The following is a 57671-nucleotide window of genomic DNA, read 5'->3' as shown; positions in this document are numbered from 1 at the left end:
GAATTTTCTTTCGGGTACGGAGCGTGCGCCTTGCTTCCTGGAACTCTTCTGGACGGCCGTTACCGAGTTTTGCGACCGCTCGGTCACGGCGGCGAAGGTGAGATCTTCGTTGCCCGGGACGAGCACCTCCGCAAGGACGTGGCAGTCAAATCGCAGTTTCACCGGACCTTCGAGTCGACAGCCGACTATTCCTATTTCGGCAAACATCTAGAAAGGGAGCTCGAACGACTTCGATTCATGTCGAACGTGCGGGGGATCCCGGAGGTGTTGGGGGACGGTCGCTATGGGTGGAGCGAACGCCGGTACATCGTGATGGAACTCATCGAGGGCATCACGGTCGCGTCGTGGATCAACGAGCACCATCCCGTTCCGGCCGCTGCAGCCATGTCGGTTGTCGCACAGCTCTGCGAGATTCTGAATGGCGTGCACGCCGAGAGATATGTCCATCGGGACGTCACACCGAACAACGTCATGATGCAACCCGACGGCCGGGTCCGGCTGCTGGATGTGGGCATCTCTGTCCCGATCGGAGAGGAGAACGCCGATCCTCGCGGCACTCCCGGATACGCCGCCCCGGAGCAGTACGACCCAACCTCGGTGCTCACCCCGCAGGCCGACGTCTTCTCCCTCGGCGCCATGTTGTTCGCGATGACCGTGTCAGAGTTGCCGTACAGCGGCCGGGAGAGTCCGCCCGACGGCACGACCCCAGCCTTCCCAAACGACTTCCGTGCCGAGATGCCGGAAGGGCTCCGGAGTCTCGCGCTCGCCATGGTCTCCATCGATCCGTACGAGCGGCCGAGCGGCGTGGCCGAGGTGTTGGGCTATCTACGGCCAATGCTGCCCAAGTCTGGCTCCCTCGCGTCCCCGAAGGCCACGCGACCCGACCCAACGGCCCCATACCGGCTCGGCTTGTCCGGACCGTGATCCTCCCTTGGGGACTCGCTGTCACGGCAGGCACCTCAACTGCTCGACAGCCGTGTCGAGGTCACTCTCACCCAGTTCTCCCAGCAGGACCTGAGCCCGCTCGATCGCCTCCTCAGCCTCCCGAGGCCGACCGGCACCACAGAGCGCTTCCGCGAGCCAGACCAGCGTCCTGGCCTCCCGACTTCCATAGTTCAGCGACTGGTAGAGGTCGCGGGCACGCTCGAAGTCCATGACGGCGGCCTCGTACTCCGCCAGTGCCACCCGGATCCGGCCCAGGCTGAACAACACATGTGCCCGACCATTTACGTCATCCGTAGTGTCCAGCAGGGTCAGTGACCGCAGGCAGTGCTCCACGCCCTCGTCGTACTGGCCCAAGTCGTAGCAGGCACTTCCAATACCGTTAAGGGCGGCTCCGCTACCCAAGGGATCGCCAAGTCGTTCGAAGGCAGACAAGGCAGCCGTGAAGTGCTCCAGCGCCTCACTCGGTGCGCCGTTCTCTCGCAGCAGAACGCCTAGAACGTAACGCCCCATGGCAACACCCGGAACGTCTCCGTCGTCCTCGCTCACCCGTACCGCCCTGCGCAGTTCTTGCGTCGCCTGGGCCAAATTCCCGAGGCCGCGATAAGTACCGGCAAGCATCCGGTGAACCATAGCCACATCCGCCGGACCGGCCTCCCGCCTCGCAGCCTCGAGAGCGCTAGTCAGGTACTTGAGCGCATCCAAATTGCGCCCAGAGCGCCACTGGAAGGTCACCAGGGCCATCGACAGCAACCATGTGTAACGGTCGAGTCCACGATTCTCGGCAAGCCTGACCGCAGCAGTCAGCGTCGAGTACTCGTTCTCGAACCAGGACATCGCATCCGCCGCGCAAGTCGGAGCCACGACTTCGACGTCCCGTGGTTCGCCAATCGGCAGTCGGCGGCCAGGATCCAGCTTCCGGTCACAAACCCAGGCGTTGTGCAGCAGGAAGTGCAGCACTCGCTCCACCACCCGGGCTCGCTCGGCTTCGTCCTGCCGATCCGCCAGTTCGCCGGCATAGACACGGACCAGGTCGTGCAGAAAGTAGCGCTCAAAGGTCGGCTCAGTCACAAGGCTCATCCGCATCAGGTCATCCATGGCGTTACTGACGCCGACGGCGTCGTCCGATTCGAGCGCCCGCAGCGCCGCCCAACTGACCGTCGGCCCCGGGTGAACCGCCATCTGCCAAAGGAGCCTGGCCGCCGGCTCCGACAGCAGCCTGTGGGACGCTTCCAGCGACAGGCGAACGCTCAGGTTCTCCGAGCCCATGTCAAGGGAACGCAGTCTGGTGCTCTCCTGTCGCAATTCGCGGACCACGCCTGCGAGCGCCGCAGGTGGGCGTTGCGCAATTCGGGCGGCCATGATCCCGAGCGCCAGCGGCACCCCGCCGCAGTGCTCGACCAGGTCGTCGACGAACGGGATGGCCATGCGCATCCGGTCTTCACCCAGCCGTGTCCTCAACAGTTCGGTCGCTTCCTGCCGATCCAGCGGAGGGAGGTCTACCAGTTCCGCTCCCTCCCGGATCGCCAGCCCATGTAAGTGACGACGACTGGTGACGATCGCCGCGCTCGCCCCGAGTCCGGGAAGCAGCAGGCGGACATGCTCCTCATCACGCGCGTTGTCCAGGATGAGCAGGACTGCGCGGTCCGCAAGGGCGGTCCTGTAAGCGGAGACCATGCCGTCCATCGTCGGGGTCGAGGGCCGCACTCCAAGATCGTTCAGGAGCCTGGCAAGGACGGGGCCGTGCCGCTCCGGCTCTCTTGGCGAGAATCCACCGAGGTCGACGTAGAGGATCCCGTCCGGGAAGCTCTGCTCGACCCGGGCGGCCGCCCGCACAGCGAGGAAGGTCTTCCCGACACCGGGCATGCCGGTAAACACGACAACCTTGCTCCGCCCAGCCGTATGTCCCAGGAGAGTCTCCGTTAGTCGGCCGATCTGAGGCTGACGGCCGATCAGTTCGACCGACTGTGACGGAAGCTGCCGGGGCTTCGCACGGGTCGACGCCGATGGGTTGCCAGCCGCTGCCGTCCCTGCTTCTTCTGCCTCGCCAGCGAGCAGCAAGTGAACGGTGGACCGACCAAACTGGCGCTCCCAGCGGGCGAGCAGCGGCTCAATCTGGTCATGCCTGCCGAGCGTGCGCAGGGCACGCACCTTGAGTTCGAGTAGCGTCTCGCTCTCCGGCCAGCGGGTCAGCGCGGAGCTGGCCCGGTCGAGCGCGGCAGGCGCCTGACCGCACTCCAATTCGGCGAGGACACATGCCACCATCGCCTCCTTCAGCTCGGTGATGAGTTCGCCGCGTTTTCGTCCAAAGCCTTCTTCCGGCATGTCTTCCAAGGGTGTTCCCCGCCACTCACCGAGAGCTGATCTGAGCGCCTTGAGACGCACAGACGTGCTCCCTGCGGTATCTGCAGCGCGGCAGAATTCATGGAAGCGAACGTAGTCGACACTCAACGGATCAGCCTGAATCTGGCAGTACCCTCGCTCGTTCTGCTGGGTGATATCTGGCAACGATTGCCGCAATTGATGAAAACACTGGCGAATTCGATTAGCGTTCGCCTCCTCACCCGGCCACAGGTGGCGCATAACGCTAACGTGCGAGGCACGATGACCGGGCGCCATGAGTAGAACAGCGAGGAGTTCGAGAGCCTTCGCCGACTTCATCCTGACCGGCAGCCCCGCCCGCAGCGCAACCACCGGTCCCAGTACTCGAAATTCCATGATCGCCAACCCTTGTTTCCCCACGACTCACGCCACCATCGGCCAAATCGGCCGACACGAGAAAGCATGCCACGGAGCATCGGACACCCATTAACGTTCAGCTAACGCATACTGCTTGGCGATTGCTCGGCCGATCTGCCACGCTGCAATCATCCTCCCCAGCCATTCCGACGGATCGTCGGAATGCTTCGGGGTTTGTGCAGCAGGGCACAATGACGCCCGAATCCCAAAGGCACCTTAAGGGCGCAAAACGACCCATTAGGTAACGGAACCCAAGGAGAAAGCCATGAAGTCCATGCACCGGCCGCACGTCCAGCGCGGCACCAGCCGCCCCTCATCAAGGCGAAGGGTCAAAGCAACGGTGCCACCTCGCCGCCGTCGGAGGCCCCGCCCGACGCCACAGCCCGCTCCCGAGCCGACCTCGGCTGCAAGGGGCGGTCGACTTTGGAAGCCGGTTCGTCCGACAGCTCAACGGGCCTACGAGGTCGAACTGTTCACCGAAATCGACTAGGTAAATAGCAGGTCAGGGGCCTGATTCGCGACGGATGGTCAGGCTCCTGACTGGGCATGGAACGCCCTGCAGGCTCCAATTCTGCGGCGAGTCGGATGCGTCGGCACCCCACGGTTCGAAGACACATAAGCAATTCGCTACCGCCGACGACATCCGAAATGCCACCCGAAGCAGGCTTGCAGGCTTATTCGTACTCGCACAACAGCCTGTCGATGCGCTGGTTGGCGATCGTCTGGCGTCCATACAGGCACTTGGCGTAGCTGGTCATAAGGACCTCGACGCTGTTGCCTGCGCGTTCGGCGACCTCGGTGGGATCGACGCCGGCGTTGAGCCAGGTGGACAGAGCCGAGTGCCGCAGGTCATAAGGACGGCCTGCGAGCAGCGAGCGCACCAGGTCGGGCGAAAGAGCAAGTTCACGGGCCTCGTGCCAGGCACGATCGTAGGCGCTGGACCCGACAACGCCGCCGCGCTCGTTGAAGAACAGCCGCCCGTCGTCCGCCGTGCCGAATGTGTCGATGCTCTCCCGCCAGAGCGACACCAGTTCGGGCGGCATCGGTACGGGCCGGGTGTCGTCAGCCGGACGGCCCTTGAGACCGCGCTCGTCGTGGGCTCTTCCAGTGCCGGTCCACCGCCTGCCTGCCTGCCTGCCTGCGGCAGTGTGCGACGCACGGTCACCTGACCCCAGCCCTCCGCGGGCAGCACGCAGTTGGGCAAAGACACCCCGACCGCTTCGGCGGGGCGCAGCCCGGCGTAGTACATCCCGGCGAACAGTCCGACCAGCCGCCGTCCACGAGCCCGCCGGTAACTGCCGACGTAGGAGACCGCGCGCAGCAGGGAACGCGCCTGACCTGGGTTGGCGACCACCCGTGGGTCGACCTGGTGGACGGTCTCAGCCACGCTCCATTTGATGGGAGCAAGTGGGTCGGCGGGCAACTTGCGCTGCTCGACGGCGTACCGAACCGCATTGACCAGGACCTTGTGCTTGTGCCGCTGCGTCTCGGCCGCCGCCACCGCGCCATCCTGCTTGAGCCGCAGGGCTGTCAACACCGACCGCATCACGGCCGGATCCATCAGATCGGCCAGCGGACGTGAGGCTCCCGCCACCCAGCGCAGGGCCAGCCGGACATCCGCCGGCATCTGGCACGGCTCCGGGCATGGGACGACGAACGCCCAGCCCCGCATCGCCCGCCGCAGCAGTTCATCGCTCGGACGGCCCCGCACGTCCCGGAGCATCGCCCGGGTGATCGCGCACAGCGCATCGTTGGTCTCATCCCGGGTCTTCGCCGCGATCAGCGGCCACCTCATCTCCATGTACTCCAGAGCAAAGGCGTACCAGCTGACCCCAGCCGCGCGACCCTGTGGCGAGCCACGGCTGATCCCCGCAGGGGACTCATCCGCAGCGCCTCGCCGAACGGAACGGAGGAGCGCCGCGCCGAGGTCATCGGCCAGCGCCCTGATATCCGTCGCACCCGCTGTGCGGCGAACGGCCACGGCCCTGCTTCCACGTCTCTTGCCGGGGACGCCGCGCGCCTGAGATTTCGAGTTCCTCATGACGTCCACCACCCTTCTGTTCAGGTGAACGTCCTGGATGCCCACATAAAGCCTCGGCAGCAACGACGCCGCTGCGCTCCCCTCTGCGCACCCCAGACAAGGCTGGAGCCATCCGCAGCGAGCGACTCAACGGCTTCGCTGTGCCAGCCCCACTCGGGGAGGATCGGAGGTAGGATGAGTAGCATGAGTGACCCTACCAGAAAGTACTCAATCACCATGCCTCGCGACATCGCCGAGGCTGCCAGGGCCCGCAGCGGCCCTTCGGGCCTGTCTGCCTACGTCGCCGCCGCCGTCGCGCGCCAGATCGAGCGGGACAATCTCAACGAGCTCATCCAGGTCGCCGAGGCCGAGCACGGGCCCATCACCGACGAAGAGATCCAGGCCCTGCGCGACCAGCTCCACCAGGCCCGCCAGCAGCAAACGCAAGGCGGGGCGAACGCCGCGTGACCCGCCCCTCCCCCGCTACCCCCGGCGGCACCCTCGTCCTCGACAGCGAAGGGCTGGCGAAGGCCGTCCTTCGCGACCGCACCGTCACCGGTTGGCTCGCCCTCGCTCGCGCCGACGACCTGCGGGTGATCACTTCCGCGGCCACCCTCGTGGAAGTGGTCCACCCCCGGATCAACCGCCCGGCCCTGGAGTGGACCCTCTCCCGCCTCGTCATCGAACCGGTCACCGAACCCATCGCCCTCCACGCCGCCGTCCTCCTCGCCGACGCCGGCCTGCACGGCCACAAATACGCCATCGACGCCATGCTCGGCGCCACCGCCCTCGCAGCCCCCGGTCCGGCGACGGTTCTCACCTCGGACCCCGAGGACCTAACCGCCCTGTGCGGTTCTCGCATCACTGTCATCAAGGTCTAGCATCGGCCCTGCGGTACCGATCCCCTTCGGCGCTCCCCACCGCAGGGCCGCCAACCGCGGAGTCATTCCAATCTGGGCCATGGCCGCAGCCACCGGGATAAGGTCCGAGCGTGGCCTTTATAGTGACTCTGAGCTCGAACGAACTCGACGCCAACCAGGGCAAGTTCAGAATTGAGCAGCGCCTGACCAAGTCCCGCCCAAAGAGCTTGAACATCGACGCAGCTCTCGACGGACCGCCCATCGTGCTCTTGATCGGTGAGGCCCCCGCCCAGTCCGGCCGCGACCGGTCACGTTGGCTCGCATGGATAGGTATCGTGGCTCGTCATGGCACCGTGGGAGCCGTCGACAAAAGCATTACCGTCGATCCACTCCGCGAGTGCCTGGAGACCGTTCCGCTCGACGGTCTCGACGGCATACTCAACGGCATACCAGCGCCCCTGCGACAAGAGTTCGACCGCGCTTCACTGCTGGGCACAGTCGGCGCATGCAGCAACGCCGTATGGCAATCGTTGGAAAGCGCGCTACGCGCGAGGTGGCCCGGGCTTGGCCCTCTCCTTGACTGGCTGATAGCCCAAGCCGACCCGCCTGTCTTCGGAAACAGCCCTGCCGACCAGTCATGGCAAGAGCAGCGCGACGCGACAGGCAGCCTGCTGCGCATCGCGGACTTCCCTCTCTCCGCGCTTGCCGCTTGGCAGCGCCCGCCGTCAGGAGACGCTCCGTACACGGCCGGGCTGATTCCACAGCCCGTGGAGCACAGCCTCATCGACTACGACGTCCGCGTCGCTGGCGAGGCGTTCGGGATGTTCAGCGAATGGCAGCAGGGAAACACGGTCCGCTGCGACATTCACGTACTCCAAGACGCATCAGGACGGCGGCTCGAGGTAGTCAACGTCAATGCCACGCCTGTGGAGTCGCGCCTCGGCACTGACATGCTCTACTACCACGAGCCGACCAAGAGCTTCGTTTTCGTCCAGTACAAGCGAATCGATCCGGACACTCGCTCGATCTACGTGGATGCACGCCTGAGAAGCCAACTCGACCGCCTCGAAGAAACAGCCAAGCTGAGCAGTCCTCCGGCACAGCCGAGCGAATGGCGTCTCGGCAATGACCCGTGCTTTGTGAAACTCGCCTATTGGCCGCAGAGCGCAGACAGGCGGCCGACTCAAGGGCTGGCCCCGGGCATGTATCTGCCTGTCTCGTACATCCGGCTCCTGCTCGATGACGACTGCACGCGTGGGAAGCGAGCGGGCAGCACCGCGCGGATGCTCGGATACGACCAGGTCGAACGTCACCTCACTGGAACCCAGTTCATTGACTTGGTCAAGCACGGGCTCACCGGAACCGTCGGAACCACCAGGGAACAGCTGCATGCCTTGGTCAAGCAGCGTGTCAACGCCGGGCACAGCGTTGTCTTGGCTACGGAATCCAGCGAAGAGTCAGTGCGCGCCCGCCAGGCACGTACGCGCGATCGGGGCGCCAAACGCCGGACCTACCTTCACCGCACCTACAAGCAAAACCCGCCGAACAGCTGACAGCCTCCCGCACCGCTCCCGCACGGGACGCCGAGGGGAACGTCCAAGGAACGAAGGCTCGGCAACACTTCCCGAAGGCCACATCCATGGGACATTGAGATACATATAGAGCATTTCATCCTCGCGGGACATGCGCGGGATCGCGAGGCTGATTAACTGTCAGTTATGCGCGTGACCTGCATAAACGCTTGGGACTGCCGCGGCCTCCGGAGCCGTGTGCGCAGGTTCGAATCCTGCCGGGGGCACTCGCCGAAGATCAGCAGAAACTACGTGCTGACCTGGGCGGATGCCGACAGAAGAGGGCGGGAGTCAGTCTCACTGACTCCCGCCCTCTCTCGTTGTTTCGCAGCGTTCCCGAGTGAGGAGCGAGTGAGTAAGTAGCGGCAGCTAGCCCTCGTGCTCGGCGCAGGCGCCACGGCCGCTATCAGCGTCGATCCTCTCAACGGCTCCCCGAAAGCTCCGCCTGGCCGACATCACCGTCACCATAATGACCACCATGCCCTCGACCCAGCAGACGGAACTCTCCAGCGCCCTCTACCACTTTCGCTTGGGAGAGAGCGAAATCGCTTCGCTCCTCAGCATAGCCACCGAGGGAATACAGGCGCCTGAAATATCAGTTTCTACTCTGATCGATAATATTCGGTTCAGCGAAGAGTCGCTTAGAGGTCATCTCATTTGGTGAGTCTGCGGTAGCAGATCAGGGTGCAGGCGAGGCTGGCGAAGGCCAGGAAGTGGTCGGCTTTCCGTTCGTAGCGGCGGTGCAGGCGTCGGCATCCGGCGAGCCAGGCCATGGTGCGTTCGATGGTCCAGCGGTGGCGGCCGAGTCGTTGCGAGGTCTCGATGCCCTTGCGGGCGATGCGGTGCCGGATACCACGGCTGGATAACCATCGCCGCAGGTGGTTGTAGTCGTAACCCTTGTCGGCGTGGAGTTTGTGGGGCCTGCGCCGCCGGCGTCCCCGGCGGGAGCGGATCGGCGGTATGCCCTTCACCAGTGGGATCAGGGCCTGGCTGTCGTGCGTGTTGGCGCCCGAGATACCGATGGACAGGGGCAGGCCGGTCCGCTCCGTGATCAAGTGGATCTTTGACCCGTACTTGCCCCGGTCTACAGGATTCGGGCCTGTCAGCTCCCCCTTTTCAGGGCCCGCATGTTGACCGAGTCGATCGCGCATCGGGACCAGTCCAGCTCCCCGCGGGATCCGAGTTCGTCGAGGACCAGGCGGTGGAGTTTGGCCCACACTCGGGCCTTCGTCCACTCGGTGAATCGTCGGTGTGCCGTCGCGCCGGACGGCCCGAACGACGCGGCCGGCAACTGCTGCCACGTGCAACCTGACGTCGCCACGAAGACGATTGCGGCCAGTACTTCGCGGTCGCCGTGCCGACGCCGACCACCACCCTGGGGCCGCGACGGCGCCTCCGACACAACTCGCTGGAACAGCTCCCACAACTCGTCCGGCACCAGCCGCTCAACGTGAAGACCCACATTAGTGACTTCCTTGCCAAGCTCGACGCTCGCGCCCGCGTCCAGGCTGTGGTCTCTGACCGACTCGGGCCTCGCACGGCCCGCGGCCTCCATACGAGGCACATGGCAGGTCAGCTCCTCAGCGAACAGATCAGCTCCGCGGTGCCGGAGGGCACCAGATGGTCCCAAGGGAGGGACATACGCCAGCGGCGGCGTACCTCCGTCCCGGTCACGAGTTTCGCCGTTCTCTGCCAGAGCACCAGGACCTCGTATCCGGCGGCCTCGGCCAGAGTCTGCTTCTCACGCCCCCAGGCGTCGTAGACGGTGAGCGCTACGACGTCACAGTCACCGAGGGAGGACCGCAGTGTGGCGGGCGACCGCAGGTCGCACGGCACGATACGCGGACGCAGATGGGGAGTCAGCCGCGCCAGACTGGTCGAAACCATGGCAGACCTCTGCTCGAAGGTGAATGGATTCGCCTCCCCGGTGGAGCGGTTCGGGTCGACTCCCGTGTGCCGGGTGCGCTCCGGTGATGGGTTGGTGATGCCCACGGCGAGCCGGGGGTGGTGCCGAGCGGCCTCCGTCACGTACTCGAAGTGACCCCAGTGAAAGGGCTGGAAGCGTCCGATGACGGCGACCTCCGGCACCATGCCTCCTATTCCGCCACGGCCAGGGCGAACAGCCAGTCCACATTGCCGGATGACCGCGGTTCGACGGCCTCCTCCATCTGGACGACGGAAAGGGAATGCCGTTCCAGGAGCTGCCTCAAGGAAGCCGCCGTGAACAGCTGGAAGAACCTTCCGCCGAGGCCTTCCCCTGTGTCGATGACATTCACGCCCGTGCCGGACTTGACGAGCACATACAGCACTCCGCCGGGGGCGAGGACGCGCCGGAATCCGGCCACGGCCTCGTCCGCTCCCAGATCGTGCGACACCAGAGGTAGATGGTGGAGGGTGGCGTGGACGCGGATGCAGTGAAAGCGGCCGTCCTCGACGGCGCTGAGGTCACGCATGTCCGTGACCATCACCCCGTCCGGGCCGATGCGCCCCTCGTCCTGGGCACGACGCAGATACCGTACGAACCCGTCGGCGTTCTCCAGGGCGACGGGTTCAATGTCAGGCTCCTCGGCGAAGCGCAGCACGTCCCTCCCGTAGCCTGCACCCACGTCGAGCATCCGCCACCGCGTGGCGCCGCCCACTGGCAGGCTGCTGTCGGCGATCCTCGAACGCACCCGCTCCAGCAGGGTCGTGGTCAGGTACTCGTCCCACTTCCAGGGCGCGGCCTCGCGTGCCTGCTCGTAGGACGCGCTCTGCTCCGTGTACGCCGCCGCGGTTGCCCGGACGACCTCGTCAACTGCCGCCGCCACGACATCTCTGCCTAGAACGCCGGGATCCATCTGGTCCTGCTCGATCACCCGGATGGCGTCCTGCAGGCTGTCCATAGTCTCTCTCTTTCAGTCGGGCTCAGGTGTGGGCTCGTGAGAGGGCTGCCGCGCCCAGTGCAGCCGACAGGCTGACGTCGCCGGCCGGGTCGAGAAGCGTGATGCCGGACGGAAGCAGAGCGAGTTCGTGCCGTACGAGTTCCGTGAACTTCTGACGGTAGGGCAGTTGTCGGAGATTCCTGCCGCTCAGCACCAGGTCGACCGGCGACCAGAGACAACTCACGAAGTGCGCTGTCTCCGCGACGGTGCGAGCCGCCGAGCGTGCCAGTCGCGTGGCCACAGGATCACCCTGCACGGCCGCCAGGCAGTAGTCCTCGAAGTCAGCCCGCGGCCGGTCAGTGAGCAGTCTGAAGGTCTCCGACACGCAGCCAGCCCCGAGGGCATCGCGTGCCGTGCCGTGGAGACCGACCATGGGATGGGCGAAACGCTCGGGTGGCACGGTCCTGGGCAGGCACTTCGACAGTTGCATCGGCAGAGCCGACACCTCATGCGCCCCCAGGGCTAGCCCAGAGGCGAACGACGTGCCGAGTTTGAGGACGAGCAGCGGGCGGTCCCGTCCGCCGGGTCGGGCGAGGGCCTCCGCGGCCGCGACGGCCTCCCCATCGTTCCAACTGTGGACCGGGCAGCCAAGTGCCTTGGTCAGCACGGAGTCGAGCTCGCCCGTGTCCAGGAGGCCGACGACTTCGCCGCCGCCTTCCGTAACGATCGACATCGCGCGCAGGCCGACTCGTGTGCGGGGCGCCGACCAGGCGATGCCCACGCCACGGATATCGTGGGTGAGTTCGTCACCGGTCAGCATCTCAAGGAACGATCGGAACGAGATGCCGAACAGCGAGGACTGCCGCCCCGAGCCCAGTCGCTTCTCCCGGCTGTCGACGACCTCGCCGCGGTGGATGCGGACCAGCCGGAGATAGTGGCCGCCGATGTTGATCCCGAGCAGGGGAGCCGCATCCCCTTCTCCTCCGAACGGACGGAAGCCGTGCACGGGCGTGGGCAGCAGCCGGGAAGGCGCGCCGTCGGTCAGTTCAACGGGTTCACCCGCCGCCCGGTGCCACCAGGCACGCCAACTGCCCGTGGGGTCAAGCCGTTCGAGTGCCTCACTCACCTGGCTCCGCTTCGACGCTGGCGTGATCGCGATCTCTCCTGCGCCCTGGACGTTGACCAGGTTCACCAGGTCCCTGGCGGCCTCCGCCGGTGGTCCGTTGACGGCGAGGGACGCATAACGTCCAGTGATCCGCTGTCCTATCGCTTCCACATGACGTCCTAGGGAACGGCTTGGATGGTCTCGGCGTGGTCCCACAAGTAATTGAATGAGGCCTTCAGCATGCGGTAGCCATGGGAGCCCGAACGAAAAAGAATCATCGGCAGTCTCACCGGTGCTTCTGGCGCGAGGATGTTGGGCGAGAAGAATGCGACATTGGGAAAGATTACGACGGTGCAGTACGGGGCTGGCATGAATCGGCGAAGCGTGATGTAGGACCCTGTAGTGGCGCAGACATTCAGCACGGTGGCGATCGTAGAGTCAGCGTCCCGCTCGGTCTGGGGCTTCTGTCCCGGAGCCAGATTGGGCTCTTCGATCGATGTCCTCTCTCGCACTGCCGGGCTGTCGGAATGCTCGATCAATGCCTGCATTCGGACAGCACCGTTCGCGTTCCGCAGCATCCGCTCGATGTCTCGGTAGAATGGACCCAGCGGGTTGAAGAAAACGCGCAGAGTCGGCCCCATAATGTATATCTCACCGCTTTGGTGCGATAAGAACTCCTCGGAGAGTCGCGTCTGCGCGTTGTCCGCATTCGTATTGAATTCTCGGTCCTTGTAGACCCGGGTGATGCCAGCGTCGGACAACTCGTTGAAGAGGCGCCACACCTCGTCCCCGAGCCACCGCTCCCTCAGCTTGTCGTACGCGAAGGAAACCAGGATGGGAAAAAGTACGGCAGAGCCAAGTGATTGGAGTGTCACGGAAACGATGGTCCACACCATTCCCTTGGTGGCAACCGAAACGGCGATGCCGGTCGTGAACACGAGCAGACCCGCCACGGCGGCAATGACGAGTATCCGGCGAGGAGCCCCTACGTTCATGTGAGGTCGGCCTCCGCGATTGCTGCATCGGTCATGCCTATGCCCTCACATGGACGGCTCCGGGCCGTCCTGCCGTCACTGAGCCGATGACCGCTGCGAACTGCCGCTCCTTCGCGCAGGCGGTGAGAAAACGCTCGGCGACGTCCGGCGCCGCGGCAAGCAGGAGCCCTCCGGAGGTCTGCGGGTCGCTCAGAAGAAAACGCACAGACAACGGCGTCCGCCCCCAGTCGATCTCCTCTTCGAGTTCGAAGTAGGTGCGCTCCGCGCTGTTCGGTACGACACCGTGCTCCTCCAGCAGTCGTTCAGCCGAGGGCAGCGCTGGGACACGCTTCATATCGATCTCAGCCGCGCACCCCGATGCGCTGAGCATGTTGTGCAGATGCCCGATGAGGCCGTATCCGGTGACATCGGTGGCGGCGCGCACACCGGCCGATACGGCCAGTTCGGCGGACATCTGGTTCGACGACGTCATGACCGCTTCGGCTGCCGAGGCGGCTTCCAGGCCGACCACTCCCGCTTTCACTGCGGCCAGCACGATTCCGGTACCAAGCGGTTTTGTGAGAATGAGCAGATGCCCAGGTTGGGCGTTGCGAATCAGCATCACATCGCCGGGTTTCGCAATCCCGACGACGGCGAGCCCGAACAGCGGCGTGGGAGAGATGATCGTGTGCCCGCCGAGCAGCACTGCCGAGGCCTGAGAAAGGGCCTCGATTGCAGCCCGGGTGAGTGCCAGCATGGGCGCTTTGCCGATGCCATCGGGCCAGCCGAGAACACTCAGGGCGAGAAGTGGGGTCGCCCCCATGGCGAAAATGTCCGAGAGGGCGTTAAGCGCCGCGACACGACCCCAGGTAGCAGCATCCGAAGAGACCGGCGTCCCGAAATCCACGGTGACGGCCAGCAACCGGTCGGGCGCGATTTCGTACAGCGCTGCGTCATCCCGGGACCGGCCGTCGGTATGCACACGACGCGTGGCATTGAGCGTCCCGACCATCTCGTCCACAGCGGTCATGAAACCGCTCAGCCTCTGCAGGGGAACCTTGCAGCCACATCCTGCCGCGGGAGAAAGCCCCAGTAAGTCGATCGGTCTTGCTTCTGTCACAACTCTCCCCGCCCCCCACCCGGTCCCGGACCCTCACGGTCTGCGATCTGGCTGGGACAGGATGGCACAGGGACGACCTCCGACGTAAGTTCTCACCAAAAAGTGGGAGTTGCTCCATTCATGATCTTTTCAACGGGCCGTCACATCCCCACAAACGCGCTCCAGCGCCAGCATTTTCCAGCGGTCCTCGGATTTGAGGTCCCCGGCGCCGCCAGGCGCCGCCGCATTCCCGCGTCTGAGAAGGACCAGCGGATGGTGGGCCCGTGCGGCTGTGCCCCTGGCCTTGGTGAAGGCGAGGACGTCCTGGTGGCGGGGCTCGGTAGACGCAATTGAGCGGCGCAGGTCTCCAGAGGGCGTCTGGTTTCGGGCGGCTACCGGCACGGGTCCGGTGACGGCTGCCAGTGGGGCCGATGTGGGGTGGAGTTGCCACATGCACGCGCAAGCGCTGGTCGGGCTGTGCTGGCCGCGCGGTCTGTAAATCTGCCGACTCGGCCTGCCCGCAGAGCCTGGTCCGCGAGAACAGTGCGAGAGGAGTGCGTGAAGCGCCGGTTTGCGCCGACGTCCGGCAGCTACCTCGCAGGTCAGAGCGGCGATGCCCCCCCTCGCCGAGCATGCTCTCCGGAGCCTTTGGGGACGAATCACCGCTTCGATGGTGGCCTTGCCACCACTCCGCGACTACGGCTCTATGGATGCCCAGTCGTCGCCAGCTGAGACGTTACGACGGCTAGATGGTGCGACGTTGCCCAGGCGCGCCACTCGGTGCCCCCACCGGCCTTCAGTCGCCTCCGTTGAGCGCATTCCTGAAGTCGAGCGTCCCCCCACGACGTAGCGGCTCCGGTGACAGGCCAGTAGGGCGAGTTGACCAGGTCCTGGCTGAGGGTGAAGAAGTCATCGTTGCCCGGCCTGACGCGCGGATATACGAAGACCTGCCACTCGGCCGCCGTGGTGTATCGCATGTTGGGATCTGGGGTCCCACGGCTCTTGGGCAGGATGCGGGGATACGTCACGCCGAAGTCCCCGAATTCAGGTTGCTGACTTGGCCACTTCTCGGCGACCGCCTGCCACAATCGCGCGTCCTCCCTGACGACAGGAGTTGCTCCGCCCCGCTTGAATCCCTTCAGGTTGACCGGGAAGGCGCCAGCCGCCACGCAGAGACGCCTCCATGGCCAGCATGAGAGACGCCTCAGGGCTTCAGTGGTCGCTTCGGCCAGGGCTTCCCGGGCCCGATCCGAGTGCACTGGACCGGCATCAAGCAGCAAGTCGACTTCCTCTGGAGCCAGCTGTACCGCTCGGAGCACGTCCTGTATCTCGTCTGCACAGGGGAGCGGATCGTTCAGGCTCTTCGTCGTAGATACCCGCAGGCATGCTCCCTGTCGGTGGCCGGCGGACACTGCTGCTACTTCAGCCAACACTTCGTCAGTATCGGAACACCTGAAGACCGGACACATGGCAACACCGCGGAGCCCCAGAGACTCCCCAACCCGCGCCATGGGCCCACCCGCGTCCCCTCTGAGCACGCGAACTGGGGGCAACGCACCACAGTCAACCGTGAGGACCATGCTGTCTGGCACGTTCTCCATCGCGTGATCGCAGAAGGTCTCCAGCAAGTCCCGGAGCTCAAAGTCCGGCACGATCTCCATCACTGGGCGGAGCTGAGCCTGCACCTCCGCTGTGACGTGTCCAAGCGCCAGAAACTCCCCCGCCTTGCCCTTCAAAATCGGAACGTAGGCCACCAGCCCCCCCCAAGCGCTCCCCACACTCAGCCAGTTGTCGTGCCCACCGCTCTTGACAGGGTGACCGGGCAAATCAATGGCAGGTAGAGCGCTGTTCTCGCCACGAGGCTCAAAGTTGAGGGCCGAAGGAAGTCACGCGAGCCACGTACCGTGCCGGGAGGGCTCCGCGGAGCCTCCCCGAGTGAGTGGCGAGTGAACGCTCCTGATCCAGGCTCGGCCGGTCGCGTTCTTGCAGTTCAGGGGGCCGCACCGGGACAGGTACGGCGTGCCCTCCGGAGCCGTGTGCGCAGGTTCGAATCCTGCCGGGGGCACCCTGTATGAGGTGCCCGAAGACCCCGCCGTCAGCGCTGTAGCTGAGGACGGGGTCTTGGCGTATCTACAAGCCGTGTGCAGCCGAGGCAGCGGTCAGTGCTCGCGTAGATCGATCGCGTAGGGGTGACGTAATGGTCTTGAGGGGCCTTCCGGCATGTCCTTTGGCAGCCGAGTTGGGCCGGTGCGGTGTTCTGGCCCGGGGCGGCTAGGTTGGATGTCGAATGATCAGTCCCGTCTGTTGCCTCTGCTCGTCCGCGCCGGAGTCCGCTTCGAACCTGGGCACCTCGTCGAACGCCCCAAGACCGTGGCAGCGTGATCAGTCTTCCGAAGACGCCGATGGAGGTACCTGCCGTGTCCGACCTCGACAGTCAGACCGACTACTGGGACGCGGCCGCGGGCACGAAGCGGTTCACGCACCCGCTGCACATGCCGTGGCTGGACGACGTCAGCCGGAGTGCCGAAATTCTCGACTACGGCTGCGGATACGGCCGGACCATGAACGTCCTCGAACAGCAGGGCTTCGGCAACCTGTGCGGCGTCGACGCTTCGCCAGGGATGATCGCCGAGGCCCGCCGTGTGCACCCCGGCATGCGCTTCGCGGTGCTGGACACGCCGCCAACACTGGCCTTGCCTGACGAGAGCGTCGATGCGGTCCTGCTCTTCGCGGTGCTGACCTGCATTCCCGGAGACGACGCGCAACGACGGCTGATCGGTGAGCTGAGCCGTGTCCTCAAGCCAGGCGGACTGCTGTACCTCAGCGACCTTCTTCTGCAGGACGACCAGCGCAATCGCGACCGCTATGCCAGTTTCGCCGAACAATACGGAACCTACGGAGTGTTCAGGACCGATGACGGCGCAGTCTGCCGCCACCACGCGCACGACTGGTTCAGCTCTTTGCTCGCCGGATTCGATTCCCTCAACACCCGACACATCACCGTTTCCACCATGAACGGCCATGAGTCAGCAGGGATTCAGATCCTGGCCCGTAAGCCGACTCCGCACCACCACGCTCCCACCCACTGACACCGCGGCCGGGATACGGGCGCAACCGGCGGGTCGCCGACCGTACCCGGGTCACTGCCACCGGCCGGCAGCCCCGTCGGTGAGGGCACTCGGCATCCCCAGTCCTTCGCCCCGTACGACCAGGTCCACTGGCAACGAAAACGGAACGACTGGGTTCGCTGTCAAACGCCTCCATTTGATGACGGCGGACACGGCAGGTCAGCGGCTGACTCTCGGCACTCTTGTCCTGTCCCGTCGAAAGAACCCGAGCCAAACGGTGAATATCCTCGCCGAGCCACCCACCACCGGCCACCAGCCCGCCGTCCCCGGCGGCACCCTGGTCCTCGATGGTGAAGGGGCGGCCAAGGCCGGCCATCCTGCGCGACCGCACCGTCACCGGCTGGCTCGCCCTCGCCCACGCCCGCGCCCGTGTCCGTGTCCGCGTCGACGGCCTGCGCGTAGTGACCTCTGCGGCAGCTCTTGTCGAAGTCGTCGATCTTCGGATCAACCGACCGGCCCTGGAGTGGACGCTGTCCCGACTTGTCGTCGAACCGGTTACCGAGGCCATCACCCGCCACGCGGCCGCTCTCCTCGCCGACGCCGGACTGCACGGCCACAGGCACGCCGTCGACGCCATGCTCAGCGCCACCGCCCTGGCCGCCCACGCCCCCGTCACCGTGCTGACATGGGGCCCGGAGGAGCACAGCGCACTGTGCGGTGGACGTGGCACCGTCATCAAGATCTAACCCGAACGGCCGTTCGTGGCACGAGTCCCGCCCCAACGGCCCGCCGTACCGCCGTACCGCCCCTGCACTCGGCCCCTCCGACGCGGCCGCACGACCCTGCTCCGACACCGGCACACAGGCCAACACTCCCGGCAATCAACTGGATTTCGGGCAGCGGTTATTGCTCTTGCCGTACGGCTGCGAGGCCGCGTGGGCGGTTCGGTCTCGCTAAAAGGTGACACAGGGTGACCACCCTTGCCCCGGTGGCTGACTTCTCGTCAACCCGCCCGCCGCGCCCCTCCGTCCATGCGGACGGGTTACTTCTCAGTCAACCCTCCAGTAGCCAATATCGTTCGCGATCGCAACTCCTGAATTCGCTCCGGCGCCTTTGATCAAGGAATCGCAAAGTTCGCTGGTTGAAGCGTGGGCGACTCCGGCCCGGTGACAACGTCGCGAACGCCAAGTCGCTTCGTGTTAGATCAACATTCAACTAGTGGTCCCTGTGAGCAACATGGGCAATCTCTATGGTCCTTGAGGCTCTTGAAGGAAGGGACTCATGGAACAGATCCACGCAATCCGGGCTCGCGGCATCACTAAGAGTTTCGGTGACGTCGTCGCCCTCGACGGCATCGACCTCGATGTGACGCAAGGGCACATCCACGGCCTGGTCGGACCGAACGGCGCCGGGAAGACGACCTTGCTCGGTCTTCTGCTGGGGCTCGCGGTTGCCGACAGCGGTCGCCTCGAGGTCCTGGGGGTGCCGGTCGGGCGGGCACTCGACGCTGCCGACGGTGTCGCCGGCTTCGTGGACGGTCCCGCTCTCTACCCCTCGCTGACCCCGCGACAGAACCTCACCGCGCTGGCCGCCCTCCGCGGCCACGACGCGCGCACGGCGGGTATCGACGACGTACTCGCCGAGGTCGGCCTCACCGGCGTCGCCGACGACCGCACCCGCGGCTTCTCCCTCGGCATGCGCCAGCGGCTCGGACTCGCCGCAGCCCTGCTGACCAAGCCCCGGCTGCTCGTGCTCGACGAACCCTCCAACGGCCTTGATCCGGCGGGCAAGAAGCACGTGCACGGTGTCCTCACCCGGCTCGCAGCCGACGGAACCGCCGTCCTCCTGTCGAGCCACAACATGGACGACCTCGAGGCGCTGTGCTCCGAGGTGACCATCGTCGCCACCGGACGCGTTGTCTTCTCCGGCCCGCTGAACAAGCTGGCCACCGACAATCGTGAACTCGACTACCGGCTGCTCACCTCCGACCCGCGGGCCGCCCACCGGGTGGCCGACGAGGTCCCCGGGGTCCGGGTCGTCGACGACGCCGGGGTACGCCAGGACGCCGAACTGCTCGTCGTACGCGCCCTGGTGCCCGCTCTGGACGACCTCGTGGTGCGGCTCGTGGAGGAGGGCGTCGCGCTGCGCGGACTCACTCCCGTGGTGTCGCCGCTCGAAGCCGCGTTCCTCGCCCTCACCGAGCAGCAGGAGGCCGGCCGATGACCGCGACCCTCACCCCGAGCCCGGAACAGGAACACGAGCCGGTGACCCGGGGCCGTCGTATCCCCGTCACCCGCGCCTGTCGTTTCGAGCTCGTCAAGCTCGTCTCCCAGTGGCGGATCCGCCTGCTGGTCCTCGCCTGCTGGATCGTTCCTGCTCTCTTCGTCGCCGGCGTGAGCCGGCAGAGCACGCTTCCCGTGGACACCCTCTTCGGGCGCTGGATGCACGCCTCCGGCTGGGCCGGCCCGCTGGTCATGCTCGGTTTCGCGGGCACCTGGGCGCTCCCGCTGCTGACCTCGGTCGTGGCCGGTGACGTGTTCGCCTCCGAGGACCGGCTCGGCACCTGGCGCCAACTGCTCGTGGCGGTCCGCTCACCTCGGCGGATCTTCGTGGCGAAGGTGGCCGCCAGCCTCACCGTCCTGCTGCTGCTCGTGGCCGGCCTCGCCGTCTCCAGCACGGCCGGCGGCCTCCTGGCGGTCGGCAACCAGCCGCTGGTCGGCCTCGACGGCCATCTCCTGGCACCGTCCGACGCCGCCGTCCAGGTCCTGTTCTCCTGGATCTGCGTCCTCGCCCCGACCCTGGCACTCGCCGCACTCGGCTTCCTCGGCTCGGTCACCCTGGGCCGCTCCCCCATGGGGCTGCTGGTGCCCGTACTCGTGTCACTCGCGATGGCCGTCGCCCAGATGCTGCCGCTGCCCGTGGCCGTCCGTGTCGCCCTGCCCAGCTACGCCTTCATCTCCTGGAACGGTCTGTTCACCAGCCCGCAGCAACTCGCCCCGCTGCTGATCGGCATCGCCGTCAGCCTCGTGTGGGCCGCGGCCGCCACGGCGCTGGCCTATGTCCTCTTCGTACGGCGCGAATTCACCAACCTGAGCCACGACGGTTCGGGCCGCCGCGCCATCACCGTCGGAGTCCTGCCGCTCGTCGGGGTCGCCGCCGTGTCGTTCGCTGTCGTCGCCGCGACGACCTCGGCAACAAGCTCCGGGATCCAGCAGGACAAGGTGCAGCGTTCGGTCGCCACGGCGTTCGCGCACCTGTACCGCATGCAGACCGACGAACTCCACCGACCCGCCGTCACCGAGGCCCAGTTGAAGGCCACGGCGGCGTGCAGCAAGGGCCACGTCCAGGACAGCGCAGAAGGGCCGGGCAACGACTGGCGCTGCGTCGTCTCGTGGCATCTCCCCGGCGTCCAGACCACTGGTCAGGCCATCTACCAACTGGACGTCACCTCAGACGGGCGGTTCGTCGCCGATGGCGACGGACCGAAGGAAGTGAACGGCTACTTCCTGTTGCGGACCCCCGATGGGGACGCACCGAACCCCATGTGGCAGTTCGACGGGAACGTCGACCTGCTCGGTACCACCTCGAAGGGATAAGTCTCCATGCAGGTAATTCGGCAGCGCCAGGTCAGCCAGAAGGGTCAGTTCCACGTCCTCGGCAGACGAGTCGGGCGCCGGTCGCTCATGGTGACGGCGGGCATCGCGGTCGCCCTCGGCGTCACGGGCACGGCCGTAGCCTCCACGGCCAAGTTCGGCACTGAGCAGGTCGGCCAGGTCACCGACCACGGCACGGTCCTCTCCGACGGCCAGTACATCAACCCCTATGGTGACCGCACCGTCATCAACAGCGGCAAGATCATGTCGTCGGTCGTCAGCCCTGACGGCAAGCACCTGGCCGCCTCGGTCACCGACGGCGACGCCGCCCTGGTGATCATGGACCTGTCCACCGGCAAGATCGCGCAGAAGATCGGCACCAACGCCGCCGACAACCTGCGCATCAGCAGCAGCACCGTGGGCCAGGAAGGCCCGACCTACTCGCCCGACGGCACGTCGCTGTGGCTGGGGCAGGCGACCGGCTACACCAAGTTCACCGTCAACGCCGACGGCACCCTGGCCAACCCGGTCGCCGTGAACATCCCGACGGTGAGCGGCCACCAGGCCCTCGTGGGCGCCGCGGTGTTCTCCGCCGACGGCTCCACCGTGTACGGCGCGGTCAACGGCCAGAACAAGGTCGTCGCCATCGACGCCGCCACCGGCACCATCAAGACGACCTGGACCACCGGCACCGCCCCGCGTGGCCTGGCCCTGGTCGGCGGCAAGCTGTACGTCTCCAACGAGGGCGGTCGCCCGGCCAGGGCCGGCGAGACCACCATCAACTCCTACGGCACCCAGGTCCCGGCCAACGGTGACACCGGCGCCTCCACCACCGGCACCGTCAGCGTCATCGACACCGCCGACGCGTCCGCCGCCGTGGGCACCATCGACGTCGGTCTGCACCCGACCGCCGTGTACGCGAAGAACGGCGTGCTGTTCGTCACCAACACCTTCGACAACAGCGTCTCCGTCATCGACAGCAAGACGGACAAGGTCGTCCAGACCATCTCCACCCAGCCGTGGGCCGAGTCCTCGGACGGCTACCAGCCCAACGCCGTCACCCTCACCGACGACGGCCGTCTGCTGGTGACCCTGGGCCGCGCCAACGCCGTCGCGGTCTACCGCTACTCGGGTGCGGCGACGCCCGCCCGCTATGTCGGCCTGCTCCCGACGGACTACTTCCCCTCGGAGATCGCCCAGGTCGATGGGAAGATCGTCGTCTCCAACACCCGTGGTATAGACGCCCGCCGTAACCCCTCCAACCACGGCACCCACGACACCACCTCCAGCCTGACCACGTTCACCCTGCCGAGCGACGACGAGATCAAGTCGTACACGCCCAAGGTGTTCCAGATGAACGGCTGGAGCGGCGACTCGCTCAAGCTGTCCGAGAACAACGGCAAGGTGCCCGCGGTGCCGGTCCCGGCGCGTCTCGGCGACCCCTCGACGATCAAGCACGTCTTCTACCTCGTCAAGGAGAACCGCACCTACGACCAGCTCTACGGCGACATCCCGCAGGGCAACGGCGACCCCTCGCTGACCACGTTCGGCGAGAACGTCACGCCCAACCAGCACGCGCTGGCCAAGCAGTTCGGCCTGTACGACAACTTCTACGACATGGCCACGAACTCCGCCGAGGGCCACAACTGGCTGAACCAGGCGGACAACCCGGAGTACACCGAGTCCTCCGCCGGTGAGTACACGCGCTCCTACGACACCGAGGACGACGTCCTCGGCCACCAGAAGTCCGGCTTCATCTGGACCGGTGCCAAGGCGGCCGGAAAGTCCGTCAAAAACTTCGGCGAGTTCCAGACGCTGGAGGAGAAGCCGTCGGGTGCGAGCTGGCAGAACCTGTACTGCGACAGCAAGGACATGGCCGCGACCGGCTCGCCGTCCAAGTACCCCATCAAGACGGGCTCGGCGATCCCCTCGCTCAACGACGTCTCGGTGCAGGGCTTCCCGAAGTTCGACACCAGCGTGCCGGACGTCTACAAGGAGCAGGTCTGGGAGCAGGACTTCAAGAAGAACGGTCCCGCGAACCTGAACATGTTCTGGTACTCCAACGACCACACCGGTGGCCCGGCGAACTCCGCCGCCCAGGTCGCGGACAACGACCTCGCGGTCGGCCGCATGGTCGACACGATCACGCACAGCAAGTACTGGAAGGACTCGGCGATCTTCATCGTCGAGGACGACTCCCAGGCCGGCAAGGACCACGTCGACGGCCACCGCGCGCCGGTCCAGATCATCAGCCCGTACGCCAACCACGGCACGGTCGACAGCCACTACTACTCGCAGGTCACGATGGTCCGCACCATCGAGCAGATCCTCGGCATCCACCCGATGAACCAGATGGACACCGCGGCCACCCCGATGGCCGGCGCGTTCACGAACAAGCCCGACTTCACGCCGTTCAACACCGTGGCCAACCGGACCTCGCTGACCCTCGGCGTGAGCCCGGCCCCGTCCTGTGGTGTGGACACCCCCGCCCCGCAGAACCCTGCGGCCGCCGCCGCGCCCACCTCGGTGGCGGTCCCGGCGCCGCAGCAGCCGCTGGCGGACGAGTGGAAGAGCTGGCTCTCCAAGCAGCGTCTGACCGGCGACAACGCCGTGCCGGACTACGCCAACAACGAGCAGATGGACCGCTACACCTGGTACGACACCCACAACTTCAACAAGCCCTACCCGGGTGACAAGAAGATGTACGCACCCAAGGACGTCCCCGGCGCCAACCTCCCGTCGGCCGAGAACGACGGCTGACGCGGTAGGCCGGTCGGCATAGCCCGACCGTCGTCAGATGGCCCCTGGCCGGCATCCGCCGACCAGGGGCCATCTGCGTTTTCCACACGCCTCCTCCGAAGCGGTGTGCGCAGATACGTCACGACCCCGCCATCAGCACTGTCGCTGAGGACAGGGTCGTGACGTATCTGCAACCCGTGCAGGCGAAGGCCGCCGAAAGCTGTCCCATGACGGTGCGCCGGTCGGCGACGCACTTTGCGTGGATCTTCAGAGGGACGTGGAGGTGACCGGGGTGACCGGGGTGACCGGCACGAGCGGTCAGGGGCACCGGGGCGGAGTGTCCGGACCTCGGCTCAGCGTCCGGCGGGCCGGGCGTTGTGGCGTGTGGGGGCCGGGCGGTCGTAGACGTTGTCCGGGGTCACGATCTCCGTGATCGCACGGGCGAGCAGCGAGGACGGTTCCTGTCCCGCGTCGGTGATGTCGGTGTTGATCATGACGACCAATGTGGCCTTCTTCGACGGCAGATAGACGGTCACGGTCTCGTAGCCGGGGATGGAGCCGTTGTGGCCGATCCAGCCGCCGGATTTGAAGATGCCGAGGCCGTAGCTCAGGCCGGGAAAGCCGGTCGGGAGTGTCTTGAGTCGCTCCGCCTGGGTTTCGGGACTGAGGAGTTCGCCGGTGGCTACGACCTTCGCCCAACGGCGCAGGTCGTGCAGGTTCGAGATCATCGCGCCGGCCGCCCAGGCCCAACTGGGGTTCCAGTCCGTGGAGTCGGCGACCTCGCCGCTCAGCGTCTGGTTGGTGTAGCCGCGCGGGTGCGGTTCGGGGAACTCGGGGCCCGAGGGGAACAGCGTGTGCCGCAGGTGGGCCGGGCGGAGCACCCGCCTCTCGATGACGTCGGCGAGGCGGTGACCGGTGACCTTCTCGATGACCAGGCCGAGGAGTACGAGGTTGCTGTTGGAGTACTGGAACGCCGTCCCCGGCTCGAAGGTGTTCGGGTGCTTGAAGCCGTAGGCGAGCACCTCCTGCGGGGTGAACGTGCGACTCGGGTCGCTCAGCAGGTCGTGCACGAAGTCGGGGTCGGCGCTGTAGGGGAACAGACCGCTGCGCATCTCGGCCAGTTGCCTCAGCGTGATCCGGTCGCCGTCGGGTACGCCGTCGACGTAGGCGGAGATCGGGCGGTCCAGGCCGATACGACCGTCGTCGACGAGCTTGAGCAGCGCGGTGACCGTGAAGGTCTTCGTCTCGCTGCCGATCCGGAAGAACTTGTCGGTGGTCATCGGCTCGCCGGTGGCGGTGTCGGCGACCCCGGTCGCACGGACGTAGCTTCCCTTGCCGGGCATCCACAGTCCGACGACGACGCCGGGGATGTCCGCCTGCCTGCGGACCTTCTCGATGGCCTTGTCCAGTCTGACAGTCAGTTTGTGATCGAGCTGCGGCGGGTGCTCGTCGCCCCTGTCATGTCGGGCGACTGCCGCCGACGCGTTGACGGCCGTCGCGGGAATCGCGGTCAGCGGTGCCAGTACGGACGCCACGAGCAGGGTGGCGGCGAAGACGCGGCGGGAGGGGGTACGTCGCATGTGCAGGCGCCTCTTCCAGGTCAGGGGCTGAGGTGGCAACGTCACCATCCGACCCCTGGGTGGAGGTCTTCGTCGGGCACGCGTTCGGCGAAGTCCACTCGTTCGGAGCCACGTTGTCTCCTTGGGTGTCCACGGCCCGGACCGGGCGCCCCCGGACATGCTGACGGGGCCTGGTGTCAGCAGGTCTCGGGGAGGGGCCGTCGGTGTCCTTGGGCAGGACGAGCTGGTCGCGGCGGACGATGCTCAGGGTGGCCTTCTGGGGCGATGGCCAAGCCATCTTGGACGTAAGGAATAAATCGCCCATATCGCGTCAGGTCAATCGAGTAGCCTCTGGGCTGGCTTCGCCCGGTCGCACCGAACAGCCGCGAGCTCGGGCCTTTCTGACGGCACGTCGCAAGCAGCAACACTTTCCCGGCCTCTGCCCCTGATTTTTCTGCACCTGATCTTTCTGCACCTGATCTTTCTGCCGCATTCCTCCGGAGGAGGCGGGCCCCATTCTGGGTGACGTTGCGCACAATAAGGGTGGATGCGTCTAGGCAAGCGGTTGTTTGTCGTTAACAGTTGGGCTGGATATTTCCTGTCCAACCGGCCCAGAAAGCTCCCTCTCGCATGCGCAATTCTTCCGACGTCCCCGTGCAGCCCCACGCAGTCACGGTCGCCGAAGTGATTCCCGGTGATCTCCTCGCTCTGTCGGAAGAGGATGTGGTGGCGGACAGGTGGTACGTGGTGATGCACACCTTGCCCGAGAACCCGCGGACCATTCGGCTGGCCCTGCGGCCGCCTCTCGGAGGAAGTGATCACGAGCGGGTGTTCCGGCGGGATCACCAAGTGACGGTGGGGTGTCGGCGGATGGACGTCGCCGGGATTCCCGAGATCGATTCCGCCGATCTGGAAACGGTGGAATTCAGGGACGGGGATCAGGTCACCTCCCTGCGCGCAGTCGACCCCGGGGCCGTCGAGGAGTCGTACAGCCGCCGGTGGGGGCAGTGGTACCGGCACCTCGAGAGCCGGGAAGAGGAGCCGGTGTCGGACTCGGGGCTGCGGGAACAGGCCGCGCGGGAAGTCGCGGAAGGATATGTCGTACGGCATCTTCCGCGGCCGCGTGCGAGTGCCGGCAGCGGTTCCAAGCGGCCTCGGCGGGTCGTCGTGACCGGGCTCGGGGCCGTGACGCCGCTCGGGATAGGCGTGGACGAGCTCTGGCAGGGGCTGGTCGAAGGGCGTTGCGGGATAACCGAGTTGGCAGGTGCGGAGTTCGACGGGCTGCCTGTGCGGATCGCGGGGAGTGTTCCCGTGGATCCCGCGGGGCTGCTGCCCCGGCCGCAGGCTCGGCGGATGAACCGTGCCGCGCAGTTCGCCGTGCTCGCCGCACGGGAGGCCTGGCAGGACGGCGGCCTTGACGTGGCCGGGACGGTCGAGAGCGGGCTCGAACCCGAGCGGGTCGGGGTCAGCGTCGGCGCCATTCTCGGGGACGCCTCCGTGCTCGTCGGCGGCGACCGGCAGTTGCGGGACAAGGGGCCGCGCGCCGTGTCGCCCCTCACCACGCCGATGACCGTGCCCTCGCAGGCCGCCTCCCAGGTGTCGCTGGCGCTGCGGATCACCGGCGAGGCCCGCACCGTGAGCAGCGCCTGCGCGTCCGGCACCGAGGCCATCGGGCAGGCCATCGACCGCATCCGGTACGGGCATGTCGACATCGCCCTGGCCGGTGGTGCGGAAGCCGTGATCACGCCGGCGATCATGGCCTCGTTCGCCGCGATGCGCGCACTGTCCACCCACGCCCTCGGATCCACCAGCCCCTCCCGGCCGTTCGCCAAGGACCGCGACGGTTTCGTCAACGGCGAAGGGGCCGGCTTCCTGCTGCTGGAGGCCGAGGAGCACGCGCGGGCCCGTGGCGCCCGGATCTACTGCGAGGCCGCCGGCTGGGGGCTGTCCGCCGACGCGCACCACATGGCTGCGCCCGATCCGTCCGGCAAGGGTGTCGCACTCGCGATGCGCCGGGCGGTACGCGACGCAGGCGCCCATGTCGTGGACGTCGTACACGTCAACGCCCATGCCACCGCCACCTCCGACGGTGACCTCGCCGAGGCGGGTGCACTGCGGGCGGTGCTCGGCAGGAGCGTTCCCGTGACCGCGCTCAAGGGCCACCTCGGGCATCTCCAGGGCGCCGCGGGCGGGGTAGAGGCCGTTGCCGCCGTACTCACGCTCCACCACGGGCTCATTCCGCCGACCATCGGCTGCGAGGACCAGGACGACGCCATCGAACTGGACCTGGTGACCAAGAGTCCGCGACCGCTGCCCGCCCTCGGCGACCTCGCCCTCAGCAATTCCTTCGGATTCGGCGGCCACAACGCGGTGTTGGCACTTCGACGCATCGGGTGATTCGGCGCATCAGGTGATTCGGCGCGTCGGGTGGTTCGGCGCGTCGGGTGGTTCGGGCGGGCACGCGCTTTTCAGAGGGGACGCCTGCTTTCAGGCGGGCGTGTGATTTGAGGCGGGGCGTGTGTTTGGAGGTGAGGCGCCTGCCTTCAGACGGACGCACGCTTTGGGCGGACGCACGATTTGAGCCGCCGCACGCTTTGAGGTGAGGCGCCTGCCTTCAGACGCACGCACGCTTTGGGCGGACGCACGATTTGAGCCGCCGCACGCTTTGAGCTGACGCACATGACTTCAGGCCGACGTGCGCTTTCGGGGGGACGCCTTCTTTGCCGCGGGGGGATTCTTCGCCGTGGTCTTCTTCGCCGCCGCCGTCTTCTTTCCGGCAGCTTGGGCAGTCGACTTGGTGGCCGGCTGCTTAGCGGCCTCGGCGGGTCGTCGTGACCGGGCTCGGGGCCGTGACGCCGCTCGGGATAGGCGTGGACGAGCTCTGGCAGGGGCTGGTCGAAGGGCGTTGCGGGATAACCGAGTTGGCAGGTGCGGAGTTCGACGGGCTGCCTGTGCGGATCGCGGGGAGTGTTCCCGTGGATCCCGCGGGGCTGCTGCCCCGGCCGCAGGCTCGGCGGATGAACCGTGCCGCGCAGTTCGCCGTGCTCGCCGCACGGGAGGCCTGGCAGGACGGCGGCCTTGACGTGGCCGGGACGGTCGAGAGCGGGCTCGAACCCGAGCGGGTCGGGGTCAGCGTCGGCGCCATTCTCGGGGACGCCTCCGTGCTCGTCGGCGGCGACCGGCAGTTGCGGGACAAGGGGCCGCGCGCCGTGTCGCCCCTCACCACGCCGATGACCGTGCCCTCGCAGGCCGCCTCCCAGGTGTCGCTGGCGCTGCGGATCACCGGCGAGGCCCGCACCGTGAGCAGCGCCTGCGCGTCCGGCACCGAGGCCATCGGGCAGGCCATCGACCGCATCCGGTACGGGCATGTCGACATCGCCCTGGCCGGTGGTGCGGAAGCCGTGATCACGCCGGCGATCATGGCCTCGTTCGCCGCGATGCGCGCACTGTCCACCCACGCCCTCGGATCCACCAGCCCCTCCCGGCCGTTCGCCAAGGACCGCGACGGTTTCGTCAACGGCGAAGGGGCCGGCTTCCTGCTGCTGGAGGCCGAGGAGCACGCGCGGGCCCGTGGCGCCCGGATCTACTGCGAGGCCGCCGGCTGGGGGCTGTCCGCCGACGCGCACCACATGGCTGCGCCCGATCCGTCCGGCAAGGGTGTCGCACTCGCGATGCGCCGGGCGGTACGCGACGCAGGCGCCCATGTCGTGGACGTCGTACACGTCAACGCCCATGCCACCGCCACCTCCGACGGTGACCTCGCCGAGGCGGGTGCACTGCGGGCGGTGCTCGGCAGGAGCGTTCCCGTGACCGCGCTCAAGGGCCACCTCGGGCATCTCCAGGGCGCCGCGGGCGGGGTAGAGGCCGTTGCCGCCGTACTCACGCTCCACCACGGGCTCATTCCGCCGACCATCGGCTGCGAGGACCAGGACGACGCCATCGAACTGGACCTGGTGACCAAGAGTCCGCGACCGCTGCCCGCCCTCGGCGACCTCGCCCTCAGCAATTCCTTCGGATTCGGCGGCCACAACGCGGTGTTGGCACTTCGACGCATCGGGTGATTCGGCGCATCAGGTGATTCGGCGCGTCGGGTGGTTCGGCGCGTCGGGTGGTTCGGGCGGGCACGCGCTTTTCAGAGGGGACGCCTGCTTTCAGGCGGGCGTGTGATTTGAGGCGGGGCGTGTGTTTGGAGGTGAGGCGCCTGCCTTCAGACGGACGCACGCTTTGGGCGGACGCACGATTTGAGCCGCCGCACGCTTTGAGGTGAGGCGCCTGCCTTCAGACGCACGCACGCTTTGGGCGGACGCACGATTTGAGCCGCCGCACGCTTTGAGCTGACGCACATGACTTCAGGCCGACGTGCGCTTTCGGGGGGACGCCTTCTTTGCCGCGGGGGGATTCTTCGCCGTGGTCTTCTTCGCCGCCGCCGTCTTCTTTCCGGCAGCTTGGGCAGTCGACTTGGTGGCCGGCTGCTTCGTCGTCGTCTTCGCCTTCGTTGCCGACGTCGTCTTCGTTGCCGACGTCGTCTTCGTTGCCGACGTCGTCTTCGACGGTGCCTTCGTTGCCGTCTTCGTCGTCGTCTTTTTCGCCGTGGTCTTCTTCGCTGCCGGCTTCTTCGCCGTCGACTTCTTTCCGCCGACTTCCTTGGGGGCCGAGCGGGCCGCGAGCCGGGTGACTTCGGCGGCTTCGCCGGTCTCGGTGGCTTCCTCGCTCTCGCCCCGTGATTCCTTGGCCGCGCGCACGCTCTTCTCCAGGGCGGCCATCAGGTCGAGCACCTTGCCACCGGTCTTCTCGCCGGTGGGGGCGGCGGGGGCCTCCACGCCGGAGGCCTTGGCCGCGATGAGTTCGTCGACGGCCTCGCGGTAGTCGTCGTGCAGGTCTTCGAGATCGACCTCGCCGAGGGTGTCCATCAGAGCGTCCGCCAGGTCCAGTTCCTTGTCCCGGACGGTGACGGCGGTGTCCGGGGCCACGTCCTGGGGGGCGCGGATCTCGTCCGGCCAGAGCAGGCCGTGCATGGCGATGACGTCGTCGACGACGCGGAGCATGCCCAGGCGTTCCCGGCCTCGCAGGGCGAACTTGGCGATGGCGACCTTCTGGCTGCGTTTCAGGGCCTCGCGCAGGAGGGTGTACGGCTTGGCGGCGGGGACGCCGTTCGCGGACAGGTAGTACGCCGTGTCCATCTGGAGCGGGTCGATCCGGTCGGCCGGTACGAAGGCCACGATCTCGATCGTCTTGGCGGTCGGGATGGGCAGCTGGGCCAGATCCTCGTCCGTGATCGGGATCAGTGTGCCGTCCGCGTCCTCATACGCCTTGCCGATCTCCCCGGTCGTGACCTCGCGGTCCTCCACCTCGCAGAACTTGCGGTAGCGAATGCGGCCGCCGTCGTCGAGGTGAATCTGGCGGAAGGAGACCGAGTGGCTCTCCGTTGCGTTCACGAGCTTGATCGGAATGCTGACCAGGCCGAAGGAGATGGCGCCGTTCCATATGGATCGCACGTGCAGCACCTTCCACTCGGGTGTAGACCGTTTCAGGGGGAGGAGGGTGGATGGTCTCAGATGATTTCAGATGGTTTCGTGATATTTCCTACTGTTCGGTGAGATTGTCATCGTATGACGCCGATCACCGTGGTGGAGGGGCGAAGGCTCGCGCTGAGCAATCTGGAGAAGGTCCTCTATCCGGCGACCGGCTTCACCAAAGGCGAGGTGCTGCACTACTACGCGACGGCCGCCGAGGTACTGCTGCCTCACCTCAGGGACCGGCCGGTGTCCTTCCTGCGTTATCCGGACGGGCCCGACGGCCAGGTGTTCTTCGCCAAAAACGTGCCGCCGGGTACGCCCGACTGGGTCACCACCGCCGAGGTGCCGCGGTCGGAGGGGCCGGCGCGGATGGTGCTGGTCCAGGATCTGGCGAGTCTGATGTGGGCGGCGAACCTCGTCACCGAGTTCCACACACCCCAATGGCTCATCGGGACGCCCGGCGACGCGGACCGGCTGGTCTTCGATCTCGACCCGGGGGCGCCCGCGACCGTCGTCGAGTGCTGCGAGGTCGCGCTGTGGCTGCGGGAGCGGCTGGCCGCGGACGGGATCGAGGCGTACGCGAAGACGTCCGGGTCGAAGGGGCTGCATCTGTTGGCGGGCCTGGAGCCGACTCCCTCCGGGCGGGTGACCGAGTACGCCAAGGGGCTGGCCGTGGAGGCGGAGAAGGTGATGCCGGGGCTTGTTGTGCACCGGATGACGCGGACGCTGCGGGCGGGGAAGGTGTTCGTGGACTGGAGCCAGAACGCTGCGCGGAAGACCACGGCGGCTCCGTACACGCTGCGGGCGCGGGCGGAGCCGACGGTGTCGGCGCCGGTTACGTGGGAGGAGGTCTCCTCGTGCCGTTCCGTTTCCCAACTGGCGTTTCAGGCTCCGGACATCGCTGCGCGGGTGGAGGAGTACGGGGATCTGCTGGGGCCGCTGCTCGATCCCGGTCAGGCCTGCGCTCTGCCGGAGGCGTGAATGGAGTGCGTTTTTCGCCCCCTACGCCCTTACCCGTCCCTTGCTCCTGGGGGCTGCCGCCCCCGACCCCCGCTTCGGCCTGAACGGCCTCGTCCTCAAACGCCGGACGGGCTGGAAAACCTCCCACGGCCGGGGCTGAAGAGCGCCGCCCCAGCAGGTGGGTGCAGTGGGGCGGCAAGACCCTTGCCGCGCTCACACCCTTGTCCACGTGTGCCGGTCACGCGCCATCGCGTGCAGCGCCTCCACGTCCGCCGGTTTCAGGACCCCGCCCAGCCGGGACAGGGTCACGAGGTCTGTGTCCTGGAGGATGCGGAGGTCGCGGAGCGGGGCGGCGATGTGCAGGGTGGCCGGGCCCGCGACTGCGAGGACGGCGTGGACCTCGGCCGTGAGGGCGTACGAGGCGCGGTCGGCGTCCGCACGGACGCGGCGGAGCAGGGGGTGCGGCTCGCGGCGGCCGACGGTGACCATCGGGTCGGCCACCAGGACGCGCTGCTTCCGGGCGTACAGGGTGTGTACGGAGAAGAGGCCGCCGGGGCCGATGACCAGATGGTGCAGGCGGTCGCCGCCGGGGAGCGGGAGTGAGTGCAGGGTGTGCCAGCCCGCGCCCTCCAGATGGTCGAGGGCCTCCCCCACGGCCTGCTCGGCGGCGAGCGCGCGGCGCCGCGGGTCGGGGCGGAGACGGTGTGCCGGGCCCGGGTCGCGGTCGAGGGCGATCACCAGCGCCTCGCCGGGGCGGTTCGGTGCCAGGTCGTCGTCCGGGTGAAGGGTGAGTCTGGCCAGCTCCGCCGGAGTGGGTACCGGCGGCGGCCCCACCGTCACCGGGCCGGTCAGGAACGGGCCGAGCGCGTCGAGCACGTCCTTTCTGCGGTCCTCGCTGAGCAGGTTGACCCTGGCCGACTCCCTGTCGTACCAGGCGACGTTCCTCCCGTCCGTCAGACAGACGTACAGCCGCTCCTGGCCGTGCCGCCAGGTCGGTATGACGCGCAGTCCGTTCATGCACCATCACCCCATGACCATGGGAACAGGCGGGGTGCTCCAGGGGCAAGAACCCGGTTACCTTTGTGAGCAGTTGGGGGAGCTGGTGGGAGGCGTCGTTGCGGACCCGCAGAAGACCATCGGATGTGCCGGCCCCGGACAGCCCGTGGAACGAGATCGTGCCCGGCCTGTGGATGGGCGGGCACTCGTTCGCGGGGCGGTCCGGCGATCCGGAGCTCGCCGTCGTACACGATGAGTTCGACCTGGTCCTGACCCTGTTGCGGCTTCCGGGGCACGGGCCGGACCCGGGCGTCGAGCACCACGTGTGGCCGGTCCCCGACGGGCCTCTCGACGGTACGCAGCTTGCGGGCGTCATACGTCTCGCGCAGGCCGCCGACGACGCGCTGGAGGACGGGCGCCGGGTACTGGTCCGCTGTTTTCACGGCTACAACTGCTCCGGGCTCGTGGTCGGACACGCGCTCATGCGCGCCGGACACAGCGCGGACGAGTCGATACGGCTGATACGGAGCCGGCGCTCGCCGTGGGCGCTGCACAACGAGCTGTTCGTGGAATATCTGCGGGCCGGGCTCAGCACGGCCCGGCTTCTTGAGGAACTGGCGGAGCCCTGAGAGCTGGGAGGTGAGGCTGAGGCTGCAAGCTGGGGCGTAGAGCTGAGGGCCGAGGGCCGAGGGCTGGACAAAAAGGGCTCTCTGGCGAATAAAAGTACTTCCCCACCAATAAGGTGTGCGGGCGAGCCTCTCGCCTCCCATCCTCCTCGCAGGAGCTCAGTGACCCAGGACCGCCGCGTAACCACGGCCCGCCGCTTGCCCAGGGCTTTCGTCCTGCTCGCCGCGGTCCCGCTGCTCGCACTGGCCGGCTGCGGGGACCAGGGTGAGCTGCGCGGAGCCGGCGAGACACCCACCGCCGTGGGCCCGTCCCGGCTGTGGCCGACGCTGGCGCCCGCCACGACGCCCGCGCTCGACTACGGCGAGGCCGACACCGAGATCGTCAAGGGCATCGAGATCGCGAACGACGACATCCACCAAGTGGATCCTGTCGCGGTGCTCAGGGCGCAGGTCGCCGCCCATCCGGACGAGTACACCGGCCGGACCGCGATGTATCCGGAGACCGCCGAGCGGCTCGGCGACTGCGGGAACGCGTCAAGCGCGCGGGGCAAGGACTGTCCGGTCCTCCAGCCGTACTACCGCGATCTCACCGGCGACGGGAAGGACGACCTCATCCTGGGCTTCACGCTGCTCGGGGACCAGTTGACCGTGCGGGTCTACACCTTCGAGAAGCACCAACTGGTCCAGGTCATGAACACCACGGACGCCGTGATCGGCGTCGAGTTCGCGGGCCGCGACCTGATCGTCCGGGCCGCCTCCACCCTGCCCGGCTACGAGTACCGCACGGTCTGGTCCTGGGACACGCACCAGCACGCGATGCTGGCGACGCGCGACGAGATCCTGCGGATCGGCGACTCCACCCCCACCTCCGCCCCCACGACCACCTCCGCCCCTACGTCCACGTCCGCCTCCACCTCCACTCCCACGTCCGACTCCACCCCGACATCCGAATCCACTCCCACCTCGACGCCGAGTGCCTCCCCGAGCGCCTCATGAGACGCCCCCTTCGGTACCTGCTCCAGCGCCTCCCCCAGTGGACCGCCACCCTCACCTGGAAGGCCGCCGCCTTCATCACGGTGATGTGCTGCGGCCTCGCCGCCCTCCTCGGCATCCTCGTGCACGTCTCGGTGACCGACCAGACCGTCGGTGAGGCGCGTGAGCGTGCGCTCGACCGGCTCACCGAGGCGACGACGGCGTACGAGGCGGGAGACCGGCTTCCTCCGGGCACGGGCATCGGTCTCCCGGGACTGCCGGAACAGTTGCGCGAGCTGGCGGCGGACGGGCGGCGCGGCACGATGGTCGGCGACGACCAGGACCGGCGCCCCACGATGTGGGCGGCCGGGCCGGCCGACGGAGGGCGGGCGCTCGCCGTCAAGTTCGACTACTCACAGGGCGCCCACGCCATCGAGGCGCTGGACCGCGCGATCGTCTGGTCCTCGGCGCTGGCGATCGGGGCGACGCTGCTGGTGGGAGCGTTCGCGATGACCCGGGTGACACGGCGGCTGCACGCGACGGCGCGGGTCGCGCGGCGGATCAGCGCGGGCGACCTGGACGCACGCGTCAACGATCCCCGTACGGTCGTGGACCCCCGTACGGTCATGGACCCTCGCGCCGCCCCAGACCCCCGCACGGTCGTGGACCTCCGCCCGGTCGTGGACCTCCGCCCGGTCATGGACCCCCGCGCCGTCGCAGACCCTCGTACCGTCGGCGGCCCTGTCGGCACGACCGGCCGTCCTGCGGGCACAGTCCCTCGAACGCCGGCCCCCGCCCGCCGCCAGGACGAGGTGGCCGCCGTCGCCGCGGCCCTCGACTCCATGGCGTCGTCGCTGCAGGGCAAGCTGCTGAGCGAGCAGCGGTTCACCGCAGATGTGGCGCACGAGCTGCGTACCCCGCTGACCGGGCTGCACGCGGCGGCCGAACTGCTGCCGCCGGGGCGCCCGACCGAGCTGGTCCGCGACCGGGTCGCCGCGCTGCGCACCCTCACCGAGGACCTGCTGGAGATCTCCCGCCTCGACACGCGGAGCGAGCGCCTCGACCTGGACTGGGAACCGCTGGTTCCGCTGGCCGAGCGGGTGGTGCGGGCGTCGGGGGCCCCGACCGAGGTACGGGTCGTGCGGGAGGCGCGCGTGGAGACCGACCGGCGCCGGCTGGAGCGGGTGCTCGGGAACCTGGTGGCCAACGCGCACAAGCATGGGCGGGGGCCCGTGGTGCTGACGGTCGACGGCCCTGTCGTCACCGTGCGGGACCACGGTGACGGCTATCCGAAGTACCTCCTGGAGCACGGGCCGCAGCGGTTCCGTACGGAGGGCGGTGCGAAGGGGCATGGCCTCGGGCTGACGATCGCGCTCGGCCAGGCGGAGGTGCTGGGTGCGCGGCTGGCGTTCGCCAACGCTCCGGACGGCGGGGCGGTGGCGACCCTGGCGCTCCCGACGACGGAGCAACCGCGACCCTGACGCTGCCGACGGCGGAGCGGTGGCAACAGCAGCCCTGACGCTCCCTCAGGCCCCTCAGCCCCTCAGCCCCTCAGCCCCACGGCCCCACGGCCCCACGGCCCCTCGGCCCCTCGGCCCCTCAGTCCCACGGCCCCACGGCCCCCTCACTCCGATGGCCCTAAGGGGCACCCCGACGGCCGAGAAGGCTCCGCGCTCCCCCGGCGCCCCGATGGCGCATCGTGAACTGCGCGCACCCCGACCCCCTCCTAATGTGGCGATTAGTCAGTTTCGCCCCCCTCCTGGAGGAGTCCCCATGTCCCCCAAGCCCCTGCGGTCGACGTACACCCGTCTCGCCATAACTCTCGCCGCCGGCAGCCTCATCGCGCTCGCCGGCGCCACCCCCGCCCTCGCCGACGAAGACTGGGACCCCGGGAGCGGCGAGAGCCGCGACTGGGACAACGGCGACTCCGGACGGGACGACGGCGACAGGGACGACGAAGGCCGCGAATGGGAGAACGGCCGGGACGACGGCCGCGACAACAACCCCCGCCGCTACAAGGGCCGCGTCAACGCCCGCGGCGGGCTGGCCCTGCGCACCGCCCCGAACCGTGGCAGCCGAGTACTGCGCGTCGCGAGGTACGGCGAGGTCGTGCACATCTTCTGCAAGACCTCCGGTCAGTCCGTCGACGGCAACCGCCTCTGGTACCAGCTCACCGACGGCACCTGGGCGTGGGGCGCCGCGCGCTACATCGACAACATCGGCCCGGCGCCTCGCTGGTGCTGAGCGCCCCCTCCACAAGGTGCGCAAGGTACGTGAAGCGCGCAACGTACACCGGATCAGCCCGTTTATCACTCCATGACGGGACATCAGGATCGCCGCTTGCTACGTTCCGGACATGATCCAGCCCGGAATGTCCGGAACGACTGTGGCGGCGGACCCGCCCGCCCCCGCTGTACGCCTGCCCAGGCGCCGTGGCATCGAGTTCACCCTCATCGTCCTGGCCGTCCTGCTCTGCGTGTACGGCTACTGCGCTGTCGGTCTCGCGAAGAACGGCACCGTCCCGCCCGGCGCCGCCGGTTACGGCGCCGGGCTCGGCGTGCTCGCCCTCCTCGCGCACTTCGCGGTGCGCTTCCGGGCGCCGTACGCGGATCCGCTGCTGCTGCCCATCGCCGTACTCCTCAACGGCCTCGGTCTGGTGCTGATCTACCGGCTCGACCTGGAGACCCCCCGCGACCAGGCGGCTCCCGCCCAGCTCATCTGGTCGACGCTCGGCGTCGCGCTCTTCACCGCGGTCGTGCTCTTCCTGCGCGACCACCGTGTCCTGCAGCGCTACACGTACGTCTCCGTCGTCACCGCACTCGTCCTGCTCACCCTGCCGATCTTCTTCCCGGCCGTGAACGGCGCCCGCATCTGGATCCGGATCGCCGGATTCTCCATCCAGCCGGGCGAGTTCGCGAAGGTACTGCTCGCGCTCTTCTTCGCCGGCTACCTCGCCGCCAACCGCAACGCGCTCGCGTACACCGGCCGCCAGATCTGGCGGTTCAAGCGGCTCCAGCTCCCCACCGGGCGCGTCCTCGGCCCGATCGTCGCGATCTGGCTGCTGAGTGTGGGTGTGCTGGTCCTTGAACGGGACCTGGGCACGTCGCTGCTGTTCTTCGGCCTGTTCGTGATCCTGCTGTACGTCGCCACCGGCCGCACCGGCTGGATCGCGGTGGGCCTGCTGCTCGCCTGCGTGGGCGCGGTGGCCGTCGGCTGGCTCGAACCGCACGTCCACAGCCGGGTGCAGGACTGGCTGAGCCCCTTCGCCTCGATCGAGGCGGGCGAGGGACCCAACCAGCTCGCCCAGTCCCTCTTCGCGTTCGCCGCCGGGGGGATGCTCGGCACAGGGCTCGGGCTCGGCCACTCCATCCTCATCGGCTTCGCCGCCAAGTCGGACTTCATCCTGGCGACGGCGGGTGAGGAGCTGGGCCTGATCGGTCTGTCCGCGATCTTTCTGCTGTACGCCCTTCTCGTCGAGCGCGGCTACCGGGCCGGCCTCTCCCTGCGCGACCCCTTCGGACGGCTCCTCGCCATCGGGCTCGCGTCGATCGTGGCGCTCCAGGTCTTCGTCATCGCGGGCGGGGTCACCGGTCTGATCCCGCTCACCGGCATGGCGATGCCGTTCCTCGCGCAGGGCGGCTCCTCGGTCGTCACCAACTGGATCATCGTGGCGCTGCTGATCCGGATCAGCGACTCGGCACGGAGTCAGTACGACGGGACGGGGACGCCGTGAATCGTCGGGGGCGTCTTCGGATGCACCTTCGAGTACGTCTTCGGTCGCCACTTCGAGAGCAATTTCGAGTGCGACTTCAGGTGGGCCTTCAGGTGGGCCTTCAGGTGGGCCTTCGGATGCGGCTTCAGGTGGGTCTTCAGGTGGGTCTGCAGGTGGGTCTGCAGGTGCGTCTTCCGGAGGTCGTTGCGTTGTGACGCGTTACATCCGTAGAGCTGCGGCTCTGTGTGCTGTGCTGCTGGTGGCTCTCCTTGTCAACGCCACCCGCGTCCAGGTCTTCCAGGCCCGTTCGTACGACGACAACCCCGCCAACCGCCGCCAGCCGATCGCCCGTTACGGGCAGCCGCGCGGTGACGTGCTGGTTGGCGGCAGGCCCGTCACCGGCTCCAAGGACAGCGGCGAGCAGCTCCGCTATGAACGGACGTACAAGAACGGGCCGCTGTACGCGCCGGTCACCGGCTTCGCCTCGCAGGTGTACGGGACCGAGTTCCTGGAGGGCGCCGAAGACGGCATCCTCTCCGGCAGCGACCCGATGCTCGCCCCGTTCCCCCTGTGGAACGACTTCACGCGCTCCCAGAACCCCGGCGGCAAGGTCGCCACCACGCTCGACCCGGCCGCGCAGCTGGCGGCGTACGAAGGGCTCGGCTCGCGGCGGGGCGCGGTGGCCGCGATCGAGCCATCGACCGGGAAGATCCTCGCGCTGGTGTCGACTCCGTCGTACGACCCCGAGGTGCTGTCCGGGACGGGCCCGGCGGTGGCGGAGGCCTGGGCGCGGCTGAACGGGGACGAGAGCAAGCCGATGCTCAACCGGGCGATCCGGCAGACGTATCCGCCAGGGTCGACGTTCAAGGTGGTGACGGCCGCGGCGGCGCTGGACGCGGGTGTGGTGACGGATGTCGACATGCCGACCGACTCACCGAACCCGTACACGCTGCCGGGTACGACGACGACGCTCACGAACGAGATCGAGGGCTGTGAGAACGCTTCCCTGCGGTATGCGTTCGAGTGGTCCTGCAACACCGTCTTCGCGAAGCTGGGCGTGGATGTGGGGCTGGAGAACATGACACGCTCAGCGGCGAACTTCGGTTTCAACGACCCGAAGTTGAGGATTCCGTTCGCTGTCGCGCCGTCCAACTTCGATACGCGGTTGGACCGTGCGCAGCTGGCGCTGTCCTCCATCGGGCAGTTCGACACCCGGGCCACGCCCCTTCAGATGGCGATGATCTCGGCGGCCGTGGCCGGGGGCGGGGCCGTCAAGTCGCCTTATCTCGTGGCGAAGACGATGACCCGGGGTGGCGCCACGGTGTCCACCACCGGGCCCAGGACCCTGCATCAGGCGATGAATCCCTCCACCGCGCTGCGGTTGCGTGAGCTGATGACGGACGTGGTGACAGAGGGCACCGGCACGAACGCCGCCATCCCCGGCGCCACCGTCGGCGGCAAGACCGGCACCGCCCAGCACGGCATCGGCAACGCCGGTACCCCGTACGCCTGGTTCATCTCCTGGGCCGAGCCCGCCGACTCCATGGGGGCGTCGGTGGCCGTCGCGGTCGTCGTCGAGGATGCGGCGGCCGAACGGGGAGACATCAGTGGGGGCGGGGATGCCGCTCCGATCGCGAAGGCGGTGATGGAGGCGGTGCTCGGGCTCTGAGCGGCCGGTGGTGACGCTCGGATCGCGAGAACGGGGTGCGGTGTCTTCCCAGCCGACGGCGCGCAGGGGCAGGGGCTACCCGTTGGGTGCTCCAGAGGGCCTGATGTTCTGCCGCTCCCTGCAGGGCTGTATTGCGTATTCCTGCGGCGCGCAGGGGCAGGGGCTACCCGTTGGGTGCTCCAGCGGGCCTGATGTTCTGCCGCTCCCTGCAGGGCTGTATTGCGTATTCCTGCGTGGCATAGGGGTGAATCGGGACCGCATGTGCGATGCGGCCGGGTCTGCGCACCTGCCGGGGCGCCAAGACTGCGGTGTCCGTCCCTCTGGACGGCAGGCCAGACGACCGCTCGACGTAAGGCAGGACCGATGAAGTTGACCTACCGTTTCGCCGCCGTGTGTGTGCTCACGCTCGGGCCTTTCGGGCTCGGCGGGCAGGCGGTGGCCGCGCCGCACGACACGACTGCCCCCGTGTCGACCTTCTGCAACAACCCCGTCAACCTGAGTCTCGTCGCCGCGCCCGGCGGCAGCGGGCTCCTCGGGGAGCTCCTCGGGAGCCTGGGACTTGGTGGCGCGGGCGGCGAGACCGGTGCCGGTGGCACGGGGACCAGCACTCCTTCCGAGGACGGCACCGCCACGGGTGGCGAGGGTGGCTCGCCCACGACCTCCAGCGACCAGGAGGCGAACAACAACCGTTGCGGCAAGAGCGTGGACATCGACCAGTCGCGCTCCGCCGGCAGCGGCAGCGACGGCGGTGGCGAGCAGGTCGTCGACAGCACCCGGCGCGCGCGGTGACGTGAATTACCCGGCCGGCTCGTGGTGGCTTCCTTCCACGGGCCGGCCTTGCCATGTCCGCTCCGCGGTCCGCGAGCGCTGGTTCATCCGGGGCAGGCGTGTCGTCAACATCTCGGGGGAGAGGTATTGACGGACTTGCTGACACGCAGTCTCATAAGTTGTGACCGCCGGTAACTCCTGGAGATCCGGCACGACTTGGATGTGGATGTGGATGGGGTGGGGACAGCGATGACCGAAGGCGGAATCGATGGTCTGCGCGACGCACTCGGTCTGCTCAAGGACCGGGAGCAGGTGGCCGAGCGGCTGCTCGACTCCTCCGCCAAGCACTCCTTCGACCCGGACAAGGAGCTGGACTGGGACGCGCCGTTCGAGGACGGCAAGTGGTTCTGGCCTCCGGAGCTGGTTTCGCTCTACGACACCCCGTTGTGGCGGCGGATGGGCGAGGAACAGCGGATCGCCCTGTCGCGGCATGAGGCTGCGGCGCTGGCGTCGCTGGGGATCTGGTTCGAGATCATCTTGATGCAGCTGCTTGTGCGGCACATCTATGACAAAGCCGCGACCAGTGCGCATGTGCGGTACGCGCTGACCGAGATCGAGGACGAGTGCCGGCACTCGAAGATGTTCGCTCGGCTGATCACGCGGGGCGGGACGCCGCACTACCCGGTGAGGCGCCTGCACAACAATCTCGGGCGCTTGTTCAAAACCGTCTCGACCACTCCGGGGTCCTTCACCGCGACGCTGCTCGGTGAGGAGATCCTTGACTGGATGCAGCGGTTGACGTTCCCGGACGAGCGGGTGCAGACGCTCGTACGAGGAGTTACGCGTATCCACGTCGTGGAGGAGGCGCGGCATGTGCGTTACGCCCGGGAGGAGTTGCGGCGGCAGATGGTGACGGCGCCTCGGTGGTAACAGGAGTTCACCCGGGTGACCTCGGGCGAGTTCGCCCGCATCTTCTCCGTCGCGTTCGTCAATCCCGAGGTCTATACGAATGTCGGGCTCGACAAGCGTGAGGCGGTGGCCCAGGTGAGGGCGAGTGGGCATCGGCGGGACGTGATGCAGACCGGGGCGAAGCGGTTGACCGAGTTCCTCGATGACATCGGGGTGCTGCGGGGGGCCGGGCGGCGGTTGTGGAAGGCGTCGGGGTTGCTGGCCTGAGTCCGCCCGGTGGCGCTTGCCACCGGAGGGGGAGCCGGTACATCCATCCAGTGGCGCTTGCCGCCGAGGGTGGGGCGGTTACGCTGCCCGGCATGACCTCCGCGGCTCCCACCCCCGCTTATCGTCGGCTCAGTGTCGAGGAGCGGCGTAGTCAGTTGCTCGACGCGGCGTTGTCGCTCTTTGCGCAGCGGGCGCCCGAGGAGGTGTCGCTCGATGATGTGGCGGAGGCCGCGGGGGTGTCGCGGCCGCTCGTGTACCGGTACTTCCCGGGCGGGAAGCAGCAGTTGTACGAGGCTGCGCTGAGGTCCGCGGCTGAGGAGCTGGAGCACTGCTTCGCGGAGCCCCCGGAGGGGGCACTGACGGAGCGGCTGTCCCGGGCGCTCGACCGGTATCTGGCGTTCGTCGATCAGCACGATGCCGGGTTCAGTGCCCTGTTGCAGGGCGGGAGTGTCGTGGAGACGTCTCGGACCACGGCGATCGTGGACGGGGTTCGGCGGGCCGCCGCCCAGCACATTCTTGATCATCTGGCGGTGCGGGATCCTGGGCTGAAGCTGCGGACGACCGTACGGATGTGGATCACCGCCGTGGAGGCCGCCTCCCTCATCTGGCTGGACGAGGGGAAGGAACCGCCGCTGGACGAGTTGCGGGACTGGCTTGTCGAGCAGTTCGTGGTGACGGTCGCAGCCACCGCGGGGCGGGATCCGCAGACCGCCGCGGTGGTGAAGAGCGCGCTCGCCGGGGAGACGGTGGACGGGGTCGTGGGCTCGTTGGCGCGGCGGATGCTTCCCGTGATCGGCGATGCCGCGCGGCTCCTGTGACGACTGCTTTGTGACACTGGTGCGGTGAAGAGCGAAGACACTCCCTTTGTCGGTGGGCCGCTGGACGGGCGGGTACTGCCTGTGCTGCTCGGGGCCACCGGGCATCCGCCCAAGGTCTATCGGGTTCCGGTTCCGGACGCGGGCGGTGGGCCACCCACCGTGCTCGTCTACCGGCGCGTGCAGGCGGGGCGGAGCGGGCGGCTCGGGCTGCATCTGGGGTGGCGGTACGAATACGACCCTCAAGGGCGAGCGGAGCGGGGGCTCACGTGGCCCTGGTCCAGATCTCGCGGCAAGCCGGACGCCACGCCGCGCGCCAACGCCGACGAGTGACCTTCTTCGGCCGAACCGACCACCCGGCGCGCGCCCGGGATGCGCACCCCCGATTCTTCCGGTGAGAGGTGGACGGCCCACCCCCGCACCGGAGGTGATGACGTGTCAGGAAGGCTTCTGCGTCTGTGCTGTACGGCGGCCGTGACGACGGCGACCGCCGGGGCGCTGCTGGCGTTCCCGCCGGCCGCGTCTGCCGTTCCCGCGCCCTCGGATCCCGGTTCGCGGCCCGTCGCCGAGTTGCTGACGGATCTTCAGCGGCTGTACCGGGACGCGGAACGCGCCACCGAGACGTACAACGCGACCGAGGAGAAACTGAAGAGACAGCGGGCCGAGATCGTCCGGCTGGACGGGAACCTCGCCAAGGCCCGCCTCTCGCTGCACGACAGCCGTGGCGCCGCGGGGCGGCTCGCGCGGCAGCAGTACCAGGGCAGGACCGAGATCTCCTCGTACGTACGGCTTCTGCTCGCCCGGGATCCGCAGCACGCGCTCGACCAGGGACATGTGATCCGGCAGCTCTCGCTGGAGCGGGCCGAGACCGTGGAGCGGGTGGTGGGGAACGAGAAGCGGATCGCCGGTCTCGCACGGGAGGCTCGCAGGGCGCTGGACGGTCAGCTCACTCTTGCCGAGCGTCAGAAGAAGGCGCGGGACGAGGTGCGCGGGCGACTGGAGGACGTCGAGGAGCTGCTCGCCTCGCTGACCGTCGATCAGCTCGCCGAGCTGGCCGAGTTCGAGAAGTCGGGAGAGGCCGCGGCGCAGAAGAAGTTCATGGCCTCCGGTGCGCTCAGCAGCGGTGTGCGGCGGCCCTCGCGGGAGGGTGAGGAGGCCCTGCGGTACGCCGTCGAGCAGATCGGCAAGCCGTACGAGTGGGGTGCGGAGGGGCCGGCGTCGTACGACTGCTCGGGGCTCACCTCACAGGCCTGGGAGCGTGCCGGCCGCCCCATCCCCCGGACCAGCCAGGAGCAGTGGGCCAGGCTGCCGCACATCCCGCTGAGCGATCTGCGGCCCGGCGATCTGGTGATCTACTTCCCCGAGGCCACTCACGTCGCCCTCTACCTGGGCGACGGGGTGGTGGTACAGGCTCCGCGGCCCGGAACGAAGATCAAGGTCTCGCCCATTGCGGCCAATCCGGTGCTGGGGGCTGTACGGCCGGATCCGGGCCCTCCCCTGCCCCAGGGGAGCTACACCCCGCCAAGGCTCCCCCAGGGAGCCATGTCAGGTTCCCACGACGGTAACGGTGCCCCCCTGCAGAGGCGCGGAAAGCTGCACGATCGGCCGCAGGCCGCCCGCACCCCGGGATGAAGTCCCAGGCCCCGCCACCGAAGCCGGGCACGCCTCCGCCTTCTCCGGCTGACAGAAACCGATGCACGGCTCTACAGAAGCCGATGCACAGCTCTACAGGAACCGATGCACGGCTCTGCAAAGCTCCTACCAGCGGATCCACCTCAGCTCAGCGCCCTGTCCGCGCGTCCGCCCACTGACCGCGATGACCTGCAGACGCGGGCCGCGAGGGGCCCGGAGCCAAGCCCCGGCGAGCCGGACCGGCCGCTGCCCGACCGCGGCGCAGCCTGGTCGCCGAGCAGAGAATGCGCGAACCTCGGACGCCCGGGAAGGCAGACAAATCCGCCTTAGACTGAGAAAACCGAAACGCTGTGCTGAGCGACAGGCGGATCATGACCGCAACCCGATCGAAGCCGCGCGTTGGATGGGGTCTGACGCGCCTTACGGCGGTCGCGAGCGGCCTGCTCGCGCTGCTGATCGGCCTCGCCTTCGGCGTGCTGCTGTGGGCCATCGAGGACATGCGTGACTCGACGGACGCGCGGAAGAGCATCCGGACGGCGCTCGTCGAGGCTACCGGCCTCGAGAAGCTCGTCCTTGACGTCGAGACGGGCCAGCGCGGCTTCGTCATCACCCGGCAGGACCGCTTCCTGGAGCCGTGGGAAGCCGCCAGGCGCGACTTTCCCGGGCAGGCACGGGAACTCGTGCGTGTCACCGACCCTCCAGGGCTGAGGGAACTGGCAGTGCAGATCACCCGTGACGGAGAGTCCTTCATCCGGGACTATTCGGTCCCGCTCGTCGAGTCGGCAAAACAGAACGATCCCTCCGCACGGAGTGTGGAGACGACGGCCGAAGGCAAGGACCGGGTCGACGGTTTGAGGGCTGAGTTCGACCGTTTCGAGAGGGACGCACGTTCCATCCTGGCGGCGCGTGAGGAAATCGCCGAGGACAGGGTGCGGTTTTCCATCGCGGCGGCGACGGCCGGGCTCGGGGGGTCGGTCGTCCTCGTCGCCGCTTACACGGGATATCTGACTCGGGCGATCGTGGGGCCGGTCCGCAGGGCGGCCGCCGTTGCGGCCCGGCTCGCCGAAGGAGAGTTCTCGGCGCGCATGCCCGAAACGAGTGCGGGCGAGATCGGCGACCTCGAGGTCGCGTTCAACACCATGGGGAACTCGCTGGAGGAGAGCCGCGAACTGACAGAGGTGGCGCACAGACGCCTCAAGCTGCTGTACGGCGCCAGCCTGGCGATCGGCACCACCCTCGACGTGGGTAGGACCGCGCAGGAACTGGTGCAGGTGGTGGTCCCCGGGTTCGCCGACTTCGTCACCGTCGACCTGGCCGTGTCCGCCTGGCAGGGCGAGGAGCAGCCGCGGGACGGGGGTGCGAAAGTACGCCGGGTCGCCACCGGAGGCGTCCTCACGACCCCTCCGCTCGATCCGGCGGGCGCCCTGATCACCTCGGCTCCGTCCACGTCGCGGGCCCGCAGCTGCGGCAGCGGGCTCGCGTCGGTCGAGCCCGATCGGCGCACTTCCCCTGCGTGGCCGTCCCAGGATCCGGAGCAGACCGGGCGGATCCTGGACCATGGCATCCATTCGCTGATCACGGCTCCGCTGCAGGCCCGTGGCATGCGGATGGGCACCGTCACCTTCTGGCGCTCGCGTTTTACCGGACCGTTCGACGAGACCGAGCTTTCCTACGCCGCGGAGCTGACCGCCAAGACCGCCGTCGCCATAGACAACGCACGGCGTTACACCCGCGAGCGGGACACCGCGCTCACCCTGCAGCGCAGTCTGCTGCCACAGCGTCTCCCCGAGCAGCCGGCTGTGGAGACCGCCTCCCGTTATCTGCCGGCGGGCTCACAGGCCGGGGTGGGTGGCGACTGGTTCGACGTGATCCCGCTGTCCGGCGCCCGGGTCGCCCTCGTCGTCGGGGACGTCGTCGGCCACGGCATACACGCCTCCGCGACCATGGGGCGGCTGCGCACCGCCGTACGGACCCTGGCCGACGTCGACCTGCCGCCCGACGAACTCCTCACGCACCTGGACGACCTGGTCATTCACCTCACCAGCGATGAACAGCCCGGCATCGCCGAAGGTGACGTGGCTGCGATCGGCGACCTGGGAGCCACGTGCCTGTACGCCGTCTACGACCCCATCTCCCGCTCCTGCACCATGGCCACTGCCGGTCACCCCCTGCCCGTCCTGGTGACCCCCGACGGTGCCCCGGCCCCTGTGACCGGGCCCATCGGCCCCCCGCTCGGCGTCGGTGGCCTGCCCTTCGAGACCACCGAGCTGCACCTGGCCGCGGGCAGCGTCCTCGCCCTGTTCACCGACGGTCTGATCGAATCCCGCGACCGCGACATCGACCATGGCCTCTCCGAGCTGACCCAGGCGCTGGGGGCGCCGGTGACGTCGCTGGAAGACGCCTGCGACACGGTGATCGACCGCCTGCTCGGGGGCCTGCCGTCCGACGACGTCGCCCTTCTCCTCGCGCGAACCGGAGCCCTGTCCCCGGATCAGGTCGCCACCTGGGACATCCTCCCCGACCCGGCCCAAGTCGCCCATGCCCGGACGCTCGCCACCGACCAGCTCGACGCCTGGGGACTCACGGACATGGAGTTCATCACCGAACTCGTGGTCAGCGAGCTGGTCACCAACGCCATCCGCTACGGAGTTCCCCCGATCCAGCTGCGGCTGATCCGCGACCGCACACTGATCTGTGAGGTCTCGGACGCCAGCAGCTCAGCGCCCCATCTGCGCCGGGCCCGGGCCTTCGACGAGGGCGGCCGCGGCCTGCTGCTGGTCGCCCAGCTCACCCAGGGCTGGGGCAGCAGACACACCACCTCCGGCAAGATCATCTGGTGCGAACAGACCCTGCCTCGCCGCTGAATCGCTGTTCGGAAGCTCGTCAGGCGCCGGTGACCTCGTCAAGCGCCGGTGACCTCGTCAGGCGCCGGTGACCGAGGCCAGGTAGGCGCCTGTCTTCTCCGGCTCGTAGAAGAAGTTCTCGAAGTCGCTGGGGTCGTTGAAGCCGTTCGCGAAGCGATCGGCGACGGGCGGCAGTTGACCCGCCGCGCCGATGAGGTTCAGGACGTGCTCCGGCGGAGCACCCAGCATGGCGTTCGTCCACTTCGTCACGTGCTGAGCCGTGCTCCAGTACCCGTCGAACGTCGCACGCATCCAGGCCTCGTCGAACTCCTGATCCCCGTGCTCGACGATCGAGGTGAGATAGGCCGCGGCACACTTGGAGGCGGAGTTGGAGCCCTGGCCGGTGATCGGGTCGTTGGCGACGACGACGTCTGCGACACCCAGGACCAGACCGCCACCGGGGAGGCGGCCGATCGGGTTGCGGACGGTGGGGGCGTAGCGGCCGGACAACGTGCCCTGGGCATCGGTCAGTTCGACCTTGGTGGCCCGGGCGTACTCCCACGGCGTGAACCGCTCCATGAGTTCCAGGGTCAGGGAGAGGTGTTCGGCCGGGTCCTTGACGCCCTGGAAGACGTCCAGCGGGCCGCCGGGTATGCCCTCCCAGAACAGGATGTCGGCCCGGCCGGAGGTGGTGAGGGTCGGCATGACGAAGAGTTCACCGACGCCGGGGACCAGGTTGCAGCGGACCGCGTCGTAGTCCGGGTGCTCCGGGCGCGGGCCCAGGCCGTGGACGTACGACACGGCGAGCGCGCGCTGCGGCTCCTTGTACGGGGAACGGGAGGCGTCCCGGCCGAACATGGCGACCAGCTCGCCCTTGCCCGCGGACACCATCACCAGGTCGTACGTACGGGCGAAGAAGTCGAGGTCGGAGACCGCCGCGCCATGGATGACGAGCTGGCCGCCGCGCTGCGCGAACGTCTCCATCCAGCCGGCCATCTTCACGCGCTGGTCCACCGACTGCGCGTACCCGTCGAGCTTGCCCACCCAGTCGATCGCGCGCTGCGAGGGGCCCGGGTCGAAGGAGCCGGGAGCCGCGACCGAGACGCCGAGTCCTTCGATCTTCGGGGCCTGGGACTCCCAGAAGTTCAGCTGGAGATCGCGCTCGTGCTGGAGTGCCGTGTCGAACATGCACTGCGTCGACATGACACGGCCGGTGCGGATCTCGTCCGCGGTCCGGTTCGACATCAGGGTGACCTCGTACCCGTGCGACTGGAGGCCGAGGGCGAGCTGGAGTCCGGACTGGCCGGCTCCGACGACGAGTATCTTCCGCATGCGGGTGGTGTCTCCTACGACTTGGGCGTCCCCGAATCGGGGCTGAGCTTCCTGTTCGGGGCGAGCTTCCCTATTCGGGGCTGACGGCGAGCGCGTGGCCGACCAGGGCCAGCAGGGTCTCGACGGCCGAGATCCGGCGGCGCGCGTCCATGATCATGACAGGTATGTGCGGGGGCACCGTGAGGGCCTCGCGCACGTCCTCGGGCTCGTACCGCTCGCTGCCGTCGAAGTGGTTGACCGCGACGACGTACGGCAGTCCGCAGCTCTCGAAGTAGTCGAGCGCCGGGAAGCAGTCCATGAGACGGCGGGTGTCGGCCAGGACGACCGCGCCGATCGCGCCACGCACCAGGTCGTCCCACATGAACCAGAACCGCTGCTGGCCCGGCGTTCCGAAGAGGTACAGGACCAGGTCGTCGTCGAGCGTGATGCGGCCGAAGTCCATGGCCACGGTCGTGGTCAGCTTCTCCGGCGTCGCGGTCAGGTCGTCGGTGTCCTCGCTGGCCTGGGTCATCAGCGCCTCCGTCTGGAGGGGCGTGATCTCGGAGACCGCGGTGACGAGCGTGGTCTTGCCCACGCCGAAACCGCCCGCCACCACGATCTTCGTCGCGATCGGGGCGCGGGTGCGGTCGGTCTGCCAGGCCTGGAGGTTCTCATCGGCCTCGGGCAGCCGCGGAGTTACCGGGTCAGCATCGGCAACTGCCTTAGGGAAGGCAGTTCTTGGCGCGCCCTCAGAGACGACGGAGTCCATTCAGCACCCTTTCCAGCAGAGCGCGGTCCGGCTGTCCCGTGCCGTGACCGGTTCCGTACACACGGATCTTTCCCTGGTCCGCCAGGTCGCTCAGAAGCACGCGGACCACGCCGAGCGGCATCCTGAGAAGGGCGGCGACCTCGGCCACCGTTCGCATCCGGCGGCAGAGTTCGACGATGGCCCGCATCTCGGGCATCACCCGCGTCTCGAGCGAGCCGTTGGTCAACTCCCGGCGTTCCTCCGGAGCTTCGAGCGCCGCGACGAACGTCTCCACGAGCAGGACGTGACCGAAGCGGGTGCGTCCGCCGGTGAGCGAGTACGGGCGTACGCGGGCGGGTTTGCGGTCGCCGCCCCGGACGGGGAGCTTGGATGTTCCACTACTCATCGGGCGCTCCCCGTCGACTCGGTCTCCGGCTCGGGCTCGGGCTCCGGCTGGGTCTCCGTCTCGGTCTCACTCTCCAGGGACTTTCTGAGTTCGATGCGGAGTTCGGGGGTCAGCACATGTCCTGCGCGGCCCACGAAGAGCGCCATGTGGTACGCCACCACGCTCATGTCGCAGTCCGGGGAGCCGTGCACACCCAGCAGCGAGCCGTCGCTGATCGACATGACGAAGAGGCTGCCGTCGTCCATCGCGACCATCGTCTGCTTGACGGCGCCGCCGTCCATCAGCTTGGCGGCGCCGATGGTGAGGCTGCCGATGCCGGCGACGATGGTGGCCAGGTCGGCGGCGGAACCCTTGGGGCCCTTGCGGGGCGCTTCTCTCGCCTCCCGTGCCTCCTCGTTTCTCCCCGGGTCGGAGGAGATCAGCAGCAGGCCGTCGGAGGAGACGACCGCGACCGAGAGAAGGCCGGGCACCTCCTCGACGAGGTTCGTCAACAGCCAGTGCAGGTTACGGGCTTCACTGCTCAGGGCGAAGGTACTGGGAGCGGTCAACTGCTTGCCTCCTCGACTGTGCCCCCCGATGGTTCTACGTCCTGTGCGTGCAACCCCGCACCATGTGCGGGCGCGTTCTGGTCGGCGATCTCCGCCTCCGCCTCGCGGCGGCCCTCCTGCGCACCCCGGTGGAAGCCGCCGAGCCTGCGGCGCAGGGCCTCGGCGTCCACCCCGCTCGTGCGCGGCCTCGGGGCCGCGACGGGCTCGGAGATCTTCGGCGTCCGCTTAGGCAGGCCCTTGTCGGTGACCCGGCCGGGCACGTCCGGGTCACCGACCCGCTCGTGGGCGTCAGGGCCGATGGCGTAGGGATCGTCGGTGGGGGTGGCAGGGGTGGGGGTGGTTGTGGACTGGGTGGGGAGGGTTGCCTTCGGCGCTTCGGCCGGGGCTGCTCCGGGCACCGGGGCCAGGAGCTCCATCGTGGTCTCGGGCGTCGGCTCGGGTTCGACGGGCGCCGGGGGGTCCTCCGGCGCCGGAGCGGCCGCGGCGGCGGCCTCCCTCGCCGTCCGTTCCGCCGCCGCGATCAGCGGGTCCACGTCCGCGGCCGGGGGCTGCGCCGTGAGCGTCGAACGGCCGTGCAGGACGTTGGAGTTGGCCTCGGCGTCCGCGCCGGGAAGGGTGAGGGAGGGGGCACCGGCGGTGACCGGTGCGGCGGAGGGCACGGCGGTGGAGGGGGCGGCGGCCAGGAGGTTCTTCGGGAGGACGGCGACGGCCGCGATGCCGCCCTGCTTCTGCTCGCGCAACCGCACGCGCACCCCGTGCCGGTGGGCGAGCCGGGCCACCACGTACAGCCCGAGCCCGAGTCCCTCGCCGCCCTCCTGGTCGTAGGAGTCCTCGGGATCGAACTCCGTGAGCCGGGAGTTGAGCAGGCTCATCCGCTCCGCGGTCATGCCGATGCCCTCGTCCTGCACGGAGAGCATCACCTCGCCGTTCTCCAGGAGCCAGCCGGAGACCTCCACGGCCATGTCTGGCGGCGAGAACGACGCGGCGTTCTCCAGGAGTTCCGACACCAGGTGCGAGATGTCGTCCGCGGCGAAGCCGGCCAGGTGCGCGTGCGGCGGCAGCGTGGTGATGCGGACACGCTCGTACCGCTCTATCTCGCTGACCGCGGCGCGTACGACGTCGACGAGCGGGACGGGACCGGCGTGCTGCTGGCCGTGGTCGGCGCCGGCGAGGACGAGCAGGTTCTCGCTGTGGCGCCGCATGACCGTCGCGAAGTGGTCCAGCCTGTAGAGGGTGGAGAGGCGGTCGGGGTCCTGCTCGCGCTCCTCCAGGCCCTCGATGATGCCGAGTTGGCGCTCGACGAGGCCGAGGGTGCGCAGCGCCAGGTTGACGAAGGTGCCGTGGATGGTTCCGCGGACCTGCTCCAAGTGGGCAGCGGCCGCGGCGAGTTCGATGCGCAGCTTGTCGCGTTCGTCGGCCATCAGCTGGCGCTGGCCGATGAGGTGCTTGCGGTCGCCTTCGAGGGTGGTGATCCGCTCGTGGAGCTCGGCCGCGTGCGCGTGCAGCGCGTTCACGGAGCGGACGACCTGGGCGAACTCGTCGTTGCGGCCGGTGAACTTGACCGGCTCCTGCGCGCCCGGGTCGGCGGCGAGGCGGGCGGAGCCGCGCCGCAGGACGGACAGCGGGCGGGTGAGGCTGCGGGCCATGCCCATCGAGACGCCGACGGCGACGAGCAGCAGGGTGCCGATGGCCGCGACGCGGATCTCCAGCGCGGTGACGTCGTCGTCACGCAGCGCTTCGAGGTCCTTGATGCGGCGGCTGTTGAGGGATGCCTCGGCGCCGCGCATCAGCTCCACGCGGGCGGAGAGCGCCGCGTCCAGCTTGTCGGTGCTGGTGTCGAGTTCGGAGTCGGACAGCGTCGGCTGGTCGGTGAGGTCCGCGAGGTACTTGTCGGCGCTGTTGACGTCGGGCCCGGTGACCGTGGAGTCGTACGAGGTCTTGTCGGCCTTGGGCGCCGTATCGAGGAAGTCGGCGAGGGCCGCGTCCGAGCGGAGGCGCGCCTGTTGGGCGGCGGCGCTGAGCGCGTCGCGTTGCTTGGTGTCGGCCTCGGAGGAGGTGCTGGTGGTGGTCGTCAGGCCCGTGTAGGGGTCGGTGGTGGTCTCGGTGCTGCGCGGGACGCTGAGGGCCGCGAGGAGCAGTCCGCGGGCGGCGGCGGACTGCTGGACGGCGGAGTCCAGCTCGGCGAGGGAGTGCGCGCCGGAGCCCGCGCGGGGCGGCACCTGCTCGGCCAGCTCCTCGGCGAGGGCGTGGAGTTCGGTGATGGCGCCGGAGTACGACTGGTGCGCTTCGAGCGCGGTGCTCGCGCCGGTGAGCGCCGCCCTGCGCAGCGAGGCGATGGCGTCGAGGTCCGCGAGGAGGCCCGCGGGGGCGTCCTCGTCCGCCCGCAGCTCCTCGACCTGCCGGTCGACCCGGGCGCCGCGCTGCTCCGAGGGCACCTTGTCCTTCGGCCTGCCCGCGGCGATGTACGAGGTGACCTCGTCGCGCTCGTCGGCCAGCGAGTGCGCGAGGACCAGCGCCTGCTGGGTGCGCTGCGCGAGCGTCACCAGGTTCTGGGAGTCGTTCAACTGACCCGAGGCGGTCAGGATCGTGGGAGCCCCGGCGCCGACGATGGCGGCCGCGACGACCGCAACGGCGATAATCAGCCGGTTGCGTACGTGGGCGGTTCGGCCCCTGCCCGCCGAGTCGGCGGCGGCGCCAGCGGCGCCCTCCGTGGAGGCCGTCTGCTTGCCTGTGCGCCTCGGCCGCGTCTTCTGCACCGGTGCTCGCATTCCTGACTCGTGTACCCATGTGCCCGGGTGACGTTCCGTCAACTGGGGTGTTCGCCCTCCCCGAGCTTTCGACCTCGCTCAAGCAGGGGGCGCCCCCACCGGTTCCCGACCCTTCCAGTGCCGGTGGGCAGTGGTCCCGCATCATCCGGCCCGCCACCCGAAGGAGTGAACATCGGACGGGAGTTGGCGGGCAAGTCCCTCCGAGGTGTGCGGTTCGCCTGCGCGGCAGGCTGGTTGGACGTGAGCGACGGGCTTTGGCAGTATTCGCCGCCACGCTTCACCGGAGTCGATCATTCCATGCCAAACCCGACGCCCGATCTGCCGGTCCGCGCCGATTCGGCAACTGATGCCGACCTCTCATGGATCTTGTGAAGGGCTCGTGCAGACTGGCCGGATGCGTACTGAACTCGTCTCGGAGCCCGGCGACCCGGCCCGCCCCAATGAGGACTTCGCATCGGTCGGACTTCCCGCCTCGGGACGAGGGGGCGCGCTGGTCGTCCTGGACGGTGTGACGCCTCCCGCGGGTGACGACGGCTGCCTGCACTCGGTCGCCTGGTTCTCCTCCCGCCTGGGCGGCGCGCTGACCGAACTGTCCCTTACCCGACGGGATCTGACGCTGACTGAGGTACTTTCCCGCTCGATCACGCGTACGACCGGGGCCCACGCCGAGACCTGTGACCTTTCTCACCCCCGCACACCCCAGGCAACCGTCGTCCTCGCCCGCTGGTCCGCCGCCGAGGTCGAGTACCTCGTCCTGTCGGACTCCGCTCTGCTGCTCGAGTCCCCCGAAGGCGCCGTCACCGCGATCCTCGACGACCGCCTCTCCCACGTCCCCCCGGCGACCCTCACCTCCGCCGCCCGTACCGACGCGACCCTGCGCAACCAGGAGGGCGGCTTCTTCACTGCCGCGGCGGATCCCTCGGTGGCGTCGCGCGCGGTGACGGGGACGGCGCCCCGGTCCTCCGTCCGGGCGCTGGCCGCCCTGACGGACGGTGCCACGCGGTGGGTGGAGAAGTTCCGGGAGGGTGACTGGACGGGCCTGTTCACCCTCGTACGGAAAGAAGGGGCACAGGCCCTTGTCTCCCGCGTACGGGTGCTGGAGTCCGCGGACGCGGAGCTGCGGGTGCGGCTGGGACGGAGCAAGACGCACGACGACGCGACGGTGGTTTTCGTGGAGTGGTGAGACGCGGCGATCCGGATGCGGGCGAGGCCGGCCGCTTCTCCGGTGGCCGTGGAGGGTGAGCCACGGCGGCCGAGAGCCGGCGCGGTCGGCTACTTCTCCATCACCGTGTTCAGCTGGTGCAGCAGCCGGGCCAGTTCGGCCACCTCGCGCGGGTCCCAGCCGTTGAGCTGCCGGACGTAGCGCGCCCGCCGCGCCTCCCGCACCGCACGGAAACGCGTCCGGCCCTCCTCCGTGAGGTGGACGAGCCAGGCGCGGCCGTCGGCGGGGTCGGGCTCGCGGGTGACGAGGCCGAGGTCTTCGAGTGCCCGGAGCTGGCGGGACATGGTGGCCTTGCCGACGCCGATGTAGGCGGCGAGTTCCGTGGCACGCTGGCGGCCGCACTCCTCCAGGCGGAAGAGGAGTCCGTACGCGGAGGACTCCAGGTCGGGATGGACGGCACGGGCCATCTCGCCCGAGGAGGCCCGGGCCCGCCGCAGGAACACCGTCAACTCGCGTTCCAGCGAGGGGAATTCCTGGTCCACACCATTTCCGGACGCCGTGGGTTCGCCGCGCTGCCCGTCGCCGTTCGCGTCCTCGTGCACGTCAGCACCCCTGACCCGGTTTCCCGATCCTGAAAGTTTCTGCCAAAAATCACCGTCTCTGCAGCTCCGCCAGTATTTCGCAGGCGTAGACCATCGGCAGCGTCCGGGCCCCCTTCCACGCCGTCTTCCACGTGCGTAGCGTCAAGGGCAGGCAATATGTGACATGACCACTGCAGGAAGTCGCCCGGCATGGCACGTAACCCCTGCGCCGCCATCAACAAGTCGATGAGGACTTGATCCCACCGTGGCAGGCGCATGCAGCCGGCGCTCCCCCACCGAGCACCACCGTGCACCACCGATCTCCTCGGAGGCACGACATGCCCGCGCACCGGTACAGATCCCGCACGGCCCGCCGCCCGCACTCGTCGAAGCGCTTTCCCGCGCTCGGGATCCTGCTCGCCGCCTTCTCGCTCCTTCTCGCCGTCCCGGCCCAGGCAGCCGATGTCCCCGCCCGCGGCTCCGCCCACCTGGGCATGGGCGTCGTCGCCCACGACGGCCAGGGCGGCCTCCCGCCCGACAGCAGGGCCACGCAGACGGAAGGCGTGGACGTCAGCAGCCACCAGGGCAACGTCGCCTGGGCGACCCTGTGGAGCAGCGGGGTCAAATGGGCGTACGCCAAGGCGACGGAAGGGACGTACTACACGAACCCCTACTTCGCCCAGCAGTACAACGGCTCCTACAACGTCGGGATGATCCGCGGTGCCTACCACTTCGCGACCCCCGACACGACGACCGGCGCCACCCAGGCCAACTACTTCGTCGACCACGGAGGCGGCTGGTCCAAGGACGGCAGGACGCTGCCCGGCGTGCTCGACATCGAGTGGAACCCGTACGGGGCCTCCTGCTACGGGAAGACGCAGAGCGCCATGGTCAGCTGGATCAGCAGCTTTCTCACCCAGTACAAGGCGCGCACCGGGCGGGACGCCGTGATCTACACGGCGACCACCTGGTGGACCGAGTGCACCGGCAATTACGCCGGTTTCGCCGCCGCCAACCCGCTGTGGGTCGCGCGATACGCCACCGCCGTCGGCACGCTGCCGGCCGGCTGGGGCTACTACACGATGTGGCAGTACACGTCGTCCGGTCCGACGGTCGGGGACCACAACAGGTTCAACGGGGCGCTGGACCGGGTGGTGGCACTCGCCAACGGCTGACGCTGGACGCGGGAAGGCCCGGGTCCCTCGCGGGATCCGGGCCTTCCTCAACCGATGGCGTCCGTCACGCCGCCACCGGAACCTCCACAGCCGCGCCGTTCCTCGCCGGAGCGAGCGCCAGTTCCAGCACCTGGCGGACATCCGTCACCGCGTGGACGTCGAGCTTGTCCAGGACCTGGGCCGGGACGTCGTCCAGGTCGGCTTCGTTGCGCTTCGGGATGATCACCGTCGTGACCCCGGCCCGGTGGGCGGCGAGCAGCTTCTGCTTGACGCCTCCGATGGGCAGGACACGGCCGGTGAGCGAGACCTCGCCGGTCATGGCGACGTCGGTGCGGACCAGCCGCCCGCTGAGCAGCGAGGCGAGAGCGGTCGTCATGGTGACGCCCGCGCTCGGACCGTCCTTGGGGACGGCCCCGGCCGGGAAGTGGATGTGCACACCCCGGTCCTTGAGGTCGCCGACGGGGAGTTCGAGCTCCGCGCCGTGGCTGCGCAGGAAGGAGAGCGCGATCTGCGCGGACTCCTTCATCACGTCACCGAGCTGACCGGTCAGGGTCAGACCCGCCGCGCCCGTCTCCGGATCGGCGAGCGAGGCCTCGACGAACAGCACGTCACCGCCGGCGCCCGTGACGGCGAGTCCCGTCGCGACACCGGGCACCGCCGTGCGGCGCTCGGCCGGGTCCTGGGCGGACTCGGGCACGTGGTGCGGACGCCCGATGAGCCCGCGCAGATCGTCCTCGGTCACCGTGAACGGCAGTTTCCGCTCACCGAGTTCGTGCTGCGCCGCGACCTTGCGGAGCAGCCGGGCGATGCCGCGCTCCAGGTTCCGTACGCCCGCCTCCCGGGTGTACTCCCCGGCGAGCCTGCGCAGCGCGCTCTCGTCGAGCGTGACCTCGTCCTTCTCCAGACCGGCCCGCTCCAGCTGGCGCGGCAGCAGGTGGTCGCGTGCGATGACGACCTTCTCGTCCTCGGTGTAGCCGTCGAGGCGGACCAGCTCCATGCGGTCGAGCAGGGCCTCCGGGATGGCTTCCAGGACGTTGGCGGTCGCCAGGAAGACGACGTCGCTGAGGTCGAGTTCGACCTCCAGGTAGTGGTCGCGGAAGGTGTGGTTCTGGGCGGGGTCGAGCACTTCGAGGAGGGCGGCGGCGGGGTCGCCGCGGTAGTCGGAGCCGACCTTGTCGATCTCGTCCAGGAGCACGACCGGGTTCATGGACCCGGCCTCCTTGATGGCGCGGACGACACGGCCGGGCAGCGCGCCGACGTACGTACGCCGGTGTCCGCGGATCTCGGCCTCGTCGCGTACGCCGCCCAGGGCGACCCGTACGAACTTGCGGCCCATGGCGTGCGCGACGGATTCGCCGAGCGAGGTCTTGCCGACGCCGGGGGGTCCGACGAGCGCAAGCACCGCGCCGCCGCGACGGCCGCCGACCACGCCGAGCCCTCGCTCGGCACGCCGCTTGCGCACGGCGAGGTATTCGGTGATCCGCTCCTTCACGTCCTCGAGGCCCGCGTGCTCTGCGTCGAGGATCGCCTTGGCGCCCTGGATGTCGTACTCGTCCTCGGTGCGTTCGTTCCACGGCAGTTCGAGGACGGTGTCGAGCCAGGTCCGGATCCAGGAGCCCTCGGGCGACTGGTCGCTCGCGCGCTCCAGCTTCTCGACCTCCTTGAGGGCGGCCTCGCGGACGTTCTCGGGAAGGTCGGCGGCCTCGACGCGGGAGCGGTAGTCGTCGCTCTCGTCCTCTCCGCCCTCCCCCTTGAGGTCACGGAGCTCCTTGCGTACGGCATCGAGCTGGCGCCGCAGCAGGAACTCGCGCTGCTGCTTGTCGACACCTTCCTGTACGTCCTTGGCGATGGACTCGGCGACATCCTGCTCGGCGAGGTGCTCGCGGAGCTGCTCGGTGGCGAGCTTCAGACGGGCGACCGGGTCCGCGGTCTCCAGCAGCTCCACCTTCTGTTCGGTGGAGAGGAAAGGTGAGTATCCGGAGTTGTCGGCAAGGGCGGAGACGTCGTCGATCGCCGTGACGCGGTCCACGACCTGCCAGGCGCCGCGCTTGCGCAGCCAGCTGGTGGCGAGGGCCTTGTATTCCTTGATCAGTTCGGTGACGTGGCCGGGCAGCGGCTCGGGCACGGTCTCGCTGACGCGCGTCCCCTCCACCCAGA

General features: G+C 68.4%; 43 protein-coding genes and 2 pseudogenes (1 of these 45 running past the window's edge). 26 read left to right on the top strand and 19 right to left on the bottom strand.

Going from position 1 to position 57671, the window contains the following annotated elements; all coding sequences use genetic code 11:
- The first annotated feature begins 69 nt into the window (after positions 1 to 69).
- Positions 70 to 924, top strand: a complete 855-nt coding sequence (locus ACFYPC_RS03045; RefSeq protein WP_388669705.1) for a serine/threonine-protein kinase — start codon at positions 70 to 72, stop codon at positions 922 to 924.
- A gap of 21 nt (positions 925 to 945) precedes the next feature.
- Here ACFYPC_RS03045 and ACFYPC_RS03040 read toward each other — a convergent pair whose 3' ends face one another.
- Both ACFYPC_RS03040 and ACFYPC_RS03035 read right to left on the bottom strand, forming a co-directional pair.
- A complete protein-coding gene (locus ACFYPC_RS03040; RefSeq protein ID WP_388670045.1) occupies positions 946 to 3660 on the bottom strand; it encodes a tetratricopeptide repeat protein in 2715 nt (904 codons plus the stop codon).
- Between the two features lie 695 nt (positions 3661 to 4355).
- A complete protein-coding gene (locus tag ACFYPC_RS03035; RefSeq protein ID WP_388669702.1) occupies positions 4356 to 4724 on the bottom strand; it encodes a hypothetical protein in 369 nt (122 codons plus the stop codon).
- A gap of 1181 nt (positions 4725 to 5905) precedes the next feature.
- Between ACFYPC_RS03035 and ACFYPC_RS03030 the strand changes: the two genes are divergently transcribed.
- The 3 genes from ACFYPC_RS03030 to ACFYPC_RS03020 all read left to right on the top strand — a co-directional run bounded on the left by ACFYPC_RS03030 (position 5906) and on the right by ACFYPC_RS03020 (position 8114).
- The gene (locus ACFYPC_RS03030) at positions 5906 to 6169 is read left to right on the top strand and encodes a CopG family transcriptional regulator (protein ID WP_388669699.1); all 264 of its coding nucleotides are present in this window, start codon (positions 5906 to 5908) and stop codon (positions 6167 to 6169) included.
- Positions 6166 to 6582 (top strand): type II toxin-antitoxin system VapC family toxin, encoded by a 417-nt coding sequence (locus ACFYPC_RS03025; RefSeq protein WP_388669696.1) that lies wholly within the window; start codon positions 6166 to 6168, stop codon positions 6580 to 6582. Before ACFYPC_RS03030 ends, ACFYPC_RS03025 begins: the two co-directional genes overlap by 4 nt.
- A gap of 110 nt (positions 6583 to 6692) precedes the next feature.
- Positions 6693 to 8114: a hypothetical protein gene (locus tag ACFYPC_RS03020; RefSeq protein ID WP_388669693.1), complete on the top strand. Its 1422-nt coding sequence runs from the start codon at positions 6693 to 6695 to the stop codon at positions 8112 to 8114.
- Between the two features lie 671 nt (positions 8115 to 8785).
- On the opposite strand, the gene ACFYPC_RS03015 is transcribed toward ACFYPC_RS03020, so the two are convergent.
- The 7 genes from ACFYPC_RS03015 to ACFYPC_RS02985 form a co-directional block, all read right to left on the bottom strand.
- Positions 8786 to 9594 (bottom strand): IS5 family transposase gene (locus ACFYPC_RS03015; RefSeq protein ID WP_388669691.1). Its coding sequence is split into 2 segments (ribosomal slippage): positions 8786 to 9247 and positions 9250 to 9594, totalling 807 coding nucleotides; the frame shifts between segments, so codons are not numbered across the junction.
- 110 nt (positions 9595 to 9704) lie between these two features.
- Positions 9705 to 10223: an adenylyltransferase/cytidyltransferase family protein gene (locus tag ACFYPC_RS03010; RefSeq protein ID WP_388669688.1), complete on the bottom strand. Its 519-nt coding sequence runs from the start codon at positions 10221 to 10223 to the stop codon at positions 9705 to 9707.
- 5 nt (positions 10224 to 10228) lie between these two features.
- A complete protein-coding gene (locus ACFYPC_RS03005; RefSeq protein ID WP_388669685.1) occupies positions 10229 to 11014 on the bottom strand; it encodes a class I SAM-dependent methyltransferase in 786 nt (261 codons plus the stop codon).
- A gap of 22 nt (positions 11015 to 11036) precedes the next feature.
- Positions 11037 to 12269: a hypothetical protein gene (locus tag ACFYPC_RS03000; RefSeq protein ID WP_388669683.1), complete on the bottom strand. Its 1233-nt coding sequence runs from the start codon at positions 12267 to 12269 to the stop codon at positions 11037 to 11039.
- 8 nt (positions 12270 to 12277) lie between these two features.
- Positions 12278 to 13093: a hypothetical protein gene (locus ACFYPC_RS02995; protein ID WP_388669680.1), complete on the bottom strand. Its 816-nt coding sequence runs from the start codon at positions 13091 to 13093 to the stop codon at positions 12278 to 12280.
- A gap of 37 nt (positions 13094 to 13130) precedes the next feature.
- The gene (gene selD / locus ACFYPC_RS02990; protein ID WP_388669677.1) at positions 13131 to 14192 is read right to left on the bottom strand and encodes a selenide, water dikinase SelD; all 1062 of its coding nucleotides are present in this window, start codon (positions 14190 to 14192) and stop codon (positions 13131 to 13133) included.
- 683 nt (positions 14193 to 14875) lie between these two features.
- The gene (locus ACFYPC_RS02985) at positions 14876 to 15925 is read right to left on the bottom strand and encodes a hypothetical protein (protein ID WP_388669674.1); all 1050 of its coding nucleotides are present in this window, start codon (positions 15923 to 15925) and stop codon (positions 14876 to 14878) included.
- A gap of 663 nt (positions 15926 to 16588) precedes the next feature.
- Between ACFYPC_RS02985 and ACFYPC_RS02980 the strand changes: the two genes are divergently transcribed.
- The 5 genes and pseudogenes from ACFYPC_RS02980 to ACFYPC_RS02960 all read left to right on the top strand — a co-directional run bounded on the left by ACFYPC_RS02980 (position 16589) and on the right by ACFYPC_RS02960 (position 23592).
- A complete protein-coding gene (locus ACFYPC_RS02980) occupies positions 16589 to 17260 on the top strand; it encodes a class I SAM-dependent methyltransferase (protein WP_388669671.1) in 672 nt (223 codons plus the stop codon).
- Between the two features lie 262 nt (positions 17261 to 17522).
- Positions 17523 to 17985 (top strand): annotated as a pseudogene (locus ACFYPC_RS02975) (DNA-binding protein).
- Between the two features lie 535 nt (positions 17986 to 18520).
- The gene (locus tag ACFYPC_RS02970) at positions 18521 to 19462 is read left to right on the top strand and encodes an ABC transporter ATP-binding protein (protein ID WP_388669668.1); all 942 of its coding nucleotides are present in this window, start codon (positions 18521 to 18523) and stop codon (positions 19460 to 19462) included.
- Positions 19459 to 20835 carry an ABC transporter permease gene (locus tag ACFYPC_RS02965; RefSeq protein WP_388669665.1) on the top strand — a complete coding sequence of 459 codons (1377 nt, stop codon included), beginning with the start codon at positions 19459 to 19461 and terminating at the stop codon, positions 20833 to 20835. The genes ACFYPC_RS02970 and ACFYPC_RS02965 overlap by 4 nt, the downstream gene beginning before the upstream one ends.
- A gap of 6 nt (positions 20836 to 20841) precedes the next feature.
- A complete protein-coding gene (locus tag ACFYPC_RS02960) occupies positions 20842 to 23592 on the top strand; it encodes an alkaline phosphatase family protein (protein ID WP_388669662.1) in 2751 nt (916 codons plus the stop codon).
- Between the two features lie 332 nt (positions 23593 to 23924).
- On the opposite strand, the gene ACFYPC_RS02955 is transcribed toward ACFYPC_RS02960, so the two are convergent.
- On the bottom strand, positions 23925 to 25151 hold the full coding sequence (locus tag ACFYPC_RS02955) for a serine hydrolase domain-containing protein (protein ID WP_388669659.1): 1227 nt from the start codon (positions 25149 to 25151) through the stop codon (positions 23925 to 23927).
- A gap of 609 nt (positions 25152 to 25760) precedes the next feature.
- On the opposite strand from ACFYPC_RS02955, the gene ACFYPC_RS02950 reads away from it, so the two are divergent.
- On the top strand, positions 25761 to 27527 hold the full coding sequence (locus tag ACFYPC_RS02950; RefSeq protein ID WP_388669656.1) for a beta-ketoacyl-[acyl-carrier-protein] synthase family protein: 1767 nt from the start codon (positions 25761 to 25763) through the stop codon (positions 27525 to 27527).
- 434 nt (positions 27528 to 27961) lie between these two features.
- Positions 27962 to 29191 (top strand): beta-ketoacyl-[acyl-carrier-protein] synthase family protein, encoded by a 1230-nt coding sequence (locus ACFYPC_RS02945; RefSeq protein ID WP_388669654.1) that lies wholly within the window; start codon positions 27962 to 27964, stop codon positions 29189 to 29191.
- A gap of 288 nt (positions 29192 to 29479) precedes the next feature.
- Here ACFYPC_RS02945 and ACFYPC_RS02940 read toward each other — a convergent pair whose 3' ends face one another.
- Entirely contained in the window at positions 29480 to 30625 is a 1146-nt protein-coding gene (locus ACFYPC_RS02940) for a Ku protein (RefSeq protein WP_388669651.1), read from the bottom strand.
- Between the two features lie 114 nt (positions 30626 to 30739).
- Between ACFYPC_RS02940 and ligD the strand changes: the two genes are divergently transcribed.
- Complete coding sequence (ligD, locus tag ACFYPC_RS02935) at positions 30740 to 31627, top strand: non-homologous end-joining DNA ligase (RefSeq protein ID WP_388669648.1); 888 nt, start codon at positions 30740 to 30742, stop codon at positions 31625 to 31627.
- A gap of 192 nt (positions 31628 to 31819) precedes the next feature.
- Here the strand turns inward: ligD and ACFYPC_RS02930 are convergent, their stop codons facing one another.
- Positions 31820 to 32623 carry a nuclease-related domain-containing protein gene (locus ACFYPC_RS02930; protein ID WP_388669645.1) on the bottom strand — a complete coding sequence of 268 codons (804 nt, stop codon included), beginning with the start codon at positions 32621 to 32623 and terminating at the stop codon, positions 31820 to 31822.
- Positions 32624 to 32721: 98 nt separating this feature from the next.
- Here ACFYPC_RS02930 and ACFYPC_RS02925 point away from each other — a divergent pair, with 98 nt between their 5' ends.
- From ACFYPC_RS02925 to ACFYPC_RS02870, 12 genes and pseudogenes are all read left to right on the top strand, one after another.
- The gene (locus ACFYPC_RS02925) at positions 32722 to 33231 is read left to right on the top strand and encodes a protein phosphatase (protein WP_388670042.1); all 510 of its coding nucleotides are present in this window, start codon (positions 32722 to 32724) and stop codon (positions 33229 to 33231) included.
- A 159-nt stretch (positions 33232 to 33390) separates the two neighbouring features.
- A complete protein-coding gene (locus ACFYPC_RS02920) occupies positions 33391 to 34224 on the top strand; it encodes a hypothetical protein (protein ID WP_388669642.1) in 834 nt (277 codons plus the stop codon).
- Entirely contained in the window at positions 34221 to 35681 is a 1461-nt protein-coding gene (locus tag ACFYPC_RS02915; protein ID WP_388669639.1) for an ATP-binding protein, read from the top strand. The genes ACFYPC_RS02920 and ACFYPC_RS02915 overlap by 4 nt, the downstream gene beginning before the upstream one ends.
- 292 nt (positions 35682 to 35973) lie before the next feature.
- Positions 35974 to 36444, top strand: a complete 471-nt coding sequence (locus tag ACFYPC_RS02910; RefSeq protein ID WP_388669636.1) for an SH3 domain-containing protein — start codon at positions 35974 to 35976, stop codon at positions 36442 to 36444.
- A gap of 112 nt (positions 36445 to 36556) precedes the next feature.
- A complete protein-coding gene (locus tag ACFYPC_RS02905) occupies positions 36557 to 37933 on the top strand; it encodes an FtsW/RodA/SpoVE family cell cycle protein (protein WP_388669633.1) in 1377 nt (458 codons plus the stop codon).
- 190 nt (positions 37934 to 38123) lie between these two features.
- A complete protein-coding gene (locus ACFYPC_RS02900; RefSeq protein ID WP_388669630.1) occupies positions 38124 to 39581 on the top strand; it encodes a penicillin-binding transpeptidase domain-containing protein in 1458 nt (485 codons plus the stop codon).
- A 363-nt stretch (positions 39582 to 39944) separates the two neighbouring features.
- Positions 39945 to 40370 carry a hypothetical protein gene (locus ACFYPC_RS02895; protein ID WP_388669627.1) on the top strand — a complete coding sequence of 142 codons (426 nt, stop codon included), beginning with the start codon at positions 39945 to 39947 and terminating at the stop codon, positions 40368 to 40370.
- Between the two features lie 228 nt (positions 40371 to 40598).
- Positions 40599 to 41525: pseudogene (locus tag ACFYPC_RS02890) on the top strand (diiron oxygenase).
- A gap of 92 nt (positions 41526 to 41617) precedes the next feature.
- Complete coding sequence (locus ACFYPC_RS02885) at positions 41618 to 42343, top strand: TetR/AcrR family transcriptional regulator (RefSeq protein ID WP_388669624.1); 726 nt, start codon at positions 41618 to 41620, stop codon at positions 42341 to 42343.
- Between the two features lie 24 nt (positions 42344 to 42367).
- Positions 42368 to 42673: a hypothetical protein gene (locus tag ACFYPC_RS02880; RefSeq protein WP_388669621.1), complete on the top strand. Its 306-nt coding sequence runs from the start codon at positions 42368 to 42370 to the stop codon at positions 42671 to 42673.
- Positions 42674 to 42775: 102 nt separating this feature from the next.
- Positions 42776 to 43972, top strand: coding sequence for an NlpC/P60 family protein (locus ACFYPC_RS02875; RefSeq protein WP_388669618.1), 1197 nt, complete (start codon positions 42776 to 42778; stop codon positions 43970 to 43972).
- Positions 43973 to 44343: 371 nt separating this feature from the next.
- Complete coding sequence (locus ACFYPC_RS02870; RefSeq protein ID WP_388669615.1) at positions 44344 to 46836, top strand: SpoIIE family protein phosphatase; 2493 nt, start codon at positions 44344 to 44346, stop codon at positions 46834 to 46836.
- A gap of 57 nt (positions 46837 to 46893) precedes the next feature.
- Here ACFYPC_RS02870 and ACFYPC_RS02865 read toward each other — a convergent pair whose 3' ends face one another.
- The 5 genes from ACFYPC_RS02865 to ACFYPC_RS02845 form a co-directional block, all read right to left on the bottom strand.
- The gene (locus ACFYPC_RS02865) at positions 46894 to 48147 is read right to left on the bottom strand and encodes a styrene monooxygenase/indole monooxygenase family protein (protein WP_388669612.1); all 1254 of its coding nucleotides are present in this window, start codon (positions 48145 to 48147) and stop codon (positions 46894 to 46896) included.
- A 70-nt stretch (positions 48148 to 48217) separates the two neighbouring features.
- Positions 48218 to 48895: an ATP/GTP-binding protein gene (locus tag ACFYPC_RS02860; RefSeq protein ID WP_388669609.1), complete on the bottom strand. Its 678-nt coding sequence runs from the start codon at positions 48893 to 48895 to the stop codon at positions 48218 to 48220.
- Positions 48876 to 49280 (bottom strand): DUF742 domain-containing protein, encoded by a 405-nt coding sequence (locus ACFYPC_RS02855; protein ID WP_388669606.1) that lies wholly within the window; start codon positions 49278 to 49280, stop codon positions 48876 to 48878. The genes ACFYPC_RS02860 and ACFYPC_RS02855 overlap by 20 nt, the downstream gene beginning before the upstream one ends.
- Positions 49277 to 49828, bottom strand: a complete 552-nt coding sequence (locus ACFYPC_RS02850; RefSeq protein ID WP_388669604.1) for a roadblock/LC7 domain-containing protein — start codon at positions 49826 to 49828, stop codon at positions 49277 to 49279. The genes ACFYPC_RS02855 and ACFYPC_RS02850 overlap by 4 nt, the downstream gene beginning before the upstream one ends.
- On the bottom strand, positions 49825 to 52584 hold the full coding sequence (locus tag ACFYPC_RS02845; RefSeq protein ID WP_388669600.1) for a nitrate- and nitrite sensing domain-containing protein: 2760 nt from the start codon (positions 52582 to 52584) through the stop codon (positions 49825 to 49827). Before ACFYPC_RS02845 ends, ACFYPC_RS02850 begins: the two co-directional genes overlap by 4 nt.
- A 406-nt stretch (positions 52585 to 52990) precedes the next feature.
- Between ACFYPC_RS02845 and ACFYPC_RS02840 the strand changes: the two genes are divergently transcribed.
- Positions 52991 to 53779, top strand: a complete 789-nt coding sequence (locus ACFYPC_RS02840; RefSeq protein ID WP_388669597.1) for a protein phosphatase 2C domain-containing protein — start codon at positions 52991 to 52993, stop codon at positions 53777 to 53779.
- A gap of 89 nt (positions 53780 to 53868) precedes the next feature.
- Here the strand turns inward: ACFYPC_RS02840 and ACFYPC_RS02835 are convergent, their stop codons facing one another.
- The gene (locus ACFYPC_RS02835; RefSeq protein ID WP_388669594.1) at positions 53869 to 54360 is read right to left on the bottom strand and encodes a MarR family winged helix-turn-helix transcriptional regulator; all 492 of its coding nucleotides are present in this window, start codon (positions 54358 to 54360) and stop codon (positions 53869 to 53871) included.
- Positions 54361 to 54677: 317 nt separating this feature from the next.
- On the opposite strand from ACFYPC_RS02835, the gene ACFYPC_RS02830 reads away from it, so the two are divergent.
- Positions 54678 to 55514 (top strand): lysozyme, encoded by an 837-nt coding sequence (locus ACFYPC_RS02830; RefSeq protein ID WP_388669591.1) that lies wholly within the window; start codon positions 54678 to 54680, stop codon positions 55512 to 55514.
- Positions 55515 to 55578: 64 nt separating this feature from the next.
- Here ACFYPC_RS02830 and lon read toward each other — a convergent pair whose 3' ends face one another.
- Positions 55579 to 57671, bottom strand: the 3' portion of a protein-coding gene (gene lon, locus ACFYPC_RS02825) for an endopeptidase La (protein ID WP_388669589.1). 328 nt of this gene lie beyond the right edge of the window; the window shows 2093 of its 2421 coding nt (coding positions 329-2421); its start codon lies off the right edge, out of view; its stop codon occupies positions 55579 to 55581.

The organism is Streptomyces sp. NPDC005808 (assembly GCF_042871385.1).
Classification (GTDB): domain Bacteria; phylum Actinomycetota; class Actinomycetes; order Streptomycetales; family Streptomycetaceae; genus Streptomyces.
This window is presented reverse-complemented; position numbering and strand designations above follow the sequence as displayed.

What these genes read in the sequence shown, in the direction of transcription:
- ACFYPC_RS03030 (WP_388669699.1), top strand. Translation starts at nt 5,906, where the DNA reads ATGAGTGACCCTACCAGAAAGTACTCAATCACCATGCCTCGCGACATC.
- ACFYPC_RS02860 (WP_388669609.1), bottom strand. Translation starts at nt 48,895, where the DNA reads ATGGACTCCGTCGTCTCTGAGGGCGCGCCAAGAACTGCCTTCCCTAAG.
- ACFYPC_RS03035 (WP_388669702.1), bottom strand. Translation starts at nt 4,724, where the DNA reads ATGCCGCCCGAACTGGTGTCGCTCTGGCGGGAGAGCATCGACACATTC.
- ACFYPC_RS03010 (WP_388669688.1), bottom strand. Translation starts at nt 10,223, where the DNA reads ATGGTGCCGGAGGTCGCCGTCATCGGACGCTTCCAGCCCTTTCACTGG.
- ACFYPC_RS02915 (WP_388669639.1), top strand. Translation starts at nt 34,221, where the DNA reads ATGAGACGCCCCCTTCGGTACCTGCTCCAGCGCCTCCCCCAGTGGACC.
- ACFYPC_RS02930 (WP_388669645.1), bottom strand. Translation starts at nt 32,623, where the DNA reads ATGAACGGACTGCGCGTCATACCGACCTGGCGGCACGGCCAGGAGCGG.
- ACFYPC_RS02865 (WP_388669612.1), bottom strand. Translation starts at nt 48,147, where the DNA reads ATGCGGAAGATACTCGTCGTCGGAGCCGGCCAGTCCGGACTCCAGCTC.
- ACFYPC_RS02965 (WP_388669665.1), top strand. Translation starts at nt 19,459, where the DNA reads ATGACCGCGACCCTCACCCCGAGCCCGGAACAGGAACACGAGCCGGTG.
- ACFYPC_RS02830 (WP_388669591.1), top strand. Translation starts at nt 54,678, where the DNA reads ATGCCCGCGCACCGGTACAGATCCCGCACGGCCCGCCGCCCGCACTCG.
- ACFYPC_RS02960 (WP_388669662.1), top strand. Translation starts at nt 20,842, where the DNA reads ATGCAGGTAATTCGGCAGCGCCAGGTCAGCCAGAAGGGTCAGTTCCAC.
- ACFYPC_RS02910 (WP_388669636.1), top strand. Translation starts at nt 35,974, where the DNA reads ATGTCCCCCAAGCCCCTGCGGTCGACGTACACCCGTCTCGCCATAACT.
- ACFYPC_RS02870 (WP_388669615.1), top strand. Translation starts at nt 44,344, where the DNA reads ATGACCGCAACCCGATCGAAGCCGCGCGTTGGATGGGGTCTGACGCGC.
- ACFYPC_RS02905 (WP_388669633.1), top strand. Translation starts at nt 36,557, where the DNA reads ATGATCCAGCCCGGAATGTCCGGAACGACTGTGGCGGCGGACCCGCCC.
- ACFYPC_RS02840 (WP_388669597.1), top strand. Translation starts at nt 52,991, where the DNA reads ATGCGTACTGAACTCGTCTCGGAGCCCGGCGACCCGGCCCGCCCCAAT.
- ligD (WP_388669648.1), top strand. Translation starts at nt 30,740, where the DNA reads ATGACGCCGATCACCGTGGTGGAGGGGCGAAGGCTCGCGCTGAGCAAT.
- ACFYPC_RS02955 (WP_388669659.1), bottom strand. Translation starts at nt 25,151, where the DNA reads ATGCGACGTACCCCCTCCCGCCGCGTCTTCGCCGCCACCCTGCTCGTG.
- ACFYPC_RS02855 (WP_388669606.1), bottom strand. Translation starts at nt 49,280, where the DNA reads ATGAGTAGTGGAACATCCAAGCTCCCCGTCCGGGGCGGCGACCGCAAA.
- ACFYPC_RS02895 (WP_388669627.1), top strand. Translation starts at nt 39,945, where the DNA reads ATGAAGTTGACCTACCGTTTCGCCGCCGTGTGTGTGCTCACGCTCGGG.
- ACFYPC_RS02995 (WP_388669680.1), bottom strand. Translation starts at nt 13,093, where the DNA reads ATGAACGTAGGGGCTCCTCGCCGGATACTCGTCATTGCCGCCGTGGCG.
- ACFYPC_RS03005 (WP_388669685.1), bottom strand. Translation starts at nt 11,014, where the DNA reads ATGGACAGCCTGCAGGACGCCATCCGGGTGATCGAGCAGGACCAGATG.
- ACFYPC_RS02885 (WP_388669624.1), top strand. Translation starts at nt 41,618, where the DNA reads ATGACCTCCGCGGCTCCCACCCCCGCTTATCGTCGGCTCAGTGTCGAG.
- ACFYPC_RS02950 (WP_388669656.1), top strand. Translation starts at nt 25,761, where the DNA reads ATGCGCAATTCTTCCGACGTCCCCGTGCAGCCCCACGCAGTCACGGTC.
- ACFYPC_RS03040 (WP_388670045.1), bottom strand. Translation starts at nt 3,660, where the DNA reads ATGGAATTTCGAGTACTGGGACCGGTGGTTGCGCTGCGGGCGGGGCTG.
- ACFYPC_RS02970 (WP_388669668.1), top strand. Translation starts at nt 18,521, where the DNA reads ATGGAACAGATCCACGCAATCCGGGCTCGCGGCATCACTAAGAGTTTC.